53 protein-coding genes and 1 pseudogene (2 of these 54 running past the window's edge) are annotated in these 57,671 nt (G+C 40.9%); 44 read left to right on the plus strand and 10 right to left on the minus strand.

Annotation, left to right across the window (positions count from 1 at the left end; genetic code table 11):
- The 6 genes and pseudogenes from NSQ62_RS06610 to NSQ62_RS06635 all read left to right on the plus strand — a co-directional run.
- Nucleotides 1-669 carry the end of a sugar ABC transporter ATP-binding protein gene (locus NSQ62_RS06610; RefSeq protein WP_341323137.1) on the plus strand. The gene continues 816 nt to the left of window position 1, outside the view, so the window shows 669 of its 1,485 coding nt (coding positions 817-1,485); its start codon lies off the left edge, out of view; the stop codon is at nucleotides 667-669.
- Nucleotides 669-1,604 carry a ribose ABC transporter permease gene (gene rbsC, locus NSQ62_RS06615; RefSeq protein WP_341323138.1) on the plus strand — a complete coding sequence of 312 codons (936 nt, stop codon included), beginning with the start codon at nucleotides 669-671 and terminating at the stop codon, nucleotides 1,602-1,604. The genes NSQ62_RS06610 and rbsC overlap by 1 nt, the downstream gene beginning before the upstream one ends.
- Nucleotides 1,605-1,616: 12 nt before the next feature.
- Nucleotides 1,617-2,546 carry a D-ribose ABC transporter substrate-binding protein gene (locus NSQ62_RS06620; protein ID WP_341323139.1) on the plus strand — a complete coding sequence of 310 codons (930 nt, stop codon included), beginning with the start codon at nucleotides 1,617-1,619 and terminating at the stop codon, nucleotides 2,544-2,546.
- A gap of 326 nt (nucleotides 2,547-2,872) precedes the next feature.
- Complete coding sequence (locus tag NSQ62_RS06625) at nucleotides 2,873-6,679, plus strand: S8 family serine peptidase (protein ID WP_341323140.1); 3,807 nt, start codon at nucleotides 2,873-2,875, stop codon at nucleotides 6,677-6,679.
- 90 nt (nucleotides 6,680-6,769) lie between these two features.
- A pseudogene (locus tag NSQ62_RS06630) lies at nucleotides 6,770-6,880 on the plus strand (D-ribose ABC transporter substrate-binding protein); the annotation flags it as partial.
- Between the two features lie 130 nt (nucleotides 6,881-7,010).
- Nucleotides 7,011-7,373 (plus strand): DUF5412 family protein, encoded by a 363-nt coding sequence (locus NSQ62_RS06635; RefSeq protein ID WP_341323141.1) that lies wholly within the window; start codon nucleotides 7,011-7,013, stop codon nucleotides 7,371-7,373.
- A 47-nt stretch (nucleotides 7,374-7,420) separates the two neighbouring features.
- On the opposite strand, the gene NSQ62_RS06640 is transcribed toward NSQ62_RS06635, so the two are convergent.
- Nucleotides 7,421-7,975, minus strand: a complete 555-nt coding sequence (locus tag NSQ62_RS06640) for a hypothetical protein (protein WP_341323142.1) — start codon at nucleotides 7,973-7,975, stop codon at nucleotides 7,421-7,423.
- A 130-nt stretch (nucleotides 7,976-8,105) separates the two neighbouring features.
- Here NSQ62_RS06640 and NSQ62_RS06645 point away from each other — a divergent pair, with 130 nt between their 5' ends.
- The 5 genes from NSQ62_RS06645 to NSQ62_RS06665 all read left to right on the plus strand — a co-directional run bounded on the left by NSQ62_RS06645 (nucleotide 8,106) and on the right by NSQ62_RS06665 (nucleotide 13,845).
- Complete coding sequence (locus NSQ62_RS06645) at nucleotides 8,106-8,708, plus strand: DUF4166 domain-containing protein (protein WP_341323143.1); 603 nt, start codon at nucleotides 8,106-8,108, stop codon at nucleotides 8,706-8,708.
- 66 nt (nucleotides 8,709-8,774) lie between these two features.
- Entirely contained in the window at nucleotides 8,775-9,407 is a 633-nt protein-coding gene (locus NSQ62_RS06650; protein WP_341323144.1) for an HD domain-containing protein, read from the plus strand.
- Entirely contained in the window at nucleotides 9,404-11,290 is a 1,887-nt protein-coding gene (locus NSQ62_RS06655) for an ABC-F family ATP-binding cassette domain-containing protein (RefSeq protein ID WP_341323145.1), read from the plus strand. Before NSQ62_RS06650 ends, NSQ62_RS06655 begins: the two co-directional genes overlap by 4 nt.
- A gap of 10 nt (nucleotides 11,291-11,300) precedes the next feature.
- Complete coding sequence (locus NSQ62_RS06660) at nucleotides 11,301-12,419, plus strand: conserved virulence factor C family protein (protein WP_341323146.1); 1,119 nt, start codon at nucleotides 11,301-11,303, stop codon at nucleotides 12,417-12,419.
- A gap of 253 nt (nucleotides 12,420-12,672) precedes the next feature.
- Nucleotides 12,673-13,845: a hypothetical protein gene (locus tag NSQ62_RS06665; protein WP_341323147.1), complete on the plus strand. Its 1,173-nt coding sequence runs from the start codon at nucleotides 12,673-12,675 to the stop codon at nucleotides 13,843-13,845.
- Nucleotides 13,846-13,901: 56 nt separating this feature from the next.
- Here the strand turns inward: NSQ62_RS06665 and NSQ62_RS06670 are convergent, their stop codons facing one another.
- Genes NSQ62_RS06670 through proB form a run of 3 tightly spaced genes read right to left on the minus strand, consistent with a single transcriptional unit; the run spans nucleotide 13,902 to nucleotide 17,154 of the window.
- On the minus strand, nucleotides 13,902-14,789 hold the full coding sequence (locus NSQ62_RS06670) for a DMT family transporter (RefSeq protein WP_341323148.1): 888 nt from the start codon (nucleotides 14,787-14,789) through the stop codon (nucleotides 13,902-13,904).
- 15 nt (nucleotides 14,790-14,804) lie between these two features.
- The gene (locus tag NSQ62_RS06675) at nucleotides 14,805-16,058 is read right to left on the minus strand and encodes a glutamate-5-semialdehyde dehydrogenase (RefSeq protein WP_341323149.1); all 1,254 of its coding nucleotides are present in this window, start codon (nucleotides 16,056-16,058) and stop codon (nucleotides 14,805-14,807) included.
- Nucleotides 16,059-16,071: 13 nt separating this feature from the next.
- Nucleotides 16,072-17,154 carry a glutamate 5-kinase gene (proB, locus tag NSQ62_RS06680; RefSeq protein ID WP_341323150.1) on the minus strand — a complete coding sequence of 361 codons (1,083 nt, stop codon included), beginning with the start codon at nucleotides 17,152-17,154 and terminating at the stop codon, nucleotides 16,072-16,074.
- Nucleotides 17,155-17,660: 506 nt separating this feature from the next.
- Between proB and NSQ62_RS06685 the strand changes: the two genes are divergently transcribed.
- On the plus strand, nucleotides 17,661-18,152 hold the full coding sequence (locus NSQ62_RS06685; RefSeq protein ID WP_341323151.1) for a sigma factor: 492 nt from the start codon (nucleotides 17,661-17,663) through the stop codon (nucleotides 18,150-18,152).
- A 12-nt stretch (nucleotides 18,153-18,164) separates the two neighbouring features.
- Here the strand turns inward: NSQ62_RS06685 and NSQ62_RS06690 are convergent, their stop codons facing one another.
- On the minus strand, nucleotides 18,165-18,560 hold the full coding sequence (locus NSQ62_RS06690) for a glucosamine 6-phosphate synthetase (protein ID WP_341323152.1): 396 nt from the start codon (nucleotides 18,558-18,560) through the stop codon (nucleotides 18,165-18,167).
- 194 nt (nucleotides 18,561-18,754) lie between these two features.
- Between NSQ62_RS06690 and NSQ62_RS06695 the strand changes: the two genes are divergently transcribed.
- From NSQ62_RS06695 to NSQ62_RS06730, 8 genes are all read left to right on the plus strand, one after another.
- Entirely contained in the window at nucleotides 18,755-20,827 is a 2,073-nt protein-coding gene (locus tag NSQ62_RS06695) for a DNA topoisomerase (RefSeq protein WP_341323153.1), read from the plus strand.
- 545 nt (nucleotides 20,828-21,372) lie between these two features.
- A complete protein-coding gene (locus NSQ62_RS06700; protein WP_341323154.1) occupies nucleotides 21,373-22,734 on the plus strand; it encodes an aspartate kinase in 1,362 nt (453 codons plus the stop codon).
- Nucleotides 22,735-22,839: 105 nt separating this feature from the next.
- Nucleotides 22,840-23,535, plus strand: a complete 696-nt coding sequence (locus tag NSQ62_RS06705) for a DsbA family oxidoreductase (RefSeq protein WP_341323155.1) — start codon at nucleotides 22,840-22,842, stop codon at nucleotides 23,533-23,535.
- 14 nt (nucleotides 23,536-23,549) lie between these two features.
- Nucleotides 23,550-25,334, plus strand: a complete 1,785-nt coding sequence (locus tag NSQ62_RS06710; protein WP_341323156.1) for a glycerophosphodiester phosphodiesterase — start codon at nucleotides 23,550-23,552, stop codon at nucleotides 25,332-25,334.
- A 10-nt stretch (nucleotides 25,335-25,344) separates the two neighbouring features.
- On the plus strand, nucleotides 25,345-25,875 hold the full coding sequence (locus tag NSQ62_RS06715) for a peptide ABC transporter ATPase (RefSeq protein ID WP_341323157.1): 531 nt from the start codon (nucleotides 25,345-25,347) through the stop codon (nucleotides 25,873-25,875).
- Nucleotides 25,876-25,886: 11 nt separating this feature from the next.
- Nucleotides 25,887-26,150 (plus strand): thymidylate synthase, encoded by a 264-nt coding sequence (locus NSQ62_RS06720; protein ID WP_341323158.1) that lies wholly within the window; start codon nucleotides 25,887-25,889, stop codon nucleotides 26,148-26,150.
- Between the two features lie 62 nt (nucleotides 26,151-26,212).
- Nucleotides 26,213-26,473 carry a hypothetical protein gene (locus NSQ62_RS06725; RefSeq protein ID WP_341323159.1) on the plus strand — a complete coding sequence of 87 codons (261 nt, stop codon included), beginning with the start codon at nucleotides 26,213-26,215 and terminating at the stop codon, nucleotides 26,471-26,473.
- A gap of 126 nt (nucleotides 26,474-26,599) precedes the next feature.
- The gene (locus NSQ62_RS06730) at nucleotides 26,600-28,171 is read left to right on the plus strand and encodes a Na/Pi symporter (RefSeq protein ID WP_341323160.1); all 1,572 of its coding nucleotides are present in this window, start codon (nucleotides 26,600-26,602) and stop codon (nucleotides 28,169-28,171) included.
- Nucleotides 28,172-28,258: 87 nt separating this feature from the next.
- Here the strand turns inward: NSQ62_RS06730 and NSQ62_RS06735 are convergent, their stop codons facing one another.
- Nucleotides 28,259-28,465: a hypothetical protein gene (locus tag NSQ62_RS06735; RefSeq protein ID WP_341323161.1), complete on the minus strand. Its 207-nt coding sequence runs from the start codon at nucleotides 28,463-28,465 to the stop codon at nucleotides 28,259-28,261.
- A gap of 170 nt (nucleotides 28,466-28,635) precedes the next feature.
- Here NSQ62_RS06735 and NSQ62_RS06740 point away from each other — a divergent pair, with 170 nt between their 5' ends.
- Nucleotides 28,636-30,843, plus strand: coding sequence for a YcdB/YcdC domain-containing protein (locus NSQ62_RS06740; protein ID WP_341323162.1), 2,208 nt, complete (start codon nucleotides 28,636-28,638; stop codon nucleotides 30,841-30,843).
- A 329-nt stretch (nucleotides 30,844-31,172) separates the two neighbouring features.
- Complete coding sequence (locus tag NSQ62_RS06745; protein WP_341323163.1) at nucleotides 31,173-31,661, plus strand: homoserine dehydrogenase; 489 nt, start codon at nucleotides 31,173-31,175, stop codon at nucleotides 31,659-31,661.
- A gap of 91 nt (nucleotides 31,662-31,752) precedes the next feature.
- On the opposite strand, the gene NSQ62_RS06750 is transcribed toward NSQ62_RS06745, so the two are convergent.
- The gene (locus NSQ62_RS06750; protein WP_341323164.1) at nucleotides 31,753-33,105 is read right to left on the minus strand and encodes an MATE family efflux transporter; all 1,353 of its coding nucleotides are present in this window, start codon (nucleotides 33,103-33,105) and stop codon (nucleotides 31,753-31,755) included.
- 313 nt (nucleotides 33,106-33,418) lie between these two features.
- Here NSQ62_RS06750 and NSQ62_RS06755 point away from each other — a divergent pair, with 313 nt between their 5' ends.
- Complete coding sequence (locus NSQ62_RS06755) at nucleotides 33,419-33,997, plus strand: 3D domain-containing protein (protein WP_341323165.1); 579 nt, start codon at nucleotides 33,419-33,421, stop codon at nucleotides 33,995-33,997.
- A gap of 246 nt (nucleotides 33,998-34,243) precedes the next feature.
- On the opposite strand, the gene NSQ62_RS06760 is transcribed toward NSQ62_RS06755, so the two are convergent.
- Nucleotides 34,244-34,555: a hypothetical protein gene (locus NSQ62_RS06760; RefSeq protein WP_341323166.1), complete on the minus strand. Its 312-nt coding sequence runs from the start codon at nucleotides 34,553-34,555 to the stop codon at nucleotides 34,244-34,246.
- Between the two features lie 83 nt (nucleotides 34,556-34,638).
- Between NSQ62_RS06760 and NSQ62_RS06765 the strand changes: the two genes are divergently transcribed.
- The 18 genes from NSQ62_RS06765 to NSQ62_RS06850 all read left to right on the plus strand — a co-directional run bounded on the left by NSQ62_RS06765 (nucleotide 34,639) and on the right by NSQ62_RS06850 (nucleotide 49,056).
- Complete coding sequence (locus tag NSQ62_RS06765) at nucleotides 34,639-34,971, plus strand: redox protein (RefSeq protein ID WP_341323167.1); 333 nt, start codon at nucleotides 34,639-34,641, stop codon at nucleotides 34,969-34,971.
- A 207-nt stretch (nucleotides 34,972-35,178) separates the two neighbouring features.
- A complete protein-coding gene (locus tag NSQ62_RS06770) occupies nucleotides 35,179-36,543 on the plus strand; it encodes an ethanolamine ammonia-lyase subunit EutB (protein ID WP_341323168.1) in 1,365 nt (454 codons plus the stop codon).
- A gap of 11 nt (nucleotides 36,544-36,554) precedes the next feature.
- Entirely contained in the window at nucleotides 36,555-37,394 is an 840-nt protein-coding gene (gene eutC / locus NSQ62_RS06775; RefSeq protein ID WP_341323169.1) for an ethanolamine ammonia-lyase subunit EutC, read from the plus strand.
- 18 nt (nucleotides 37,395-37,412) lie between these two features.
- A complete protein-coding gene (gene eutH, locus NSQ62_RS06780; RefSeq protein WP_341323898.1) occupies nucleotides 37,413-38,648 on the plus strand; it encodes an ethanolamine utilization protein EutH in 1,236 nt (411 codons plus the stop codon).
- A 12-nt stretch (nucleotides 38,649-38,660) separates the two neighbouring features.
- Entirely contained in the window at nucleotides 38,661-39,002 is a 342-nt protein-coding gene (locus tag NSQ62_RS06785; protein ID WP_341323170.1) for a BMC domain-containing protein, read from the plus strand.
- Nucleotides 39,003-39,007: 5 nt separating this feature from the next.
- A complete protein-coding gene (locus NSQ62_RS06790; RefSeq protein ID WP_341323171.1) occupies nucleotides 39,008-39,502 on the plus strand; it encodes a EutP/PduV family microcompartment system protein in 495 nt (164 codons plus the stop codon).
- Between the two features lie 13 nt (nucleotides 39,503-39,515).
- A complete protein-coding gene (locus tag NSQ62_RS06795) occupies nucleotides 39,516-40,946 on the plus strand; it encodes an ethanolamine ammonia-lyase reactivating factor EutA (RefSeq protein WP_341323172.1) in 1,431 nt (476 codons plus the stop codon).
- Between the two features lie 17 nt (nucleotides 40,947-40,963).
- Nucleotides 40,964-42,328: an ethanolamine ammonia-lyase subunit EutB gene (locus NSQ62_RS06800; RefSeq protein ID WP_341323173.1), complete on the plus strand. Its 1,365-nt coding sequence runs from the start codon at nucleotides 40,964-40,966 to the stop codon at nucleotides 42,326-42,328.
- An 8-nt stretch (nucleotides 42,329-42,336) separates the two neighbouring features.
- Nucleotides 42,337-43,254, plus strand: coding sequence for an ethanolamine ammonia-lyase subunit EutC (gene eutC / locus NSQ62_RS06805; protein ID WP_341323174.1), 918 nt, complete (start codon nucleotides 42,337-42,339; stop codon nucleotides 43,252-43,254).
- 27 nt (nucleotides 43,255-43,281) lie between these two features.
- The gene (eutL, locus tag NSQ62_RS06810; RefSeq protein ID WP_341323899.1) at nucleotides 43,282-43,914 is read left to right on the plus strand and encodes an ethanolamine utilization microcompartment protein EutL; all 633 of its coding nucleotides are present in this window, start codon (nucleotides 43,282-43,284) and stop codon (nucleotides 43,912-43,914) included.
- A gap of 9 nt (nucleotides 43,915-43,923) precedes the next feature.
- Complete coding sequence (locus tag NSQ62_RS06815; RefSeq protein ID WP_341323175.1) at nucleotides 43,924-45,417, plus strand: aldehyde dehydrogenase family protein; 1,494 nt, start codon at nucleotides 43,924-43,926, stop codon at nucleotides 45,415-45,417.
- Nucleotides 45,418-45,433: 16 nt separating this feature from the next.
- Nucleotides 45,434-45,721, plus strand: a complete 288-nt coding sequence (locus tag NSQ62_RS06820; protein WP_341323176.1) for a BMC domain-containing protein — start codon at nucleotides 45,434-45,436, stop codon at nucleotides 45,719-45,721.
- A 23-nt stretch (nucleotides 45,722-45,744) separates the two neighbouring features.
- Nucleotides 45,745-46,347, plus strand: a complete 603-nt coding sequence (locus tag NSQ62_RS06825; RefSeq protein ID WP_341323177.1) for a phosphate propanoyltransferase — start codon at nucleotides 45,745-45,747, stop codon at nucleotides 46,345-46,347.
- Nucleotides 46,340-47,200 (plus strand): phosphate propanoyltransferase, encoded by an 861-nt coding sequence (gene pduL, locus NSQ62_RS06830; RefSeq protein WP_341323178.1) that lies wholly within the window; start codon nucleotides 46,340-46,342, stop codon nucleotides 47,198-47,200. The genes NSQ62_RS06825 and pduL overlap by 8 nt, the downstream gene beginning before the upstream one ends.
- A gap of 21 nt (nucleotides 47,201-47,221) precedes the next feature.
- Nucleotides 47,222-47,503 carry a EutN/CcmL family microcompartment protein gene (locus NSQ62_RS06835; protein ID WP_341323179.1) on the plus strand — a complete coding sequence of 94 codons (282 nt, stop codon included), beginning with the start codon at nucleotides 47,222-47,224 and terminating at the stop codon, nucleotides 47,501-47,503.
- Entirely contained in the window at nucleotides 47,496-47,834 is a 339-nt protein-coding gene (locus tag NSQ62_RS06840; protein WP_341323180.1) for a BMC domain-containing protein, read from the plus strand. Before NSQ62_RS06835 ends, NSQ62_RS06840 begins: the two co-directional genes overlap by 8 nt.
- 4 nt (nucleotides 47,835-47,838) lie before the next feature.
- Nucleotides 47,839-48,786 (plus strand): malate dehydrogenase, encoded by a 948-nt coding sequence (mdh, locus tag NSQ62_RS06845; RefSeq protein WP_341323181.1) that lies wholly within the window; start codon nucleotides 47,839-47,841, stop codon nucleotides 48,784-48,786.
- Between the two features lie 60 nt (nucleotides 48,787-48,846).
- Complete coding sequence (locus NSQ62_RS06850; protein ID WP_341323182.1) at nucleotides 48,847-49,056, plus strand: hypothetical protein; 210 nt, start codon at nucleotides 48,847-48,849, stop codon at nucleotides 49,054-49,056.
- A 153-nt stretch (nucleotides 49,057-49,209) separates the two neighbouring features.
- On the opposite strand, the gene NSQ62_RS06855 is transcribed toward NSQ62_RS06850, so the two are convergent.
- Nucleotides 49,210-49,521: a pyrimidine/purine nucleoside phosphorylase gene (locus NSQ62_RS06855; protein WP_341323183.1), complete on the minus strand. Its 312-nt coding sequence runs from the start codon at nucleotides 49,519-49,521 to the stop codon at nucleotides 49,210-49,212.
- Nucleotides 49,522-49,622: 101 nt separating this feature from the next.
- Nucleotides 49,623-50,912, minus strand: a complete 1,290-nt coding sequence (locus NSQ62_RS06860) for an MFS transporter (RefSeq protein WP_341323184.1) — start codon at nucleotides 50,910-50,912, stop codon at nucleotides 49,623-49,625.
- A gap of 195 nt (nucleotides 50,913-51,107) precedes the next feature.
- Here NSQ62_RS06860 and NSQ62_RS06865 point away from each other — a divergent pair, with 195 nt between their 5' ends.
- The 3 genes from NSQ62_RS06865 to tnpB all read left to right on the plus strand — a co-directional run.
- Nucleotides 51,108-52,352: a helix-turn-helix transcriptional regulator gene (locus NSQ62_RS06865; protein ID WP_341323185.1), complete on the plus strand. Its 1,245-nt coding sequence runs from the start codon at nucleotides 51,108-51,110 to the stop codon at nucleotides 52,350-52,352.
- A gap of 318 nt (nucleotides 52,353-52,670) precedes the next feature.
- Nucleotides 52,671-56,816: a chitobiase/beta-hexosaminidase C-terminal domain-containing protein gene (locus NSQ62_RS06870; protein WP_341323186.1), complete on the plus strand. Its 4,146-nt coding sequence runs from the start codon at nucleotides 52,671-52,673 to the stop codon at nucleotides 56,814-56,816.
- A 291-nt stretch (nucleotides 56,817-57,107) separates the two neighbouring features.
- Nucleotides 57,108-57,671: the beginning of an IS200/IS605 family element RNA-guided endonuclease TnpB gene (gene tnpB / locus NSQ62_RS06875; RefSeq protein ID WP_341323187.1), read on the plus strand. The gene runs 621 nt beyond the window's last position; only the first 564 of its 1,185 coding nucleotides appear in the window; its start codon is at nucleotides 57,108-57,110; its stop codon lies off the right edge, out of view.

Raw genomic sequence — 57,671 nt, forward strand, 5'->3', positions numbered from 1 at the left:
CAGTTACGTAAAGGTGAAATTTTAGGCGTTGCTGGACTGATGGGTGCAGGACGTACGGAGGTTGCGCAAGCGATTTTCGGTTACCGAAAACTATCAAATGGTGAAGTTTTCATTGATAACAAAAAGGTTTCTATCAATTCACCAATCGAAGCGATGAAGCACAAAATCGGTTTCGTTACAGAGGACCGTAAAACGCAAGGGCTTGTACTAGATTTCTCAATTAAAGAAAACATCATGTTAGCCAACCTTGAAAAAGGCTCGAAAACAGGTGTGATTGTTCCTAAATTAGAGAACGACATGGTTGCAGATTATATTGAACAACTTCGTATTCGCTGTGCGAGCGCGGATATTGCGGCAAAATCACTAAGTGGTGGGAATCAGCAAAAGGTTGTTATTGCTAAATGGCTTGGGACAAATCCTGAAATTTTAATTTTAGATGAACCAACACGCGGCGTCGATATCGGTGCCAAAAAAGAGATTTATCAAATTATGAATAACCTTGCAGAAGCAGGGGTTTCGATTTTAATGATTTCATCGGAGTTACCAGAAGTAATTGGCATGTCAGACCGCGTGCTTGTAATGCGTGAAGGCCAACTGACAGGTATGGTAACGAAAGAACAGATGACGCAAGAGAACATTATGCACTATGCAACAGGAGGGGAAGAATAATGGCGAAAAATAAAGAATTACTTTCAAAGCTTGGGCCGTTTATCGGCTTAATTTTATTAATGGTCGTATTAACGTTTTTAAATCCGAGCTTTTTAACAGTTGATAACTTATTCAACATCCTACGCCAAGTATCGATTAGTGCATTAATCGCATTCGGTATGACATTTGTTATTTTAACAGGAGGAATCGACTTATCAGTTGGTTCGACATTGGCTTTGACAGGTGCAGTAGCAGCAACTTTACTAGCAGCTGGGACAGATCCAATTCTAGCAATGGCAGCAGCTATTGGCTTAGGCTTTATTTTAGGGGCAATTAACGGACTGATTATTACTAAAGGTAAAGTAGCACCATTCATCGCAACACTTGCGACGATGACGATTTATCGCGGTTTAACTTTAGTATATACAGATGGTCGCCCAATTTCAGGTTTAGGTGATTCACTATCATTCCAATTATTCGGTAAAGGCTACTTTTTAGGTATTCCAGTACCAGTTGTTACAATGATTTTAGCGTTTGTACTGCTTTATTTCATCTTACACAAAACAACATTCGGACGCCGTGTATATGCAGTTGGCGGGAACGAAGAGGCTTCAAAGCTATCAGGTATTAACCCAGATCGCGTGAAAATTGCTGTTTATGCGATTACAGGGATGTTAGCAGCCATTTCAGCATTAATCATTACATCTCGTCTAAATTCGGCACAGCCAACAGCTGGTGAGTCATATGAGTTAGATGCAATCGCTGCTGTAGTACTTGGTGGTACAAGCTTAACAGGTGGTAAAGGCTGGATTTTCGGTACATTAGTTGGGGCATTAATTATTGGTGTTTTAAATAATGGTATGACGTTAATCGGCGTGTCATCATTCTTCCAACAAGTTGTAAAAGGGATAGTTATATTATTAGCGGTATTAATGGACCGCAAAAAAACAGCATAGGAGTGTCATAGCATGAAAAAGTTATCAGTACTTTTCGTAGCAGCCATGATGTCAATTTTCTTAGCTGCATGTTCAATGGAACCCGGTTTTCCATATGGCAAAAAAGATGAACAAAACAAAACAAAATCTTCTGATGAGCTATCAGTTGGTTTATCAATATCAACGTTAAATAATCCATTCTTTGTAACGCTAGCAGATGCTGCAAAAGAGCAAGCGAAGGTAAATAATTTAAAAATTACAGTAGCGGATGCACAAGATGATGCATCAAAACAAGCTTCTGACGTAGAAAACTTAATTCAAAAGGGTGTTGATTTAATTATCATTAACCCAGTTGACTCAGCTTCTGTTACTTCAGCAGTTGATTCGGCAAATGCAAAAAACATTCCAGTTATTACAGTAGACCGTGTTTCTGAAGGAGGAGAAGTTGTAGCACATATCGCTTCAGATAACGCAGCAGGTGGTGCACTTGCTGGTGAATACTTAATGACATTAATCGAAGAAGGTGCGGAAGTAGCAATGCTAGAAGGCGTTGCAGGTTCTTCTGCAGCACGTGACCGTGGTGAAGGATTTTTAAGCGTAGTAGATGGTAAAGTGAAGCTAGTTGCTAGTCAAACGGCAAACTTCAACCGTACAGAAGGCTTAACAGTAATGGAAAACATTTTACAAGGTAATCCAAATGTAAAAGCGGTATTCGCTCAAAATGATGAAATGGCTTTAGGAGCACTTGAAGCAATTACAGCTGCTCGTAAAGACGTTATAGTGATCGGCTTCGATGCAACAGACGATGCAGTAGCAAAAGTGCAAGCTGGTGAAATGGCAGCAACTGTTGCACAGCAACCATCCTTAATAGGTGAAAAAGCTATCGAAGCAGCAATTAAAGTATTAGCTGGTGAATCAGTGGAAGAAAATATTCCTGTTGATTTAGAGTTAATTACGAAATAATTTTTGAATGAGAACTCAGGTGTAAGTGCCTGGGTTCTTTTTTTCATTATGTGCACTTTTTTCTGTTAAATAAATTTCCTGGTAATAATACCAAATCGTTTAGGAATCTTTTTGCTATTAAATTTCTGATCTCAACAAGAAAGTTCTACTATTTAAATAAATAATTAGTAAGATAGATGTATCATATTTTCTAAACACTAATACAAACTATCAATTTTTCTAATATTCGAACGTTTGGATATCTCGGATTGGTTTATCTGTGATAAATTGTAAATATCATACTGATTTGGTAAGTATGAAAATTAGAGTCGGAGGGGAAAAGAGATTTGAATAATTTTAAGTTTACGAAGTTCTTAAGTAGTATTCTAGCTATCTTAATGGTGCTTTCTCTATTGGCTCCATTCTCGAGTGCGTATGCAGAAGAACTGAAACCATTCAAGCAAAATGGTCATAATGAAAGTATGATTCAACTAAAGGCGGCTATTGCTGAACAGCTAAGCTTGTCTAAAGATGGTCCAACTCTTCACGAAAGTTTGCAGAATATATCAGGTAATCAAGATGTTGCAGTTATCGTTCATTTATCAGAAAAACCAGTTGCACTAGAGCAAGGGATGAGTGAAGTTAAAGGCAAAAAATTCTCTAATGCTCGAGCAAATGAAGTTCGTGCAAATGTAAAAGCACAACAAGCAAAAGTAAAAAGAGAGTTAGCTGCAAAACAAGTACAGATGACGCACGGATACACATTTGATACTGTTTTAAACGGTTTTGCGGCAACTATCAAAGCAAATGACCTTCCGAAATTACTAACAATTGATGGAATTACACTAATCGAACCAGATGCCACTGTGTATGCATCAGAAGAAAATACAACAAAATCATCAGAACTTATAAAAGAAGAACAATTAGAAGCATTCATGAATACAAGTAATTCTTTTCTTGGAATTGAAAACCTTTGGAATGAAGGTATTGAAGGACAAGGAATAAAAGTAGCCGTATTAGATACGGGTATTGATGCAGATCATCCTGAGTTTGCTGGAATTTATAAAGGTGGAAAAAACTTTATTCCAAATTCATCGACATACACGAAGCATCGTGCAGATGACGATGCATCGGAAACATTACCTTCAGAGCGTCCAGCCGGTACACCTGAATTTAATGCAAACGGAAGCTCGTTCTATACTTCTCACGGTACACATGTTGCTGGAACAATTGCAGCAATTGGAGCTAACGAATTCGGTATTAAAGGAATTGCTCCAAAAGTAGACCTGTATGCTTACCGCGTTCTTGGGGCATATGGAAGTGGGGCTACATCTGGTATTGTAAAAGCAATTGAAACGGCAGTCATCGAAGAAATGGATGTTATCAACCTTTCACTTGGTGGTGGAGCTAACTCTGAAACAGATGCAGGCTCATTTGCGATTAATAATGCTATGATGGCTGGAACAATTGGAGTACTTGCAACAGGTAACTCTGGCCCGAATCGTGGAACAATGGGAACACCTGCTACTGCTCGTTTAGGGATTGCAGTTGGTAACACAACAAATCCAGAAGTAATGTACAACGGTGAAGTGAATGTTACAGTTGGCGACTACAACTTATCAAAGCAACTTCCATTAATGGGAACGACTTTTGGTAAAGATTTAGCAACACAGCTCCAAGGAGAATTGGATCTTGTTGCGATTCCTGGAAACGGTGAAGTAAAAGACTTCGAAGGAATTGATGTAGAAGGTAAAGTCGCATTGATTTCTCGTGGTAGTATCGCATTTGTAGATAAAATTGCGAATGCAAAGGCTAATGGAGCCGTTGCCACAATTATTCATAACTTTGCTGGTGGAACAAATGCACCGGATATTTCAGGTACATTCCTTGGTGACTCATTTGAGTTCATCCCAACATTTGATATGTCCGTAACAGATGGTAATGCTATCCGCGCTGCTTTGGCAGGCGGAACTGGAAAAGTAAGCTTTGGTAAGTTTGCTTCTACATCGACAATTGGAGATGAAGTAAACGCTTCTAGTTCACGTGGACCATCTACACCAAACTTTGATATTAAACCAGACGTAACAGCGCCTGGAACAAATATTATGTCAACGATTCCAATGTATAAAACAGATTTCCCTGATGCAGTTTACGATAGAGCATATGATCGCAAAACAGGAACTTCTATGGCAACACCACATATTGCAGGTATTGCTGCATTAGTAAAACAAGCAAATCCTGATTGGAACGCGTTTGATGTAAAAGTAGCGCTATCTAATACAGCAAAGGTTTTAGATACAGCCAAGTATGATGTGTTCTCTCAAGGTGCAGGGCGCGTAAATGCTTATGCAGCAGCTCATCCAGAAATTCTTGCATATGCACTTGATACTGCAGTTTTAGATGGAACTGGAGCTGTTGTTGAAAACAAGAAAGGTACTGTTACTTTCGGTAAACAACCACTGAAAGACGGTGCTATTTCTGTAACGAAGCAAGTTTTAGTAAAAGATATGAAAGGAAACGGCGGCAATTACAATGTATCGGTAGATGTGACAAAAACATTTGGTGATGCAGCCGTTACAGTAGATCAGCCAACATTTAATCTAGCTGGTGAGCAACTTTTGAACATTACATTAACTGCTTCACAAGCTTCAGCACCAAACGGCTCTGAAATACTAGGATATATCCACATTGACGGTGGAGCCACAGAAGCTTCATTACCATTCGCAGCTGACTTCGGCGGCGTGGCAGCAACTGAACTAAAAGACTTTAAGATTACGGAAACAGACCTATCGTTTAACGGAGATGGCGTGAAAGACTCAGCGTTACTTTCATTCACATTAACTGGAGATGTAGCAACGAACTATATTGAGCTTTGGGATATTATGAATCCTGAAGGTGGAGAATATGGAGACGGCTACATTGGTTATCTACATGCAGGTACTGCACTTGGAAAAGGATCATATACGCTGAACGTTGGCGGGCAGTACAAACCGTGGGGCTCAGACCCTGCAACAACGATTCCGGATGGTCTATATACAATTGACTTTACAGGTGTTGCAGCTACAGGAGTAGTCGCGGATTATGTCGGACCAATTGTTGTAAAAACGACAAAGCCAGAAATTACAGGTTCAGTAGCTGAAGGTGTTGCAACAGGTCAGGTAACAGATAAGTATATCGATTACAATGAAGAATTATATTTATACGGTTTAGACTATAATTTAAATGATAAATTAAAAGCTTCGTATATTTCGACGGTAAATGGCGAAGTACAAGCGTCAGTTGCTTTTGAGTTAAATCAGGATGGTAGCTTCACATTCCCAGTGACAGCAGAAACGAATGCTGTATCAGTAGTAATTACTGACGCTGCTGGAAATGTTGGCGAGGCAATAATCTATGAAAAGGAAATAGTAGAACCTGTCTTAACACTTTCTGTAAACCCTAATGAGTTAGATCTAACAGTTGGAGAAACTACACAGCTTATGGTAACAGAAACATCAACACCTGTAGAAGGTGAAGAAACAGAGGAAGATGTAACTTCAAAAGCTACGTATGCTATTGCAGATGAAAATGTTGCAACTGTAGTAAATGGGTTAGTAACTGCAGTAGGGGAAGGCACAACGACAATTACTATTTCATACGGTAATAATGAAGTAACTGTAAATGTTACAGTTAAGGCAGTAGTTGTAGAAGAACCGGTAGTAACACTTGAAATTGATCAAGCTCAGGTTGAAACTACAATAGGTAAAGAAGTGATGGTTAAGATTACTGAAATCACTACTGTTGATGGTATAACAACAGAAAAAGATGTTACAAATCTAGCAACTTACACAGTAGCGAATGATAAAATTGCTACTGTAAAAGCAGGTGCTGTAAAAGGTAAAGGTCAAGGTACTACAACGATTACGGTAACGTACGGTGAACATACCCTGACGTTTGAAGTGAATGTTGAAAAGCCAGGTAATGGAAACGGAAACGGAAACGGAAATGGTAATGGAAACGGCAACGGAAACGGAAACGGAAACGGCAACGGAAACGGAAACGGAAATGGAAACGGAAATGGCAATGGCAACGGAAACGGAAACGGAAATGGCAATGGCAATGGCAACGGAAACGGAAACGGAAACGGAAACGGAAATGGTAAAGGTAATAATTAAGTTACCGAAGATAAGTTATAATTAAATTTAGTTCAAGTAAAAAAGTGAGTGCCCGAGAAGTAATTCTGGGACACTCCCTTTGCGCCGAGGCAGCAACCATCCTTAATCGGTGAAAAAGCTATCGAAGCAGCAATTAAAGTATTAGCTGGTGAATCAGTGGAAGAAAATATTCCTGTTGATTTAGAGTTAATTACGAAATAATTTTTGAATGAGAACTCAGGTGTAGGTGCCTGGGTTCTTTTTTTGCTTATTTTCGTTTTGAAATTATGGAACTTGAATATTTTGTAAAACGTCGTGTTATATAAATGCTTTATGGTCTAGGGGTGATATAGTGCAACGTAAATGGAAAATCGGGCTACTAATTACTTTCATTTGTTTCGTTAGTAGTCTAGGTTTCTTATATCTAAAATTTAATCCTAGCTTAACTAATATGACGATTCATGTTGAGGGGAAGGTTGACAGCATACTTTCTCCTGATGGTACGAAACGATTAACTATCTACTATAATGGCGGATTGATTTTATATACGGATATGACCTATGTTGGTGTACTCGAGGATTTGACTACTGGAGAAGAGAAAAATTTATTTGTAGTTCCTACCCATGTTAAAAATGTGAAATGGTTAAGTAATGAAAAGATCTCTGTAAATGACCTAGATATCCCCATCGATCGGCCGTATGATTTTAGGGAATAATTAGAAATTAAAGACCGTACTGATTCATGTATCAGTACGGTTTCTACCTATTCTTTTGCCATTTTGCGCTCTGTAAACGTAACATCGAAGCTACGCGAGGTGCTATAAATTTTTTGCTTTTCCTCTACCCCAAATTTGGCGGTTTCGGTAATGACCATTTCCTCGTTTGCTGTTTGGAAGATGTATTGACCATACGGCAGCTCATCGTGGTACTCATAAACCACTTGCTCAATCTCAGCCCATTTCAGAATTTGCTCATTGTTAAACGATTTCATGACGATTTGTTCCTTTTGAATCGCAGTATAGTTCGTCAATGACCACGTGCAAAAGGCAAGGACCACCACAATCGCTAGACTAGCCAAACTGAATGTCACTTTTGTAGCTTTAAGTGCGAGTAGGATAAGTATGGCGACGATTAGTACGAGTGATACAATTGCAATAATGAGGCTGCTTTTTAATGTCAGTAGAATGATATTATCCTGGCTGAAATGCAACGTTTCGGTCATAATTGTCGGCGCAAAGAATGCGATAATAATGCCAATAAGACCGACTGCGATTGCAAAAATACCAATTTTAGCGCGTATAGATTTTTCGTTTAACATAAAATTCCCTCCTTCATCCTTTCCTTCTATACGTTTTAACATTGAAAACGGTTTCAAAATTATGGAATTAATTTACGTCGATGCGTAATTGATTTTTGGGGTACATAACTAAAAAACGGAGGTGCATCACATGGTTTACGAAACAATTATTGGTCCAGATTTTTACAAGCTCCATCCGATGCTAAAGGAGCGCTACAGTTTACAGCTAGGCGAAACCTTCAAATCTCAAGGTGTGATGGAAGTAATGGAGACGAAACCAAGCGCATTCAAGCCAATTTATCGTATCTTATCGAAGTTTAAATTCATCGTACCTGAAAGCGGGAAAAATATTGAATTTGATATGCAATATACCCTCACGCATGTTGATGAAAAGATGGCTATTTATAAATGGGTGAGAAAATTTTATTTCCCGAATGAAACGTATGAATTTCACACGCGCATGGTCGTTGATTTTGAAACAGGAATTGTCAAAGATTATATGGGCGCACCATCAGTTGTTAATTCGCATTTACAGTTTGATGTGACAAAGGACGGCGAATTAATGACACGGTCAACCGCTGTAGATGCGGTGATCGCTAAGCAAGACATCCCGACACCCACCATGATTGCACCGAAAGCGCTTGTACTCGAAGGCTATGATGAACAATCGCAGCACTACACGATTCATTTATCAATTTATCATCCACTACTTGGCACAATGATGAGTTATGCGGGCAAGTTTCGTGCGCTTTAAGCCCGAGGAAAAGCGATTTTATGGTAAACTAATGAAGGAAACAAGTACGAAGAAAATGGTGATAAGATGAACGAACAAATTACACAATGTGAGTCACTCGTAAAAGAAATTTATGACAAGATGGATGCGAGCCATGATTTTCAGCACATCGAGCGCGTCTATGAAAATGCGTTAACGATTTTACAAGCAGAGCCTGGAGCAAACGAAAAAATCGTACGTTTAGCAGTACTCCTGCATGATGTGAGCGATTCAAAATACGCCGATTCGAAGGAAGATGAAGATCGTATTTTACAGGCGTTAAACTTAACAACCAAAGAAATTCAGCATATTCAAACCGTAATCGCGGAAGTATCGTTCAACGGGGGCAATGAACTCCAAGCCACTACAATTGAATCTAAAATTGTGCGTGATGCCGATCGTTTAGATGCGATTGGTGCAGTTGGCATTGCCCGCACGTTCGCTTATGGCGGGGCAAAAGGACGCAAATTATATGATGACGCAGAAGAAGTGCGTGCGACGATGTCAATAGAAGACTACCGCGCAAAATCAACTGCAAGTGTCACGCATTTTTATGAAAAGCTCCTATTATTAAAGGATTTAATGGTCACAGAAAAAGGACGTGAACTGGCCGAGGCGCGCCATGCGTTTATGGTACAATTTTTAGATCAGCTTAAAAAAGAAAGAGACGGGATTTCATGAGTCATTTAATCGTATCAAATTTAACAAAAACAGTTGGCGATAAAACGCTATTTCAAAATATTGAATTTACTATTTATGAAGGGGAGCGCGCGGGGTTAATCGGCATTAACGGTACCGGTAAATCAACGCTCTTATCGATTTTAGCGGGTGTACAAGATGCCGATACAGTGGAGTTGGATCACCCAAATAAATACCGTATCGCTCATTTAGAACAAGACCCACAGTTTGAAGATAATGTGACCGTGTTACAAGCGGTGTTTAGTGGGGATTCTCCGATTTTACAGCTAAACCGAAAGTACGAGGAAACGTTGGCAGCGTTAACAAACGACCCAACGTCAGAAAAGTTACAGAACGAATTGTTCCGCATCCAGCAGCAAATGGATACGGACAACGCTTGGGACGTCAATGCACTGGCAAAACAAGCACTAACAAAGCTTGGTATTGATATGTTTGACCAATTCGTAACTAATCTATCAGGTGGCCAGCAAAAGCGTGTCGCATTAGCGAAAGTATTAATTGAGCCAGCTGACCTATACTTATTAGACGAGCCTACCAACCATTTAGACGTTGCGTCAACGGAGTGGCTACAAGAAATGGTGATGCGCTTAAAGGGCGCGGTCATCTTCATTACCCATGACCGTTACTTCTTAGATGAAACGGCGACACATATTTACGAATTAGCAGATAAAACATTATATCGCCATACCGGTTCATATGGGGATTTCCTAGAAGCACGAGCGATTCGTGAGGAAATGCAAGCCTCAACACAGGCAAAAATGCTAAACCGTTACCGCTCGGAGTTAAAATGGATTCGCCGCGGAGCAAAAGCACGTACAACGAAGCAAAAGGCGCGTATTCAGCGTTTTGAGGCACTCGATGATTCACTTGATCGTTCAGGCGAGCAAACGGATTTAGAAATGAACTTAGCGACGTCACGCTTAGGTAAAAAGGTATTAGAATCTGACGGCATCTCAAAAGCTTACGGCGACCGTACGATTATCAAGGATTACAGCTTTTTACTTCAGCAAGGTGACCGTATCGGCATTATCGGTGCGAATGGCTACGGTAAATCGACACTACTCAACATGCTTGCGGGCGAAATTGAGCCAGATAAAGGAGAGGTAGTTGTTGGTTCAACAGTAAAACGACTACACTTCAAACAAGCACTTCCAGCGATGAATGAAAAGGCGCGTATGATTGACTATGTGCGTGAGGCATCAAACGATATTACCGTTGCAAACGGCGAACGCTTCTCGGCCTCTCAAATGCTTGAGCGCTTTTTATTCCCACTTGGTTCACATGGTACGCCGATTAGTAAATTATCAGGTGGTGAGCGAAAGCGTCTGCATCTGTTACGCCTACTAATGGAGCAGCCGAACGTGCTACTACTAGATGAGCCGACGAATGATTTAGACATTGAAACACTTGGTGTGTTAGAAGACTTTATTGAAAGCTTCCCAGGCGTGGTGATTACGATTTCCCATGACCGCTTCTTCTTAGACCGTATTGCGAAAAAGCTATGGATTCTAGATGGACAAGGTGGCGTGGAAGAAAGCTTAGACGTCTACACAGACTACTTAGCGAAAAAAGAAAGCGCCGAGCAGCAAGTGGCAAAAGAAGTGAAGCAAGAAAAGCCAAAAGCCGAAAAGTCAAAATCAGAGAAGAAAAAGCTCTCATTTAAAGAGCAAAAAGAATGGGAAACGATTACGGACGATATTGCCAAAATGGAAGAAAAAATTATGCAAGCTGAAGAGGGGATTTCATCAGCGGGTGCTGATTTTACAAAGCTTCAGCAATTAACAGCAGAATTAGAAACGTACAATAGCGAATACGAGCAATTAATCGAGCGTTGGAGCTATTTAGACGAAATCGTAAATGGATAGGAGCGTTTTCATGAAAATTTTATCAATAGAGCCAACACCAAGTCCAAATTCGATGAAGGTTGTTATCGATCAGGACTTACCTTTTGGCAAAAGCTTTAATTATACGAAAGACAATATCCAAGAAGCGTCTACGGAGCTGCAAGCGATTTTCGCGGTAGAAGGCGTAAAGGGCATTTACCACGTTTCGAACTTTTTAGCCATTGAGCGTAATGCGAAATTTGCTTGGGAAGCAATTTTAGCCGATATTCGCCGTGCCATTGGTGGGGAACAAACAGAAGGTGCCGAGCAGCAATTAAATGAGCACTACGGAGAAGTGAATGTGCATGTGCAAATGTACAAGGCCATTCCCTTGCAAATTAAAGCGTTTGACGGAGAAGGCGAAGTACGTATTAGCGCGGGAGACCGTTTTACGATTGCCTTTAAACAACTGCAATTTAAAGTGGCCGATGACAATTATATATTAGAGCGTAAATGGGTCGATTTCGGTGTACGCTACGGCGATAAAGAACAAGTCGCACAGGATGTGTTAAAAGAAGTGGACGCACTGTATCCGCAAGATCGTGTAGAGTCAATCGTTGAAAACGTCAATACCGCAGTTACAACAGCTGCACAAGAGCGTAAAGAAGTAACTCTAGAAGCATATATGCAAGTTGAAGACTGGCAACAACGATTCCAGTTGCTTGATCAATTACCGGACCCAGAAGTGAAGGATATTCCACTACTCGAAAAAGCACTAGAAGATGAGCAAATGTCGATTCGCCGCTTAGCGACCGTGTACTTAGGAATGATTGAAGACGAAGCGGTAGTGCCAACATTAACAAAAGCATTAAACGACAAGAGCGCGGCTGTCCGTAGAACGGCAGGGGACTGCATGAGTGATTTAGGCCTAGAAAGCTTTGAGCCCGCAATGATTCAAGCATTGAAAGACAAAAACAAGCTTGTGCGTTGGCGTGCGGCAATGTACTTATATGAGGTTGGTACAGAAGCAGCAGTTGACGCTTTAAAAGTAGCAAGTGAAGATAAAGAATTCGAAGTGAAATTGCAGGCCAAAATGGCGTTAGCACGTATTGAAGGCGGCGAGGAAGCAAAAGGTTCTGTCTGGAAACAAATGACGGAAAGTCGAAAGTAATGGTTATTAATTACTAGTATATTATAGAATCCTATGATGCACATGCATGTGTATCATAGGATTTTATTTTTATGTAATTCTATTTTTCGTGATACTAGTTAATAAAAATTACTTGCTCGTTGTAAGTACTTACGCGTAGGATATCTAGCTAAATATGTATAAAAAAATTACATATATTTGAATTTTTTAATTGCAATTGTCAGAATATTTATTATAATTTTATAGAAGGAATAAAAAAGGAGATGGACTGACGATGGAACTGCTGATGCATGAGCAATTATTGAAAAATCCAGTGTGTTTCAAAAATCAACGTACGGAAGCGTTGGTGCAATTACTAGATTCATTAGAATTTCAGGAGGCTCGATTATTAACAAAAGAGGATATCCAGTTAATCTTTTATGATGTTTGGGCGATGCTTGAGATCGGAGCGCACTATAAAAACGAAGTGACAACTGTAGATGTGAAACAGAAAGCTTTTCGACTCTTTCTACTAGAATTCTTCGCGAAAAATGAGGCATTAAACAAAATTATACAGCAAAAGTTTTGCACAGAAAAACGATTTTTTATAGCGTTACTGTTGGGGCAAAAACTTGTATCGAAATATCTAAAGCGATTAGAAGTACTGTGGGAAATTCACGATACGTTGCAAGGCGAGGATCAAAAACAGCAAAAGTTAATGGACGTGCAACGAAATTGGTTTCAGCATCTTTATAAATATGAAAAGGAACTTCAACTAATCCTTTATCAGGTATTAAAACAGCTCGATGCGGTTGAACAAGTTTTAGGTCAAGACATTTGGTCAACAATTAAAGAAGACTATTTTGAAGCGTTATTGAAATCGATTGAAATGAATCATTTTGATGAGATTCTATTTTGGAAAAATAAATTAGATAGCCATCCATCGGTCAGTTTGCAAACACAGCCAAATTGTTCCTATGTTTTTTGTATTCAGCAGGATGCATCGATGCGTCATTACCTGAATTTACAAACAGCGCTAGTCGCTGGGATTTATGAAACCATGGAACAAAAAAAAGTGAATTTCATTTTTGTGCCGTTTGCAGAAAGTATTGAAAAGGAAATAATCGCACTAGATGGCACCTTGCATGTGGAGCAATTTTTCAATCGTACTCAGCCTAATGAAAATAAAGGGCGCATTAATTATAAAAACGCGCTAAATTATGCCTTGTTAATGTCAAAGCTAGAGCTCAATAAACACGAAACGAGTCGTATTTATTTTTTATGTAACGAAGAAGTATATACACAAATGCCAGATGATTTACAATGGCAACAAGCTGTAAGACAATTTAAAGAGATAAATAATGTTGGAATTACGGCTATTTATTTAGGTGATTTAACGAAATATCGAGCGCTTTGGTTTGCAGACCATGCATTTTCACTTGAGCAGATTTTATTAGATCCGAAATAAAATAAACGCTGACTAGTGTGCGTTAGTGGAGCGCATACTAGTCAGCGTTTATCATTTTAAGTATCGGGTATTACCTTCTTTATCTGTTGTTCGGGGTAAAAGACGGTGTATAAAATACTAGCGAAAATTAGTAGGATACCAAAAATCTGTAACAGCGATGGTCGAAATTGAAGTAAAATGGCATCAAGTAAAATCGCGACAACCGGATCAACGAACACCAGTACCGATACAATGACAGTCGGTAAATCGCGGATGCTGTCAAAGAATAAATAGTATACAAAGCCGGTATGAATAAAGCCTGTACCAAGAATGTACAGCCAATTGACCTGTGTCAAACCGGTAAACGCCGTAAAGTCACATAGCGGCAACAGCATAATAATGCCTACAGTTGTTTGAATAAAAGTCAGTGCATACGAAGATAAGCCCTTTATCGTTTTACTTGTAAACATCGTAAGCGCGTAGCAAACTGCAGATAAAAATGCCCACAAAACACCTGAATTCATAAACTGTGAAACACTCGTAAAGCTATCAATGCCGATAATTAAAATACTACCGAAGAAGCAGACGACGGTTGCTAAAATCGAGCGCACGCCCATTTTTTCAGCTAAAAATACCGCGCCGAGCATCAGCACAAAGATCGGTGCTAAATTATAGATCGAGATGGCAATCGAAATCGACATCACTTCAAATGCTTTAAATAAAAACACCCAGTTCAGTACGATGAAAATCCCGCAAATACACGTTTTAATCACTTCGCGTTTATCCCATTTTTCTGTTTTATGCCCACCTGTTAGAAGCCATAATGTCCCTAAAAACACCGTTGCACAGATACAGCGTATGAACACGAGCTCAACAGCGGGAAGCCCAGTTTGCGTTGTGAAAAATCCGATGGAACCAAAAATAGCCATCGAGACGGTTAATTTGATCATCGAGCTAATATTCATGTGCGAACCTACCTTCTAGTTACGAATTTGTCCGTTACCTGTAATATAAAATTTCGTAGATGTTAATGCTGGTAAGCCCATTGGACCGCGTGCATGTAGCTTTTGTGTAGAAATTCCGATTTCAGCACCGTACCCAAATTCAAAGCCGTCTGTAAAACGAGTAGAGGCATTATGATACACGGCGGCTGCATCTACCGAATTTAAGAAAACTTCCGCGTTTTGCTTGTCGTCGGTAATAATGGCTTCAGAGTGATTGGTGCCGTATTTGTTAATATGGTTCACTGCTTCATATACGCTTTCTACGACCTTCACGCTTAACGTTAACGCTAAAAACTCCTGTGCGTAATGTTCCTCTGTTGCAGGTAGCACTGCTGGTAGTTCACGGCACACTTGTGCGTCCCCGTAAAGTTCAATGCCTAATTCGTCATGTAAATAGTGCAGAAATTCTTTGCCATGTAAATGGAAGAAATCCTCATGTAGGAGCAGGCTTTCCGTTGTATTACATACTGATAGGCGCTGCGTTTTTGAGTTTTTCACAATGGTTTTTGCCATTTCGACATTTGCGAAATTATCTAAGTATACATGGCAATTGCCAGCACCTGTTTCAAGTACGGGTACAGTAGATTCACGCACGACTAAATCGATTAGATTTTTACCACCGCGCGGGATCAGTACATCTAAATACTCGTTTAATGTAAATAACGTTTTCGCAGTTTCGCGGCTTGTGTCTTCGATTAATTGCACCGCATCCACCGGGTAGTTTGCGGACTTTAACGCACGGTGAATCGAGGCAACTAACGCGATATTTGAGTGTTTTGCCGATGAGCTTCCACGTAAAATCACAGCATTGCCTGTTTTGAGTGACAGGGTAGCGGCATCTACCGTTACGTTTGGACGTGCTTCGTAAATCATACCGACAACACCAAGGGGCACGCGCTTTTTCGTAATATATAAGCCGTTTTCCTTTGTGATTTCTTCAAGTACCTCACCAACTGGATCAGGTAAATCGACAAGCTGTAAAATCGCATCACTCATTGCTTGGACACGCGCTTCGTTTAATAGCAGGCGGTCGAGTGTTGAATCATCTAAGTTGTTTTCTTTCCCGCTAAGTAAATCTTGTTCATTCGCTTGTAAAATTTCTTCTAAGTCTACTAATAGCTGCGCGGCAATTTGCTTTAATGCTTCATTTTTTTCATGTGTTGTACGGATATTGGTTTCATAGCTTGCGATTTTTGCGCGCTTGCCTTTTTCGATTACTTCATTTGTCATCAGAATTTCCTCCTTATTGTTGCACCCATTGATTGCGGTGAATGACTTCAATTGGATAATGTGTGAGCTCGTCGGTACGTTTGCCCATTGCTTGCTCGAGTTCTTTCGCAGAATATAAGACTTCGCCGCGGCCGATACATGTATGGCGGTCGTATACTTCGACTACATCTCCGCGCTCGAATTGACCTTCAAAGGCGTAAATACCTGCAGGGAGTAAGCTTTTACCGCCATTTTTCAGCGCATTAACTGCACCAGCATCGATGAATAGCTTGCCAGAAACTTTTGTGAAGGTAACCCACTGCTTGTTCGTTGGAATGGCTTTTTCGTTGCGTTTAAAGTACGTGCCATTCCCGCTCCCCTCTAAAATTTCAATACACTTTTGTGCCCCTGAACCTGTCCCGATAAAGACATCAACACCCGTATTCATCGCGAATTTAGCGGCTGCTAGTTTTGATTGCATCCCGCCAGTCCCAACCTTTGAACCTGAGCCAGATGCGAAGCCAAGCATTTCGTCAGTCACTTCTTCGATGAGTGAAATGCGCTGTGCGTCGGGATTCGTCAATGGATTTGCGGTATAAAGTCCGTTGACGTCCGTTAAGATGATGAGCTGATCGGCATGAATTAAGCCGCTCACTAAAGCAGAGAGCATATCATTATCGCCAAATGTTAGCTCGGCAACCGATACCGTGTCATTTTCGTTAATAACCGGAATAATCGAACGCTCCAGTAGCTCGGATAGCGTTTCGTATGCATTTTTATAGCGTTGTTTGTCGCTAAAATCTGAGCGTGTTAATAAAATTTGGGCAGGAATATTGCCGTAACGTGCAAATTCGTCCGAGTAGGCTTGAATGAGTACGCTTTGTCCGACTGCGGCTGCGGCTTGCTTGCCTTTAATCGTTACGGGGCGAGATGAGTAGCCTAGTTTACGGAAGCCCGCTGCCACGGCTCCTGATGACACTAAAATAACTTCGTGCCCAGCTTTTTTTAATGCGGCGAGTGCGGCAACATGATCGCTGAATTTAATTTCGTCGATTTCACCTTTTGTATTTGTTAAAGAACTGCTGCCAATTTTGACAACAACGCGTTTTCGTTCCATTAAAATGCCTCCTACAATTGCTAATTGAATAGAAAAAAGCACCTTTCATCCCTATATAGGACGAAAAGTGCTGTAACTTCCGTGGTACCACCTAAATTGAATGCAACGAGCATTCCACTTAATCTCATAACGCTGAGCCGGCGCCTAATGTTGTTAGGGGCATGTCAAAGTAGGTTCGGTAGGTTTTGCTATGCCATTCTTTCAGCCGCTGGAATGTGCTCTCTTCTTTAGCTAAGTGCTACGTACTAATCTTTGAGTAAGCTTTTTATTTCTAATAGCATGCCCGATTGTGCGGGGTTTGTCAATAATGTTTTGATAATAAAGAAAAATACAAATAATTGATATTTTGTCGGCAAGTGGACAATTTGACTTAGAGGAAAAGTTGAAATCGACAATTTTGCGCTTTATTTTACAAAATTCCCCTTTTGATAACAGTGCTTCCTATTCTTTATGGTGAAGGTACCTAGGAATAATTAGTTGTGCACAGCTCAAAGGAATGCAGAACCGTGCAACAAATCGATGAACAAATTGTCGCGTATGAGTATTTGATTTTACGTGTGTTGGCAAAATATCGGATTTTTCAGGAACAGGATAATTTTATGCAAGTCGGGCGGTTAGCCATCTGGCAGGCGCAACAGGTTTTTGATGCATCAAAAGGGGATTTTGAAATGTATGCCTATATGCGGGTGAAGTTTGCCATCATCCGGGAGATTCGAAATAATTTAAAGGTGACCGAGAAGGAAGTTGTGATGGATGATGATCCACTCATGAATTGGATCGATATGTTAACGGAGCAAAAGCAGCTGGAGTTGGATCGCCCTGAATGGTATTGGCAACTTTTTAGTCACGAGCAACGGCTCATCGAATTGCTTTTTTATGAAGGCTACAGGATGAAGGATGTGGCACAAAACGAGGGGGTTTCCTATGACGTCATTAAAAAGCGGCGCAAGAAAATACTGACTAAAATTCGAGAAATAATCGAAAAAAAGGACGGGTAGGCACCCATCCTCTTATTGACTGATTGACGTTAAAAAGGCCGTTTTTTGTTCATCCGATTGCTGTTCACCCGAAACGAGCATCGCCCCAACGCGGTAATCCGCTTGGCCTTTTTCTACGACATATTGTAGATTAATAGATTGAACTTTATTGTCAACTTGGCAATCGCCTTTAAATTCGACAACATGCTCCATCATTTTTGTTTGGAAGTACTCCCATTTACCCTTTTCACAATAATTTTCAAGGGCCGCTTCAGTTGTAACGTTACTATTTTCAGCGACTGGAGCTGCCTGTATGTATTGCACGTAGTCATTATTAGTTACCGGCTTTTTTGGTCCGAAAAAAAAGATAAACACCCCTAATACAGCAATTGGAATAATCCAAAAAATTGTTCGTTTCTTTTTCCCCATAGAAATAATCCCCCCTTGTTAGTATGTAGTATAACATTTAAATGGATAATTTTTCTACATTAACATAATAAAACGCTCGTTAAAATCTCAAATTTATAAAATAGATAGATTGTATTTCACCGTGCATATGTTCGGTTTTTCTTTGCAAATAAGAGGAAACTTATTATACTAAAGGTAGATAAGGGGTGAATCGCATGCCAAAAGCATTGCTCATTGCTGAGAAACCTTCACTCATGCGTGATATTGAAAAAGTATATAAAAAAATGAATCTACCAATAACAATTGAATTTGCGAGCTTCGTAGGCCATGTAGTAGAGCTAAAGGAGCCGCATGAATATAAGCCGGAGTGGAAGAAGTGGAATCTTGATTTACTTCCGATGATGCCGGAGCGCTACGAATTCCGTGTGAAGAAAACGGCAGCGAGTGTGTACAAAAATATCGCCGATCAGCTAAAGCATGGGCGCTATGATTTTGTCATTAATGCGTGTGATGCCGGAATGGAAGGAGAAAATATTTTTTACGCGTTTTACAAAAAGGCGAACTGTAAGCTACCGGTAAAGCGTTTTTGGACGTCACAAACAACAGAACCGGCAATTAGGGATGCATTAAATAATTTAATCGATGAAAACGATCTTTTGATTAAAAACTTACGCAATGCGGCGATGTACCGCATGATTTTTGATTGGCTTGTCGGATTAAATCTAACGCGCGCGGCAACGGTCAAAGGGGGGCGCACGATTAAGGTTGGACGTGTTATGACCCCAACACTTGCGATTGTGGTGCAGCGTGAGCTTGAAATCCGAAATTTCGTCCCGCAGCCTTATTTTCAAATTGAGCTCGATTTAGGGGGCTTTAAGGCGTTGTGGTTTGACCCGAAAACAAAGTCCAATAAAATCGAGACACTTGAACAAGCACAGGTCATTATGCAGGGCTTAACACAGGAAGTGACAGTGGCGGATGTGAAGACCGAGCGTAAAACAATTTTTGCACCGAGCTTGCACTCATTACTTGAATTACAAAAAGAAGCGAATAAGTTTTTCGGGATGACCTCAGCCGAAACGCTAAAGGTTGCGCAAAGCCTGTACGAGACGAAGAAGTTAATTACGTACCCCCGTACAGAATCGAAGCATCTACCAACAAACTTCGCCAAAACGATTGACCGTAATTTAACAGCGATTCAGTCGATGCCGCAATATTCCGAGCTTACAACATCGATTTTACAGGACAAGAGCCGTGTGCAAAAAATCCAGTATTCCAAAAAATACGTAGATGATAAAAAGCTCACGGACCATCACGCAATTACGGTGACTGATGTGAAGTTAGGTAGCAAGAAGCTAACACCGTATGAGGATAAAATCTATCAGCTCATCGTAAAAAGGTTACTGGCGATTTTCATGGACCCGTATGTAGTGGATAAAACGCAAATGACCTTCACATGTGGGGGCGAGCATTTTAAAGCAACGGGCAATGTAGTCATTGATGAGGGCTATACCGTGCTCTATAATGCCCACAAAAAGAAGCAGGTGGAAAGTAATCTCCCGGCACTTGCAGTAGGCGAAAAGCGTAGCGTAAAGGACGCAAAGGTGCTGTCAAAAGTGACCGAGCCACCTGCACGTTATACGGATAGTACGTTACTGGATGCGATGTTTCACGCGGGGCGCTTTGTGGAAGATAAGGCGCTGCAGGAAGTGTTAAAGGACGCAGAGGGGATCGGGACGTCGGCAACTCGCGCGGAAATTTTAGAAAAGCTTGTTGCGGTTGGGATGTTAACGCGTGACGGGAAATCGTTTGCCGCAACACAGTTTGGTATGGATGTCATTGATAGTATGAAGCACCATGACATTGTATCGCCGGTATTAACAGCAGTGTGGAGTAAAAAGCTCAAGGATATTGTCGATGGTACGCTAAGTTCTCGTCAGTTTTACGAGGATATGCAACGCTATATTATTGACTCGACCGCAAACTTTAAAGCCATTGACATGGAAGTGGCAGAAAAGGAAGTTGTTGTAGTCGGGGTTTGTAAAAAATGCGGTGGAAAAGTAATTGAAGGCTTTAAAGGCTATCAATGCACGACAAAGGGCTGTAAGTTTTTCATTTCGAAAGTGCTAATGAGAGCAAAAATTACGCCAAATGATGCAAGAAAGCTACTCGCAGGGAAAGAAACGCGCGAAATTCGTTTTACGTGGAAAAGTGGGAAAAAAGGTAAGGCTAAGCTAAAGCTTGAAGACGATCAGCTTCAATTTGTCTTTGCCAATCCGAAACAATAGGATGATTAACAAAACTACTGTACTTTGCAGTAGTTTTTTTTTTGTCGACAGATTGATACATATGAATATGTAAAAAAATGGAGCATCACCAAAAGTCGGGGATTGAATCTGCACAACAATTCATCAGTGGGTGGATGGGCATCGCAAACGTCATTAAAGACGATGCGCGTTCTAATGTGCCTGTATTGACTTTGAATTCGCGGTCATGCCGTAGCCCAGCAATCAAAAAAGTAAGACTAAATTCTAGAAAGCAACCCCATGTTATGGTGATGAGCCAAAATAATGGTTTGAAGTTATAAGTAACAAAGTAGTTAACAATTTGACCTGTCTCAAATTCCCACCAATTCCTTCGATATATCACACCAATTTGTAAAAACACCATATAATATATTGACAAATTTGAAAATTACTCGTATTTTGACTAAATAGATTATTGAATTTACAGAATAGTCTTGACTGCATTAGAATATATTTGTACACTGTGGAAGGTCAAATGTTTTTTCCATAAGTACAAATATCAATTTTGAAAGTAAGGATCTGATGAGATGATAGTATGTAAATTTGGCGGCACATCTGTCGCAAGTGCAGAACAAATCAAAAAAGTAGCAAATATTGTGAAATCTAATCCTGAAAGAAAGATTGTCGCTGTTTCTGCTCCAGGCAAACGTTCAGGTGACGATATTAAGGTGACGGATTTATTAATCGATTTAGCGGACACGGCACTAGCTGGCGGAGATGTGGCATCAAAAATTGATGTAGTCGTAAATCGTTATCGAGCGATTACAGACGGACTTGGCTTAGACAATACAATGACGGACATTATCGCAGCGGATTTACGCGAACGTGTACAGGCAGATCGTTCAAATACAGATTTATTCATTGATAGTATTAAAGCAAGTGGTGAGGATAACAACGCAAAAGTCATCGCAAGCTACTTCAATTCTATTGGGTTAGCTGCGAAATACGTAAGTCCAAAAGAGGGGCTTGTCGTAAATGATTTACCAGAGCGTACATTCGCATTACCTGAAGCGTATAAAAATTTAAGTAAATTAAAAGATACAGAAGAGATTATTGTTTTCCCAGGTTTCTTTGGCTATACAAAAGCAGGTGTTTTACGCACATTCGACCGTGGGGGCTCAGACATTACGGGCTCAATTTTAGCGTCTGCAGTAGGTGCAGAGCTTTATGAAAACTTTACGGATGTGGACTGTGTATTCGCAGCGAACCCAAAAGTAGTCAATGATCCAGTAGATATTAAAGAAATTACATACCGTGAAATGCGTGAATTATCGTATGCGGGCTTCTCGGTATTCCATGATGAAGCATTAATGCCAGTTTACAAACAAGGTATTCCTGTAAACATTAAAAATACGAACAATCCAGGAGCACCAGGTACGCGAATTTTACCAACGCGTTCAGAAACAAATCGTCCCGTAACAGGGATTTCGGCAGACGGTGGCTTTTCAATCCTATACGTGTCGAAATACTTAATGAACCGTGAAGTGGGCTTTGGTCGCAAGCTTTTACAAATCGTAGAAGAAGAGAACATTTCTTACGAACATACACCATCTGGCTTAGATGATATTTCAGTGATTATGCGTTCGAATCAGTTAACACCTGAAAAAGAGGCACGTATTATTTCACGTGTAAAATCAGAGTTATGCGCGGACGATGTACAATTTAGCCATGAGTTCTCGATGATTGTCATTGTTGGCGAAGGCATGCGTCATAACACAGGCTTAGCAGCGCGTGCAGCAACAGCAATTTCAAATACAGGTGCGAATATTGAGATGATTAATCAAGGTTCTTCAGAGGTTAGCTTAGTATTTGGCGTACGTTCTGAATTTGAGGACCAAATTTTAAAAGGTTTATACGAGGAGTTTTTTGCGAAAATTCCAGTTGCTTGAAAGGATAAAAATGAGTCGAATCCGTAATGGGTTCGGCTTTTTTTCTTGTCTTTTTATGGAGAGCATGTGAGAATAAATCACGTATGTTTGAACGGAGGAAACCCTATGAAAATCGAAATCTTCTCGGATTTTAGCTGTCCATTTTGCTATATTGGTAAAACAAAGTTATTTTCAGCAATAAAAGAGTTACAATTAACCGAAAATGTGGAAATTGAATATAAAGCCTATCAATTAAAACCAGATGCCTCAAAACTAGAAACGTTGAACTACAAGGAAGTCATGCACGAGCGCTTTAATGGAAACATGGCCAAAATGCAAGAGGCGATTGACGCGGTGCATGCCCACGCAAACGAAGCAGGGCTCACATACAATGTCGATGAAATTAAAATCGCTAATACCGAAAATGCGCACCGTCTAGCAAAGTTAGCGGCGAACTATAAGGCGGCCGATGCCTTCACGGAGCGTTTGATGAATGGCTATTTCTCACATGGCTTTAATTTAAATGACACGACGGCGTTAGTTGGGATCTGCGCCGAACTTGGTATCCCAATCGATGAAGCACAGCGCGTTATTGACGAGCAACTTTTTAGCGATGAGCTTGCACAAGACCGCTATGACGCGATGCAGATGCAAATTACAAGTGTGCCATTTATGGTATTTGAAAATGCGTATGGTATTAAAGGTGTGGAACCGCACGAAATTTATGTGAAAACATTAAAGCAAGCACAGCAAATCGCGAATAAGCGTCTAGCTGTTATTGAAAGTGACGCCGCTTGTGGTGCGGACGGTTGTGACATTTAGCAAAGCTTGGGGGAGTGCGCTTGGAACGTATAAAGCGTGTCATTAAACTAATTTTTCGGAATTTATATTATTACCGAGTTGACTATATTCGTAACTTTGCCATTTTACGACTTGTGCAGGCCTTTGCTGTGTTACCGCTTATTACGCTATTAATCTCGTTAACGATGGATATTACCGGTGTACAAACTATTACCGAAAATAGCATCATGGCTATACTTACACATCCATTTGCGATTTTTGGCATTCTGTTAATCTTGCTAATCGGGATTTTGTTTATCTACTATGAAATAGGTTTTTTAATGCTGATGGCGTATCATCAGCAGCGGGCGATTCCATATACATGGAAGGGCTTATGGAAGCGGCTGAATCAGAAGGTTGTCTATTTTATAAGCATTCAGACGTTACTCATTGTAGTGTATTCGCTGTTACTAATTCCGCTGATTTCATCGATTTTGCCAATCTCACTACTGCAAAACTTGCAAATTCCGCGCTTTATAGTAGATGAATTATTAAGTTCACGAGATGGCACGATTTTATATGTAGCGGTGATTGCCGTACTTGGGTTTATCGGGTTGCGCTTTATTTTTTCATGGCCATTTTTTGTCGTGTATCAGTGGATGTCGATTTGGGAAGCAATGAAGCTGAGCTGGCAGTTTTCTAAAAAGAAACTAATCGAAACGCTTGGCATGCTAGGTTTTATTTTAGTTGTGCATGTGTCCTTGCTACTGGCATCGCTCGTTGTGGTGTTTATTCCATTACTTGTCATTGAAAAAGTGATCCCGAGCTGGAGCTTGGTAACGGCTGGTTTTACTTTAACGCTTGCACAAGGTGTCATTTTGGTATTTTTCTTTATTTTGCAAATCATTTTCTCACAGCTTCTTGTGATGGTGTCGTTTCAGCTGACACATGATAAACCACTGATCGTACAGGAAGAATCGTTTCGCTTAACGATTCGCCAGTGGTCGCTATTGATTATGATTTATGCGTTTTTCCTTGTGAGCGGTATTAATATTGTGAATTTGGAGAAGACGGTATATGAGCCTGATACGCTCGTCATTGCGCACCGTGGCTTTATGGAGCGGGGCGTTGAAAATACGATTAGTTCCATTGAAGCGTCAGCAAAAGCAGGTGCGGAAATGGTAGAGATAGATATTCAGCAAACGAAGGACGGGCAGTTTGTTGTATTTCATGATGCCACGTTATCACGTCTTGCGGGTAAGTCAGGCACCGTGTCGGATATGACGCTGGATGAACTAGTCGGTGTAACGGTATCAGCGGGCGGTCTTAGTGACACAATTCCGTCATTAGAGCAAGTACTTGAAGTGAGTAGGCAACTCAAGATAAAATTGTTAATTGAGATTAAAACACATGGTAAGGAAACGGATGATTTTTTACAGCGTTTTGTCACATTACTCGATGATGTTGAAGCGCTCGATGTCCATTATGTCCAGTCGCTTGATTTACCAGTAATGGCAGAGCTTGAAGCATTAGAGCCGCGCGTTATTACAGGGCTAGTGTTTGCGATTGCGTATGGCACGCTGCCAAAAACAGATGCGGATTTTATCGCGGTTGAGCAGTCCTTTGCTACAGGACGTATTCAAGATCAAATTCACGCAGCGAATAAGAAGTTGTTTGTGTGGACGGTCAATGAGGAGCGCGGCTTGCAACGCTATTATGAGCAAAATATCGACGGCATTATTACCAATCATCCAGATGTGGCGAACGAAATTCGCGTGACGTTTGATGAGAAGAAAAATTTCGTACGCCGTATTCTCAACAAAATTCAAATTATTTATTAAGGGGTCTTTCATGCAAACTTTTACGTATCAAGCACTTGGTAACATTAAATCAACAGCGCCACAAGCAATTTTTAATGCGGCAGGCGAACAAGTGCTGCTAGTTGAGCGCGTTTACGATAATGGCTTAAAAAAGCTACTCGATGGCTATTTCGATTACCGCTATTTTTTAAAATACCGCGTCACGGCAAATGACGGCGCACCATTATTTGAAGCGAAGAAAATTTTCCGTCGCGGCAAGGTATGGTTTGAGGGCAAGGATTTAGTAACGGGTGATAAATTCATCGTCAATTACGAAAATTGGCGTATTGGTGTGCCCGAGCTATTTATAACAGGGCCCAATTTTAAAATGAAAATCGATAAGGAAATGGATGACTGGTCGAATTTTACCGTGGATGATCAGATCATCGCACGCTGGCTGGCGATGTATGAGGAGGCAACAGATACGTTTCGATTAGCACTCGAACTTTCAGAAGACGCGCCGATTCAAAATACCGCTTTTTACATCGCGATTGCCCAGGCGGCATTATTTATCGGAGTTTAGGGGAGAACAATATGAACGTAGTATTTGTATTAACAGAAACAGCAGAAGAAGTGCTGCATATGGTATCAAACGACGTAGCAGGCTTACTTGCTGCGGTCAAAGGTGATAATGTGTCGTTCCCATTTGGCACGTATCAATACGACAGCCACACATTAGATCACTATTTAGTAGAAGACGGCACGTACCAGCAGGAACTAGTTGTGTACTTAAAGCCCGAGCAAAAAAAGGGAGAGACGGTCTTACCGTTGCCAAACGCAGATAATCCGATTTTTTAATAAAGGAAAAACAGCGCACCTGCTCGAATGTATTGTACATACATTACGGGTAGGTGATTTTTTTGGAGCAATTGAGCTTGTTTCAGGTGCTGGAGGGCGACAAACAGCCAAAATTTCAGCTTTTGGACCTAGTAAAAGTCCAGTTAATTGATGAAAGAATTGACAGTGAAGCGCATCATTATCGTAAATACTATGAGCCGCATATCCTAAACAAAGTAGGGGAAATCTTGCAAGTGCATGTGACCGCAAAGGCCATTACGTACGAGGTGGAAATTTACGGGGCGAAGTATTATTTACTCGAAGATGAGTTATGCGAGCTGTGAAAAATCGCACATAAAAAGTTCACAATTCCTGTGTATTCCCATTGAAATGTAAACCAATTGTTAAATTTATGTAATTAAAATGTTAAGATAGACTTTTAATGATTATTTCAATTTGGTGGTGATGGAATGCTCACAATTTTTGGTGGGATAGGTTTGTTTTTACTTGGGATGACCATGTTAACAAACGGGCTGAAGGAAATTGCCGGGGATGCTTTAAAAAAATGGCTGAACAAGTTTACGAAAGGCCGTATTAGTGCAGTTATTTCCGGTGCTGCGATGACGATGCTTGTGCAATCATCGACGGCAACGACATTATTAACAATTGGCTTTGTTAGTGCAGGTTTACTTACGTTTATCCAATCCATCGGGGTCATTATCGGTGCCAACATTGGTAGTACGAGTACAGGATGGATTATTTCGTTAATTGGTTTCAAAATTAGCCTACAAACGATGGCATTACCGATTATTGGTGTCGGGGTGTTTATGTCACTCATTGCACCGAATGATGTGAAAAAATTTGGTAATGTGTTAGCAGGCTTTGGTTTACTATTTTTAGGGATTGACATGTTACAGCAAGGGATGGGCTCTGCACAAGATTTAATTGCGTTTGATAAAATCCCGGCAGACTCGATTGTTTCGATTTTCTTACTTATTGTCATTGGACTTGTGATGACCGTGATTATGCAGGCATCAAGCGCAGCGATGGCAGCAACGTTAACAGCATTATTCGCAGGCGCAATCGATTTTGAACAAGCGGCTTATTTAGTCATTGGGCAAAATATTGGTACAACGGCAACGGCATTATTTGCAGCAATTGGTGCGTCGGTCGCAGCAAAGCGTACCGCGATGACCCATTTAATGTTTAACTTGATAACGGCGATTATTGTCACGGTCGTATTCTCGTACTTTGTGCGTGCAACCGAGTGGATTACGATTGCCATTTCAGGTAACTTCGATGAAACGCTAGGCTTAGCAATTTTCCATACATTGTTTAGTGTAGTAGGGGCGCTAATTTTCATTCCATTAATGGGGCCATTTGCGAATTTACTTATAAAGATGGTACCGGAGCGTGAAAATGCATTAACACGTAATTTAGACGAGAGCTTAATCGAAATGCCGTCTGTGGCGATTGATGTGTCGTTTAAAACGATGCGTGATATTATGCTGGAGCTCACAAAGGCGCAGCAGCTTCTGATGCAGTCGAAAAAAGTTACGGTGGATTACGAAAAGAAAATGCTTGAAGTCGAAGAAGCGCTTCATATAACACGTAAGTTTTTAGATGGTATTTTAGTAACCTCTAAGCTCGACCGCACGAAGTTAATATCAGTTTTACATACACTCGATCATTTACACCGCTTGATTAAAGTGCTGCGCGAGCAACAAAAAGTCGAGGCACTTTACTTACAAGAGAAGTTGATGCAAGATTGGCAGGAGCTTTTAACTACAATTGAAGATAAGTTAACAGAAGATGATCGCTTACTCGACATTGCGATTATTTTAGAGCATACGTCTCAGGAAATGGCGGAAGCGCGTCGTAATAAGCGAAATCAATATTTCGAGCGTTCTGTATCGAATGAAACACAGCTCGATTTAGCCGTATCAAAAGTCGATGCGCTTTTGTGGATTGACCGTTTAATCTACCACTACTGGCGTGCAACTGCGCGAATGGCGGAGTTCCAATCGATTAACGAAGACTAAAAAATTCCCGAACACTTTACGAGGTGTTCGGGAATTTTTATTAGTCTTCTAGGTTAAAGTGCTAGCCCCTCGACTACTTTAGGAACTTTAGCGCTTTTGTTCTTGGTTATATTTCTTTTCCATTTTCATACCAATAATACGTACGACGATGCCGATTAAAATGAAAATCCAGCCAAGGCCGATGACAATGTAATTAAAGGTTTGGCTCGCATTTGGAACGATATCTAAAAGCCCAATACACGCTACTAAGATACCTGAAAATGTAATTAACAGTCCTGCTGTAACAATACTCACGTTGTTCACCTCTAATACAAAATTTTATCATGAATCGTATGTGCAATTCAATGAACACGATGAAAGTCATCTGGGTGTCACATAATTTTTATTCTTTAATGAATATTTTGAAACTTTTTACAATATCTTTCGTATGATTAGAAGTATTAGACAAAAAAGGGGGAGACAACATGAAAAAATGGACGAGTGTGCTTAGTATGTCTGCTGTGGCGTTAAGTTTGTTCGCAGGAGGGGCTGTAGCGGATGCCAATTCAACGCCACCTGTAAACGAAGAGCGCCAACAAATTTTTGTTGCCATTACCGATGAAAAAATTACAAAAGAAAAGCTTATTAGTAAATTAAAATCAACATTACCAGAAATGTTTAATTCATTTAGTAATAGTGATTTCAATATGTCTACAATGAGTCATCACTATGCAGATGATTTAACGACACGCTATGAGCTATCATACACAAAAATGATTAATAATAAAATGACATCAGGCAGTATTACGTTTATTGGAGATACACTGGACATTGAATCGATTTCAATGTATCCAAATTCTTCGAAGGATGCATTATTTCCTGGGAAAATAACGGAGAAGCAAGCGAAAACGATTGCGACTGATTTTGTGAAGAAGGTATCAGGCTCATCGGACTTTATGATAGCGAGTGAAGTGCCAAGTTATTATTCAACACGTATTATTACAGAGCCGATTACTTACACGTATACATTTGTGAAAACAGAAAAAAATATTCCGATTCAAGATCAAGGTATTTATGTGAGCGTACTAGGCGATGGCAATGTGCAGTATTATACACAGTACAGCATGCAGCCTAAGCGCCAGGTGTTTGAGGATACAGCGAATGTAATAGCAAAAGATGCGGCCGTAGAAAAATTACAAGACGAAATGAAGCTAACGTTGCAATATGCGTATGACTACATGTCGTATAGCGCGAAACCAAAAGTAAGCCTGGTGTACGTACCAGCAACGAACTTTAATGGACTCCATGCAAAAACAGGGAAATGGCATAATTATTTAGGCGAAACAACACAAACTAAAATGAAGCCAATAAGCCCAATTGTAACCGAACAGCTTCAGCAAGAAAAGCCACTGACAATGGATGAAGCAAAAGAGCGCGCGAAGAAATTAGTGGAAGCACGTTCAAATGGAGAGAAATTTACGATTGATTCGGCCTATGAGCATGAATATAACGGTACAAGCGTTGTTAGTATTTCGTATTCTTACCATATGAAAAATTCATCGCACAGTACATCGATTGAATTTAATAAAAATACTGGTGAGCTAACGAATTACTATGATTTATCGGATTCGTTGCCGTACCTAGATGCGCCTGAGGATACGACGCCTCGCCTAGCAGAAGACAAAGTTATAGCGATCGCGCTCGATTTTGTGAAAGAGTTTGCGCCAGCGTCGGTACACGAATATTCAAAGCCAATTCACGAAATTTCGTACAATGAGGATGATAAAACACATAACGTAGCATTCCCACGCATTAAAAACGGACTTGTTGTAAATGGTGACACTATTTCTGTAAGCATCAACAATAAGGGGGAGTTAAAATCCTACTACCGAAATCATCTAATGATTGAAGAGTGGCCGGATCTCGCGACGGCGATTCCACTTAATGAAGCACAAAAGAAGTTTAATGCCGCATTAGGTGCCAAGCTTGTCTACAGTGCTGTCCAAAAAGAAGAGGACAAATACGAATTGTTATATGTTCCAACGATTAACGACGAGCAGTTATATCAAATGGATGCAGTAACCGGTGAATTTTTAACAGCATATGGTGCACTGAAAAAAGAAACGATTACACATAAAACTGCTGAAAAAGAATTAAATTACTTAATTCAAGCAGGCGCAATTGATGTGAAAAGTGCAAAAGACTTCAATGCAGATAAAGCTATTTCACAAGGCGATGCATTAAAAACAATCGTCAAGTCAATTGGCTATTTCTACGAGGGATACTCGTATAATTACGGTCAAAATCCAACGAGCACGTTTGAGCTAATACCTGTGGATCATCCGTATTATGCAGTTGTCGAGTCGGCATATCGTCTAGGCATTATTCGTGCAGATGATCAGCTTGCCATCGATCGAAATGTGACAAAAGAGCAGGTAGCTGTATGGTTTATCCGTGCGTTAGGCTTAGAGCAAGCTGCAAAACAAAAAGACATTTATAACGTGAAGTTTGCGGATGTAGCTGATATTACACCGGCGAATGTTGGCTATGTTGCCTTATCAAGCGCACTGGAATTACAAAAATTATCACAAAATAATTTCCAACCTAAGAAGGAAGTCACTTATGCGGATTTAGCTGTATCAATTATTGATTTAGCATACGCAATTGCAGACAAGCAAAATACAAGCTATTAATTATTTCCCGCTACGATGTGTGCGTAGCGGGAATTTATACATAAATACGATTTTGGATAATGAAGTAGGCGCACAGTAGTAAAATGGAAACATCTTCATGCGTAATTTGGCACGAATTGTTTAGTTGATAGTAAAATAACAATATGTTCGAGATACATCACAAAATTAGGAATATACGTTCGGTTTTTTCGGATAACATAGTGGTTTATGTATCGCATTTTATGTTAAAATAAGAAAAAGCACGGAATCCTAAAAAAAGTCGCGAAAAATTTTAGGAAACGTTGTAATATAGTAAAAGTAATTAATTTTTGATGGAAGTTGGGAAAAGCATGCAAAAAAATAAATATCGCATTCATAGCAATGCATTATTTGAAATTGCGCAAAGTCGTACGTTTACAGATAAGGATAACATCGAAGAGCGCTTCGATGAAGAAGGTAAAATTAAATTAGTAAGTGACCGTGCTGGAGCGGAGCTTACGTTATCATTAGTAAAAACAGAAGATGGCCTTGCTTACTTAGTAAAATGGGATGATTCAGAAGAAATTTACCGTGGCTGGAACATGGCTTGGGAAGAGTTCGTATGGTGCCTAGGCGTTGTTAACAAGCCAATCGAAGAAGCAGCTAAAAAAGCAGCAGAAGAGGAAGCGGCTCGTCGCGCAGAAGAAGCCGCTTTAGCATTAGCAGCTGAAGAAGCAGCAGCTCTTGAAGAAGTTGTTGAAGAAGCAACTGAAGAGTCTGAAGTAACAACAGAAGAAGTAACTGAAGAAGTAACTGAAGAAGCAACTGTGGAAGTAGTTTCGGAAGACTTAGAAAAATAATACACGAAAGACCATCTGAAGCACTTGCTGCTTAGATGGTCTTTTGTTTGTTTAAAAATGCCGCAGCCCAAAACTTGAGCTACGGCATTTTTTATATTTTTTTACTCGGTCCGACAAGTGCAAAGCGTTCCCACTTACGACTGCGCCAGCGGAAAATTACTAAAATGGCACGAATCCATTCATCACAGGCAATCGCTAGCCAAATACCAACTAAGCCCATATCAAGTACAAAGACGAAGAGATAACCAAGTGATAAACCAATTCCAATCATCGACACAATCCCGATGCGCACAGGGTAAGTTGCATCGCCAGCTGCGCGGAGCGAGTTAATGATTGTAATATTAATCGTACGTCCTGTTTCTAGAAGAATACTTAATAAGAGCGCACTTGCTCCGATTGCGATAATGTTTTCATTATCGGTAAATAACGACATGAGCGGTACACGGAAGGTCATAACGAGTGCGACCATCACTAATGTAAAGATAAGTGCAGACTTGACACTAAACCACACCGTTTTATAAGCTAAGTCCTTATCACCTGCACCGACGTAACGTCCCACTAAAATTGCGGTACCTGAGCCGATCGCCATCGCAAATAAATACGTGAACATCGAAATATTCATCGCATATTGACGAGCGGATAACGCTTCAGCACCGATGTACGTCACGTAGTATAGTAAAATAATTTGACTAGATTGGTATAAGACTTGCTCTAATGCAGAAGGAATTCCGATTTTTAAAATCTTTGAAATGTATTCCTTTGAAAAGCGGTAGTAATCTGCAATCTGAATGCGTACTTCAAGCGCTTGATATAACAGCCAGAAGAACACAATCGCCGCAGCAATTCGGCTAATGACCGAAGAAATTGCTGCACCTTCCACACCAAGCTCCGGTGCGCCAAATTTCCCGAAAATTAAAATGTAGTTCAAGATGACGTGTAACACGTTCATGCCGAGTGACACATACATTGTTTGCTTTGTCCACCCCTGTACACGAATTACAGAAGAAAGAGATGTAATGAGCGCCTGTACAAAAATAAAACCACCGACAATGGCTAAATAGCTTTGTGCTGCTTCAAGTACAGGTCCTTGTAAGTTCATCATTTGCATAATTGCATCTGAGAATAATATGAACAGTCCACTGAGAATAAGACCAATAATTAAGTTTAACGTCACCGACAGCGCGGCAATTTTAGAAGCATCTGCTAGTAAGCGTGAGCCTAAGTACTGGGAAACAACAATCGATGCCCCTGTTCCGATCACTCCTAATAGAAGAATCGCGATTTGAATGTATTGGTTGGCCGTCCCGACACCCGCGACTGCATTGTCTGATACCGCACTTAGCATAAATGTATCTGCAAGTCCCATGAGCATAAATAAAAACAATTCTAAAAATAAGGGCCATGTAAGTTTAAATAAGCTTAATTCTTTCGTTTTGTTTGCCAATTTTGTTTCACTCTTTCGTTCGATAACTTAAAAACAAAGAGAATCGTACCATAAAAAGGGAATCGATGATAGTACGAACTTCGAAGTAACAGAATTGCGGAATAAATTAGTAGATATTTGATGTATTACCAAAATTAAAAACTAATTTTCTGATATTCGTAATATAAAAACGACGAATTTCGACATTTCGTTACGTAATTGTAATGGCTGTAACATCAAATCGTCATACAACTGAAATATTTAAACGGTAAGCTAATACAAGTTGAATCAAAAAGATTTTTCACGAAAAGAAGTTGGAGGGAAATATTCAAGTATGATCAAGAAACTATTAGCATTTGCAGTGGCAATAGCTGCTAGCGCATTTATTTTTGCAAGTCCGTCTTTCGCAGCTACACATACAATTAAATCAGGTGAGAATTTATATATGCTTGCCAAAAAGTACGATACAACAGTAAACGAGCTTATGAAGCTGAACAATTTATCATCAAACAAGATTAAGGTTAAACAAGTGCTCAAGCTACCGGCAACTAATCAAAGTAAGCAGGCTGTTGCAAAAAAAGAAACAAAAAAGGTTGCAGCAACACATCCATCAAACGTAAAGAAAACTTTTACTATGACCGCGACAGCGTACACAGCAAATTGTAAAGGCTGCTCAGGCATCACGAAAACAGGGTTAAACTTACGTAAATACCCTGATTTAAAAGTAATCGCAGTGGATCCAAAGGTCATTCCTTTAGGCTCGAAAGTTTGGGTTGAAGGCTACGGCGTGGCAATCGCTGGGGATACAGGTGGCGCAATTAAAGGTAAAAAAATCGATATTTTCGTAAAAAATAAAAAGACAGCCTATAACTGGGGACGTAAAAAAGTTACGGTCAAGCTGTTAAAATCATAAAAAGGAGAGTCGCGTAGCTTAGACTGCGCGGCTCTTTTTGGTCTATTAGGAAAGCCTCATTTTGTTAACAATGGCGCGAACGGTGTTTTTTTATTTTTTTTTACATAAAAGCGTTTATAATAGTACATTAAGTGTGACTTGAAAGAACGTGTTACCCATGTTTACGTATGAAACAAGGTGTCGCTATTGCCGCCAGGTTTTTTTAGTAAAAGAAGGCACGAAAAAATATCAGCAGTTTAATCGAGATTAAGACATCATTTTTTTTAGGCGTTTCAATTCGAGGATGAGCTCATCCATTTGGCGCTGCATTTGCTCGGCTTCGAAATAAAACATACTGTTGTTTGACGAATTTGATGAGTTATTTCGGCTTGAATTTGGGTTTGTCCGGCCATTTGCACTGGGATTACTGGAAGCAGTAGCCTCCTCGACTAAACGAAGGGCAAGGCCAGCAGAAATGGTACCGAGCATGTCACTAAGTGTTAAAACAGCAGCACTTGCATAGGCAAAGCGTGCAACTAAAACCTCCAGTGAAGGTTCATTTTTTGGACTTTTATTCAACGAGCTTCCTCCTAGCAAGAGGGTTTTCGTTAGTATATGCAAAAATTTGTGGAATGTGTGAATGTCGAAAGGGGAGTACGAATGTGGATGCAAAAAAACAACAGATTGAATGTCAAAATTGCCATGAAATGATAACAGTTGATTTTGCGACGGCCAATTTTGCTACAGAAGTACGTGTAATGAATGGAAAAAAATCAGAGTCGCGTACATATATAGAAAAATGCCCAAACTGTGGGACGATGAATAAAGTGAAAAGCGACAATAAGGCTGATTGGGGTAAACGAAAAGGGCCCAATATGAAACTGTTTATGTTTTCAGGTTTATTTGGCTGCTTGGCGTTTCTTGTTTTTGGCCTTCTTGCTGTATATTTTGGATTTAAAGGTTTAGGTATAGTATTTGATTGGTTTTTAAATTAGTGATAGCCACAGTTCAACTAAATAACAAGTAATTTGATATAAAACACAGCGATTAAAAGGAATGTGACTTTCTTTTAATCGTTTTTTTGTTTTCTTAATTTTATGAAAATATAGAAAAAAGAAGGATTTTTGTTGTAAAAGATGTTAATTAATAATAATCTTGAATTGTAAGAGTTATCTGTTAATTGATGTGCGGGGGGTGAATGGTTGAAACTTCAGTACGTGTTAAAGGGAAATCGCTATCAATTTCATTCGGTAAAAGAGGTTTTGGCAAAAGCAAGTGAGGCAAAGTCTGGGGATGTATTAGCAGGCATTGCGGCGCAGTCTTCACTTGAACGGATGGCTGCAAAACTTGTATTAAGTGAGCTTACATTAAGGGATATTTTTGAAAACCCAGTCATATCTTACGAGCAAGATGAGGTGACGCGTGTCATTTATGATGATTTGAGTAGACCCATTTATGAGGACATGCAACATATGACAGTGGGTGAATTACGTAATCGAATATTGTCGTTTGAGACGGAACAAATGCAACTGGCCAAAATGAGTAGAGGGTTAACGAGTGAAATGATTTCTGCAGTCGCCAAATTAATGTCGAGCATCGATTTAGTCATGGCCTCACAAAAAATGCGCTATACCGCACATTGCAACACAACCATTGGGGAACGCGGTCGCCTTGCATTTCGCTGTCAACCAAATCACCCGAATGATGTATTGGAGGGCATTCTTTATTCCATAAAAGAAGGACTCTCTTACGGCAGTGGCGATGCGGTTATTGGCGTGAATCCAAATAATGATTCGGTGGACTCGGTAAAAAAGATTTTACAAATGACACATGACTTTATGCAGGAATGGGAAATCCCGACGCAAAATTGTGTACTCGCTCATATTACAACTCAAATGGATGCTGTCAAAGCGGGTGCGCCTATGGCATTAATGTTTCAAAGCTTGGCAGGTACGCAAAGTGCCAATGAAGCATTTGGGATTTCAAAGGAATTATTAGATGAGGGCTATGCGTTAATGAAAGCGCAAGGGACATCTGCGGGTCCAAACTTTATGTACTTTGAAACGGGACAAGGCTCTGAATTTTCACTTGAAACGCATCATGATATTGACATGCAGACGTTAGAAGCGCGGACATATGGTTACGCCCGCCACTGGAAGCCGTTTATGGTGAACAATGTTTCAGGTTTTATTGGTCCAGAAACATTGTATGACGGCAGGCAACTCATTCGTGCGGATTTAGAGGATTTATTTATGGGCAAGTTACATGCCTTACCAATGGGCATTGCGCCAACGTACACGAATCATATGGATGCCGATCAAAACGATCAAGAAATTGGCGGGATGCTAACGGCACTGGCCGGCGCAAACTTTTATATGGGGGTACCTGGTGGAGATGATGTCATGCTGAACTATCAAGATACGAGCTACCATGATGATGCGAGTTTACGAGAAATACTTGGTTTACGACCAATCAAAGAATTTGAAGTATGGCTAGAAAAAATGGGCATTATGGAAAACGGTCGTTTAACAAGTAGAGCAGGGGATTTATCCATTTTTGAGCGATAGGAAGTGAACATATGGATATTGAACAAATTGTCGAGACCGTATTAGCCAAAATTCAACAACAGGGAAGATTGCCGACAGAATCACAGCAAACCATGCAATTTAATGAACCAGCTAGTTCGGTGGACGAACCTCTTAATGCGCAAATTATAGCGCATGCACGAGCGATTACCCCAGCACGAATTGGTATTGGTCATACAGGCACACGCATGAAAACAGCGCATTATCTCCATTTCCGAGTCGATCATGCAGCAGCACAGGATGCGGTGTATCAAGAGGTCGATGAAGCGCTATTACAGAGATTGCAATTGCCGATTTTACACAGCAACGCTAAGGATCTAAAGCAATATTTAATGGATTTACAAGCAGGTAGAACGCTAGCTGAAACTTCAACTTCATGGGTCAAGCAGCATTTAAAGAAGCATATCGACGTGCAAATTATCATTAGTAACGGGTTAAGCTCAGCGGCGATTGAAGCTAATATCGAAAGTATTTTGCCGGCGCTTTTACAAGGCTTGCAACTGAAAAATATTACGATGAATCCGCCTGTTTATGTCAAGCGGGCACGTGTGTGGATACAAGATGAAGTTGCGAAATTAGTAGATTGCAAGCTTGCGATTATTTTAATCGGGGAGCGACCTGGGTTAAATACAGCTGAATCGATGAGTGCTTATTTAATATATCGACCAACTGATAAAACGGTCGAAGCAGATCGAACTGTGATTTCCAACATTCACGAAGCGGGATTAGCGCCTGTTGAAGCAGGTGCTTATTTATCGGAAATAATGGCCCAAATGCTGCAACTCGAATGTACGGGCGTCACATTTATGCGTAAGAAAACTGCTAAGAATTAAGAAAATGGAGGTGGAATGATGGAGTTAATTGGCGTTGTGATTGTTTATATTATTATGGCTTGTGCAGTTGCAGGTGCGTTTGCAGCAATTCGGGATGCAGACAATGGGCTCGGCAAAGAGTTTATGAGTGGTTTACACGCGGTAGGCCATATTTTCGTACCTGCTGCTGGGATTATGGCATCGATTCCCTATTTAACGATTTTCATTGAAAAAGTAGTTAGCCCGATGTTTCATAAAATTGGCGCGGACCCGGCAATTGCGGCTACGACGATTTTAGCGTCTGACATGGGAGGGTATCAGCTCGCAAATGCGTTAAAGGATTCCCATGAAGGCTTAATTATGGCGTTAATTGTAGGCTTTATGGCGGGTGCAACAATTGTATTCTCGATTCCAATGGGACTGGCAATGCTTGATAAGCGCGATCATAAATACATGGCGCTTGGTATTATGGCCGGGGTATTAACGATTCCGATTGGTGCGTTTATTTCAGCAATTATGGTGTCACTATTTGATACGAAAGTTCGTGAAATTATTGATACTTCCAGTGAACCAACGTATATGTTTAGCATATCCGTGCTGCAAATACTCATCAATTTAGCACCACTTTTTGTTTTTGTTATTTTAATCGCACTTGGCTTAAAATTCCTTCCGAATATGATGATTGCAGGATTTATGATTTTCGGTCGCGTATTAGATGCCGGCATTAAGCTTGTATTAGTGTTCTCGATTGTAGAAATTTTCACGGGCCTTTTTTCAACGATTTTCGGTAGCTGGGGCTTTGATCCGATTATGGCGGATGAGGCAGATCAATTCCGAGCGCTTGAAACGGCTGGTTATATTGGGATTATGCTTGCTGGAGCGTTTCCGATGGTGTATTTAATTCGTAAATACTTTGCAAAACCATTAGAATCTGCGGGTGGTAAATTAGGTTTATCGGCAGTGGGAAGCGCGGGGTTACTTGCGACAATCGCCAATATTTTAGCGATGTTCACACTTGTCCGTGATATGCCGCCAAAAGATAAAGTTATTAATATTGCATTTGGCGTATGTGCGGCGTTTTTACTCGGGGACCATTTATCATTTACGGCAAACTTCCAGCCAACGATTATTCTAGCGGTAATTGTTGGGAAATTAGTCGCGGGGATTCTTGCAATTTGGTTAGCGTATAAGCTATCCGTTCCAACTGCGTTGAAGCTAGAAAAAGAGGATCGTGAAGCCGGCATAATTAAACCGGATGAATATAAAGAAGCATAAGTAGGTGAGGCAATGGCGGAGGAAAAAAAGCGCTTTATACAGGAGTTTGTACCGGGAAAGCAGTTAACACTTAGTCATTTGATTGCTAACCCGGATAACGATATGTTGCAAAAACTTGGCATCCAAGAGGTAGGTGCACTGGGGATTTTAACGTGCACACCAAGTGAAACCGTTATTATTGCAGCAGATTTAGCCACGAAAGCATCGCATGTACGCATCGGCTTTTTAGACCGCTTTACAGGAAGCCTCGTGCTTGTTGGGAGTGTGTCTGAAGTAGAAATGGCGCTCATTGCCATTAACGACTTTTTAGAGCGCAAACTAGGCTATACGCCAGCGAACATTACGAAATCGTAGGTGACATGATGAATAAAGTGATGATAATTGGAGCTATTGGAGCAGGGAAATCAACCTTAACAAAAGCATTGCTTAATAAAGAACTAAATGCAGTAAAAACACAGGCACTGAATTATGAAGAGTGGATTGTAGATACGCCAGGTGAATATTTAGAAAATCCTTTGTTTTATAAAAATATTATGGCTACATCTCTAGAAGTTTCGCATTTAATTTATTTACAAGATGCGACGCGCCAATTATCAAATTTCCCGCCATTTTTTGGAACAGGTATGGCAAAGCTACCGATTGGTGTCGTCACAAAGTGTGATGTGGAGAATGCCAATATCGAGCAGGCTATTTACTGGTTAAAACAAGTCATTGGGCAAGCACCGATTGTCATTACATCCGCAGTGGAGCAGATTGGTACCGAGCATATTCGCCAGCTTGTCGGCTGTAACAGTGTGCAGGAAATGCGGGATTATGTAGAACGTGCCAATGATCCACAATGTTTTTTTGCATAGGAGGTGGGGGTAGATGGCAGCGAAAACACAAACATTACTCAGTGCAGGTATTGATATCGGTACGAGCACAACGAAAATCGTCATTAGCCGTTTAACGATGCAAAATACAGCAGGTCAAACCCATGTGCCACGCATAGAAATTGTGGATAAAGAGGTGGTTTATAAAAGCCCGATTTTTCGCACACCCCTACGCGATGATGTCACGATTGACGTCCAAAAGGTAGAGCAAATCGTATTTGAGCAATACAAATTAGCGAATGTGACGCCTAAGCAAATTGAAACTGGGGTTGTTCTCATTACAGGGGAAACGGCAACAAAGAAAAATGCGCGGGAAGTTATTCATTTTTTATCCGATGCAGCGGGTGATTTTTTAGTCGCAACGGCCGGTCCGGATTTAGAAAGTATTTTAGCAGCAAAAGGATCCGGAGCAATTGCGTATTCAAAAAATAATGCAAAGGTTATCGCCAATATTGATATCGGTGGTGGCACAACGAATATTGCGGTAGTAAAGCACGGGGAAGTGATTGGTACCGTGACGCTGCATGTAGGCGGTAGATTAATAGAATACCAGCAACATAAAGTCACTCAAATCGCACCGTCAATCCAGCGTTTACTGCAAAAGCATACGATGCGTTACGAACGAGGACAGAAACGAGATGAACAAATCGAACGTTACGTCATTGAGCAAATGGTGATAAGTCTTTGTGCAGTACTTCAAGCAGAGCAGAAAAGCGAGCGCATCCCGTTATTGCTTGGGCATGTTCCAAACTGGCAGGAGCCCGTACAAGCGATTATGTTTTCAGGCGGCGTAGCCCAATGTATGTATCCGACAACAGACGCGAGCTGTAATACGGGAACGTTTGATGATCTCGGTCAAAAAATCGCGGAAGCCCTGCAGCAAAGTGAAGAATTGAAGCGGTATGAATGGCTGCCACCAAATGAAACGGTGCGTGCTACTGTTACTGGCGCTGGGTCACAGTCAACAGATGTAAGCGGGGCAACGATTGAACTAGACGAAAACGTACTACCGTTAAAAAATGTACCGGTTGTAACCTGTGATTTGCAGAAGCAAACGACCGGCATGACTGAAGTAGTGAAAACAACGATCCAACAGGCAATGCGGTTATTTGATAGTGAACAGAGCGGTGAACCGTTTGCGCTGTATTTAAAAAATATCCCGTATTTTAATTTTACAGATATCCAGCAACTTGCAAAAATGATTGTCGGGAATTGGCCTGAAAATAATGCGCTCATTGTCGTCATTCTAGAAGCTGATTATGCCAAAGTACTTGGGCAAAGCATGGTGCAGTTGAAGGGGCAAAAACAGCTCGTTTGCATTGATCAAGTAGATGTACGGACCGGTGATTATATCGACATCGGGCGTATGATGCAGGCGGGCGTTGTACCTGTTGTTGTAAAAACATTAGCATTTCATCAAGCATGAGGAGGTGGAGACATTCGATGAATTTATCGATTAATTTAGGAGGCATCACGTACGCCTTTCGAGATTTAAAAGAGTTATTTGCGAAGGCGAACGAACAAAAATCAGGCGATGAATTAGCAGGCATTGCAGCGGAAACCGTACAAGAACGCATCGCTGCAAAAGCAGTAATGAGTGACATTTTACTAAAGGATATTCGTGAAAATCCACTGATTCCGTATGAAGAGGATGAGGTTTCACGTTTACTCGATGAGGATTTAAACGAGCCGATTTACAACGAAATTCAACATTGGTCCGTAGCTGAACTACGTGAGTATATTCTGCGTTTAGATGTAACAAATACCGAGCTTCGTCGCATGAGTAAAGGGCTAACATCGGAAATGATTGCGGCTGTAACAAAGCTAATGAGCAATATGGATTTAGTGTATGCGGCTAATAAAATTGAAATCATCACCACTTGTAATAGTGCAATTGGTCAAAGGGGTACGTTGTCATCAAGGCTACAGCCGAACCATCCGACAGACAATATTGATGGCATTATGGCTTCTTTAAAAGAAGGGTTAGCGTATGGTGTAGGAGATGCGGTAATCGGCATTAATCCTGTTGATGATTCGGTTGAAAGTGTGAAGCGTGTGCTACATGCGACAAAGGAATTTATGACGGAATGGCAAGTGCCCACGCAAAACTGTGTACTGGCACATGTGACAACGCAAATGAAGGCCATTCGTCAAGGCGCTCCAGCAGATATGGTGTTTCAAAGCATTGCTGGTACAGAAAAAGCGAATCGCGCATTTGGTATTTCAATCGAGCTGTTAAAAGAAGCGCAAAGCTTAATTAAAAAGCAAGGTACATCGGCAGGACCGAATCAATTTTACTTTGAAACGGGACAAGGCTCTGAGTTATCAGCGGAAGCACATTATGATATTGATCAATTAACGCTTGAATCGAGAAACTACGGCTTTGCACGCCATTTTAATCCGTTTATCGTCAACACCGTTGTTGGTTTTATTGGGCCGGAGTATTTATATGATAGTAAGCAGGTGATTCGTGCGGGTTTAGAGGATCATTTTATGGGCAAAATGCACGGCCTGCCAATGGGTGTGGATATTTGTTATACGAATCATATAAAAGCCGACCAAAATGACAATGAAAATTTAGGGGTGCTACTCGCTGCAGCGGGTGTGAATTTTATTATTGCTGCACCAATGGGCGATGACGTCATGCTGAATTATCAGTCGATGAGCTATCATGATGTTCCGACACTGCAAGAACTGTTCAATAAAAGACCAGCACCACAATTTGAACGTTGGCTCGAAAAAATGGGTATTACGGAAAATGGCCGCTTCACAAGTCGCGCAGGCGATTTAACGATTTTCGAAAAGTAGGTGAAAACGTGGATAAGGCATTAGTGGAAATGATTACAAAATTAGTGACCGAACGCTTACAGCAGGAGCACAGTGATTTGAAGCAACCAAAAGCAGTTGAAATTCCAAGTTCGAATGAGCCATTTATTGAGCTTTTTCAGCAAAGAAAACCGAGTAGTACACAAGTGGTTAGTACGTCTCAAAAAGCGCAAAACGCCAAAGTGTTTGCAGAAACAGTTGATGACAAGTTTGCGCATGCTCGTTCGAAAACACCGGCACGAGTTGGCGTGGGACTCACGGGGCCAAGACCTTTGACCAATACCATGCTAAAGTTCCGCTTTGATCATGCAGCTGCAGTCGATGCGGTTTACGGGGAAGTGGAGCAAGGCTTACTTGAAAAATTGAAGCTGTTTACAATTGACACAAAGGCGCTTGATGACAAGGAAACGTACATTTTACGACCGGATTTAGGACGTAAATTAACGGATGCAGCGAAGGAAACATTGCTACAAAAATGTGAGAAAAACGCGCAAGTACAAATCATCGTTTCCAATGGCCTAAGTGCGAGTGCAATCAATGCTAATTTAGAAAATGTGCTTTTATCATTACAGCAAAGCTTAGCAAGTTTAAATTTGAAAATGGGGACACCGTTTTATATCGAACAAGGACGCGTTGGTTTAATGGATGATATCGGTGAAGTATTACAGCCGGAAGTGGTTGTCTACTTGATTGGCGAGCGCCCAGGCTTAGTATCGGCAGAATCAATGAGTGCGTATTTGTGCTATAAGCCGCGTAAAGAGACGATTGAATCAGACCGTACCGTCGTCTCCAATATTCATAAAGGCGGGATTCCACCTGCAGAAGCTGGGGCGTATCTCGGGAATTTAATTCAGAAAATTTTGAAATACGAAGCAAGTGGTGTAACGCTCGTGCAAAGAGAGGAATAGGAGGCGAAACCATTGTCTAATAAATTGATGGCCGATATTTTGGCGATGCAAATTATTCCACGCGTCAATACGCAGTTGGCCAAGGAACTGCAATTAGCGGATTGGCAGCAAAGCGTAGGCATTGTGACCTTGACCATTGATGACGTTGGCTATACCGCAATCGATGAAGCGACAAAAAAGGCCGATGTCGAAGTTGTCTATGCGAAAAGCTTTTATGCTGGCGCCGCGCATGCATCGGGTCCATTATCTGGTGAAATGATCGGGATTGTCGCAGGTTCGTCACCTGATGAAATTCGAAGCGCGTTTGATGCGATTGAACAAAAGGTTGCGTATGATGCCTATTTTGAAGAGCTCGCACCGGGACATGCGATTTATGCACATACCGTTTCAAGCTGTGGTAGCTATTTAGCTCAAACGGCGGATGTTCCTGTAGGTTCGGCATTAGCGTATGTGATCGCGCCACCACTTGAGGCAATCGTTGGACTGGATGCGGCATTAAAGGCAGCGGATGTGGAGTTAAAAGTATTTTTCGGTCCACCTTCTGAAACGAACTTCGGTGGGGGTTTGTTAAGTGGGAGTCAATCATCTTGTAAAGCAGCTACTGATGCATTTCGCGCGGCAATCGAACGCATTATCGAAAATCCGATTGATGCATCATAAGGGGGTGAAATGGTGATTCATTTGTTTGGCACAGAACAAGAAAATAACAGTAGTCCACAGCAAGAAGTCGATGCAAAAGTCCAACTCGCATTGGAAGCACAAAAAATTTATGAAACGTATAGTCAGCAGCAAGTAGACCGAATCGTGAAGGCAATCGCGGATGCGACTTATGCAAAATCGCTGGAGTTGGCACAATTAGCTGTGCAGGAAACAGGCATGGGTGTTGTAGCACATAAAAAAATGAAAAACGAAGTCGGCTCAAAAGCAGTATATGAGGATATTAAAGCATTAAAAACGGTAGGAATTATTAGCGAGAATCGTATGAAAAAAGTGGTGGAAATGGCTGCACCATACGGAGTTGTCGCAGCCATTATTCCAACAACTAACCCTACATCAACGGCTATTTTTAAAGTGCTTATTGCGTTAAAAACTCGTAATGCCATTGTTGTAAGTCCCCATCCGTATGCAGTTGGGTGTACGAAAGCGGCGTTGGAAGTATGTGAGGAAGCCGCGGTAAAAGCCGGTGCACCACCGGGACTGATTCAGTGCTTAACGCAAAAGTCGATGGAGGCAACACAAAGCCTTATGACGCATCCAAACACGCATGTCATTTTAGCAACGGGTGGCGGTGGGCTCGTGAAAGCAGCCTATAGCTCTGGCAAGCCTGCCTATGGTGTAGGGCCAGGGAATGTGCCGGTATATGTCGAGAAGTCGGCCAAGCTCGATAAGGCACTAAAGCAAATTGTTGATAGTAAAAGCTTTGATTACGGAACGATTTGTGCGACCGAGCAAGCACTTATTGTGGACGGGGCAATTTACGATAAAACGCTCGATAAGCTTCAAAAACTAGGTGCGTATCTGTTAAATGATGTTGAAAAAGCAAAAATGGAGAAGGTTATCTCACCAGAAGTCGGCAAGGTCAATCCAAAAATTGTGGGGCGTTCTCCACAAACAATTGCGCAAATGGCAGGCATTACTATACCTACAAACACGAAAATCATCATTGGAATCGAAACGAAGGTCGGAAAAGACGTGCCGTTTTCATTAGAGAAGCTGTCGCCGATACTTGCGCTTTACAAGGTGCAGTCGAGTGACGAGGCAAAGTCGCTATGCTTACAGTTACTAAACTTAGGTGGTCGTGGGCATACGCTTTCGATTCATACAGAAAATGATAAACTCGCAAAAGAATTTGCACTTGATTTACCCGTTTCACGCATCGTCGTCAATACGATGGCAACGATGGGTGCAGTAGGTGGAACGACGAATTTACGACCATCGTTTACGCTAGGCTGCGGGACGTTTGGTGGCAATATTACATCTGATAATATTTCGGCCGAGCATTTAATGCTCACAAAGCGATTGAGCTATGGGGTTAGAGAAGTAAGTGTCCCAAGCGCGCCGGTTGAACAGATTGAGCACTTTGTGAAATCAACTGATACGAGTGCCATTGATGAGGCACTTGTTGCAAAAATTGTCGAAGAAGTAATAAAAAAATTACAGTAAATTGGAGGAATGAATAATGAATCGAGAAGGTACAGCATTAGGGATGGTAGAAACAAAAGGGTTAGTAGGTGCAATTGAAGCGGCAGATGCAATGGTAAAGGCGGCAAGCGTGAATCTAGTAGGAAAAGTGCATGTAGGTGGCGGGATTGTAACGGTGTTAGTGCGTGGGGATGTAGGTGCTGTGAAGGCGGCAACGGATGCTGGTGCAGCAGCGGCGGAGCGAGTTGGCGATTTATTGTCTGTTCACGTAATTCCACGTCCGCATAATGAATTAGAATTAATTTTACCGAAGCTAGAGCAATAATGACATAAAAGGAGATGAATTGGATGACCTATCAACTCTTTTCAATTCCAATCGCTGTGTCAGCCCGACATGTTCATCTCACGGAAGAACATATTGCGACGCTTTTTGGGGCAGATGTAACGTTAACGTTTGATTTTAATTTATCACAGCCGGGGCAATTTGCGGCGACCGAGCGCGTATCTCTCAAAGGACCAAAAGGACAAATTAACGAAGTACGCGTTTTAGGTCCAGCACGCGCGAACTCTCAGGTAGAAATTAGTAAAACCGATAGCTTTTTACTTGGAGTTGCCCCGCCGATTCGGCAATCAGGTGATATCGAAAATAGTGAGGCCATTACGATTGTTGGGCCATGTGGGGAAGTGTCGCTTACGCAAGGGTTGATTATCGCGAAGGCACATATTCATATGCATGACGATGAGGCGACCCAGTTTCAAGTAAGTGATGGGGATCTGGTAGATGTGATCGTTGAATCGGAGCGTCCGATTACGTTTCATCAAGTCGTCATTCGTGTATCTCCCCATTTTAAACTCGAAATGCATATAGATACCGATGAAGGAAATGCCAGTAATTTAAGCCGTGGCTACGGGGTGATTCATAAGCTAGAGCGAGGTGAATTGTATGGATGAACAATTGATTCGTACGATTGTTGAACAGGTGCTTAGTCAAATGCAACCGACAAAACCTACACAAGCACCGCCTGGTAAAATCCCGATTGCGGTGTCTGCGCGCCATGTGCATTTAAGTGAGGAGCATGTCAAATTGTTGTTCGGCGAAAACTATACGTTAACGTCGAAAGCCCCACTTTCACAGCCGAATCAATTTGCCTCACAAGAACAGGTGACGCTTGTTGGACCGAAAGCCACGCTTCATCAAGTGCGCGTGCTTGGCCCAGCAAGAAGCTTGTCGCAAGTGGAAATTAGCATGACCGATGCGAGGACACTTGGAATTGATGCCCCGCTTCGCTATTCAGGCGATACGAGTGACTCGGCACCCATTACATTGATTGGACCAAAAGGGAGCCTGTATTTAAAAGAAGGCTGTATCATTGCGGCTGCACATATTCATATGAATGAACAGGACGCAAAAGCACTGCATGTTGTCGATGGCCAGTTTGTGAATGTTCAAACCTGCAGTGTGAGGCCCCTTGTATTTCAACAGGTTAAGGTGCGGGTGTCGAGTCGTTTTCAATTAGAAATGCATATTGATACCGATGAAGGCAATGCGGCACATATTCAAGGAAATGGTTATGGAGAGCTTGTGACAGCGGGTGTTCATAAAGCACCAGCTGAACTGCCACCACAACAGGTGCAGCAGCTTGTCCCACCTAAGCAAACAGCCGTCATGACAAAAAAGTTAATTACGGAGCAGGATATAAAAGAACTGCGTCAGCAAGAATTGGTTATCAAAAAACGCACGATGATGACCGCACTCGCACAAGATATGGCACGTAAAAAAGGTATTACAATTGTACGGCAATAGGGCAAAGTAGGTGATGGATGTATGATAATCGCACGTGTAATAGGCAATGTATGGGCAACGCGTAAGGAAGAAAATTTAAGTGGATTAAAGCTACTCATTGTACAACCAATTGATTCAAAAAATCAGCCCATTCGTCAGGAACTCGTTGTTGCAGATCGCATCGGCGCAGGAATTGATGATGAAGTATTGGTGACGAGTGGTGGTGCCGCACGCTATATTTTATCGGACGTCCCACTACCGATTGATGCGGTAGTCATTGGTATTATCGATTCAACAGAGGTAAGAGGTGAGAAAAATGGCTAAAGCAATGGGTATGATTGAAACAAAAGGACTGATTGGTTCGATTGAAGCTGCCGATGCAATGGTGAAGGCAGCACATGTTGAAATTGTAAAACAGGAAATGATTGACGGCGGAATCGTCACGATTTTAGTCGAGGGGGATGTCGGAGCTGTACAGGCAGCTGTTGATGCAGGAAAACAGGCAGCAAGTCGTGTTGGAGAGTTATTAGCGGCGCATGTCATTCCAAGGCCGGATGAGCAAGTGGCCAAACTTTTTGAAAAGCCAGCACCTCTGAAACCCGTGTTGAAAAAGACTTCTCCGAGAGCAAGTGTGAAAAAGCAAGGGGAGGAGTGATGGCATGTCATTTAAGCGACATAAAATTGCGATTATTGGCGCGGGTAATACGGGCATGACAGCAGCACTCTACCTGGCGCAAAAACAATTAGGTGATGTGGTACTCGTTGATATACCTGAAGTCGTCAATCCGACAAAAGGAAAGGCGCTCGATTTACTACAGGTAGGGCCAGTAGAACGTTTTAATGTGCGTATTGAAGGCACGGATCAGTACGAGGCAATTCAAGATGCACGTCTTGTAATCGTCACGGCGGGTTTACCACGAAAGCCAGGCATGAGTCGTAATGATTTAGTCGAAACGAATGCAAAAATTATGAAGCAGGTCGCCGTCAATATAAAACACTACGCACCGGAAAGTATTGTCATCGTGCTAAGTAACCCAGTCGATGCGATGACCTATGTTTGCTTAAAGGAAACCGGCTTTGCACCACACCGTGTCATCGGTCAATCGGGTTTACTGGACGGGGCGCGCTTTAATACGTTTGTCGCGCAGGAGCTGGGTGTTGCGGTTGAGGATGTCTCGAGCTTTGTGTTAGGTGGACATGGTGACGAAATGGTACCATTCATCCGTTACTCGTACGTTGGCGGAATCCCGCTAGAAAAGGTGATGGCAAAGGATCGCATTGACGCAATCGTTGAGCGCACGCGAAAAGGTGGCGGTGAAATTGTTGCGTTGCTTGGAAATGGCAGTGCTTTCTATGCACCAGCTGCGGCAACCGTGAAAATGGCAGAGGTCATCATGCGTGATGAAAAACGCATAATACCGAGTGTTGCCTATCTACAAGGGCAATACGGCTACGACAATTTATGCTTAGGTGTGCCGACCATTTTAGGCGGGAATGGTATTGAAAGTATTATCGAGCTGGATTTATTGCCTGATGAAAAAGAGGCGCTCCATCTATCCGCCTCGGTCGTAAAAGAGCTCATTACGATTTGTGACCAAATGCAATAAGAGATGCCATATGCGACGAATTCATGTTATAATGAATTTTTCGTGGAGGTGTAGAAGATTATGAGTAAAAAATGGACAATCCAATCCATTCGTGAATACGTAGAAAAAAATACAGATACAAAATTGTTATCAACTGAATTTACAGGCTTTTCACAAAAACTAGATTTCCAATGTGCATGTGGGACAACATTCCAAAAGCCATGGAAAAAATTCAAAGAAAACAAACAACAAAAATGTGATGTTTGTCAGCCACCGAAAGAGTCTCGCTAAGGGATATTTTTTAGTGGATAGAAGAGTATAAACTTTTTAGGGAAATCCACATAAGAAAAGACATCATTTCGCGCTATTTGGCGCGAAATGTGTTTTTCTAAGCTGAACAAATAAAAAGAAACGTAGGTGCAAATCGCAACCACGTTTCTTTTTTTATTGTGCAATATACGAGCAAATATAATCCGTTACGGTTTCTACCTCAAGCTTAAACTTCGCGTTCGCCGGTACGTAAAATACACCCTCACCATCAATTGTTTGCCAGTCCGAGTCTGGTAATTGATAGCGCAATTTCCCAGCACTAATGACCATTTCCTCTTTTAAATCCGTCCCAAATTCATAGTTACCTGGCAGCATAATCCCCAGTGTTTTATAGCTTCCATCAGCGAATGTGATTTTGCGGCTTGTAACCTTTCCATCAAAATACACATTCGCTTTCTTTGTGATTTCTACGTTTGTAAATGACATGTTATGTAACCTCTCTTTCTAACAACACTATAGCATAATAATTGTTAGAAAAATCAGTTACCTTTATAGTTCTTTTCGCTAAGTTCGATCGCACAATGAGATTATTCGGTTACGACTTTGCCCTCTGTTTGCTTTAGCTCGGGGTGCGCCATTTCGAGAATTGACGGGCGCAGTAATAACAGTACGAGAGCCATTAAAATCAAGCCGCTTGCAAAAAGAATGTAGTAGGCAGGTATTAGATCAAATAATACACCGTACCCGAGTGTACCAATAGGCATCGCGCTCATTGACATCATTTCAATAATCCCAAATACACGTCCACGGTACTCTTCGGTAATTGTCGTTTGGAACATGACCCCAAGTGGTGTGTTTGTAATAACACCTAGCGTACCGAATAATACCATAATGACAAAATAATAAACGAAATTCCAAATCATTGGTAAAGGAAACAGGACGGGTAATCCGATTAACATAACGACTGTAGCAGTGGCAAATGTCGAACGTTTTACAATGACTAATGGGAACTGGATTTGCTTTCGTGAAGCAAAATAAATCGATGTTAACAGCATCCCAATCGCACCACCAGCTTCAATAAAGCCGATTTGTGTTGGATCAATTTCAAGTACTGTAACTAAAATATAACTGCCACCAACGCTTACCGACATAAAGAATAAATTTAACCATAATGCTAACCAAAGAATCGCTTTTAATGTAGGCTGCGTATTGACGTAACGGAAACCTGCCTTAAAGCTCTCAAACATCGTTTCTTGTTTTTGAACATCGTTTGTTGGGCTTTCTTTTTTAAACAAATTGAAATTCATCGTGGCTTCTAATGTAAATGTAACAAGTGCCGCAAAAATAAATACTGCTAAAAATACTTCCATTGATACAAAGCCAAACAGCATTCCTCCAACAATCGGCCCTCCAATGCCGGCTACTGAGCTAGATAGCTGATTGAAGCTCATCGCCTTTTGTAAACGCGCCTCATCGACTAAATTGGCAATGGAAGCAGAGAATGCAACACTTGAAAAGCTACTAAAAATACTGTTAAATACCGTTGCTGTATAAACTGCTGCGAGTGATAAACCAAATTCATGTGTGTAGAGTAGTAATGCAGAAACGGTTAGAATCACACCAGCCTGCCCACCAAGCACTAACTTTTTTCGTGAAATACGGTCACTTAATATGCCGACAATTGGTGAAATAATAATACGTGGTATAAAGCTTAAAATGACGTTTAATGCAAAGCTTAGTGACGAGCCTGTTTTCGATAAAATATATAAGCTCATTCCAAAACTATAAACGCCTGCCCCAAGTGAGCCAACCATTTTACTAATTAGAAATGTGTATAAATGATACGTTGCTTTTTTTAACTTTTGCTGTTCGTTCATGTGCAAATCCCCTTTTGTTTAATTTAATTAAACTTATAATAACGGATAAATTTGGCTATTGCAATATAAATGTTTAATTTAATTAAAAATATTCTAAAATTTATATCTTTAATGAATCTGATTTGTTTAATGAAATTAAATTATTCCTTTTGTAGTAAGGATTTGTTACACTGTTTTTAGTGAGGTGGCAACGTGATGAATTTAGGTGAAAAAATTAAACGACTTCGTAAAGAGCGTAAAATGACGCTTGCCGAAGTGGCGGGTGACAAATTATCAAAAGGGATGCTTAGTTTAATTGAAAACGGCAAGGCCCAGCCTTCAATGGAAAGCTTGCAGCATATTGCCAAGCAGCTAGGGATTGATGTGTCGGAGCTGATGCAAACAGGTGAAGTAAATGAAATTCGTGAATTATATAAGCAGGTTGAGGCATTGCGACTTGCAATTAATAATGAATACGTAAAAGAAAAGTATATGCAGCTTTATCAAAATCTCTTGGATTTGATTGATCCTTATGTGAAGGAAGGCAAATTAAAGGGACAAACATATGAAGAAGTGTCATTATATGAAACGTATGTAGTGATGCGCAATCGCTTAAAAATAGACGAATCAACGGATGTATACTATGACATTATTCAGATGTATGAGAAGGTGCATGCCTATTCGAAAATTTTAAACGTATATAGCCGTTTAGCCATCTATGAATTCGAAAAGCGTGCATATGAAGCTGCGCTTGACGTGTTAATTGAGGCGGAGAAATATGTGGATAAATATGATCATTTAATTGGCGTACTTGAAAAACTAGATTTGTATTACAATATTACAGTGATGTACGCGGCGATTAATGAAAATGAAAAGGCTGAAAATTATTTAGAAATGGCCTTAACGATTGCGAAAGAGAAAAAGGTTATTTATCGATTGAATGACTTCTATCGCTTTTTGTTTGTCAGTTATTGTGAAGAGGACAATGTTGAAAAGGCGAAGTATTATATAGATAAGATTCATGCAATGACAAGTATATTAGAGGATCCAATTGAATTATATGTGGAGCAGTTATTGACGTTATTTTATATTAATTCGATTGAAAAAGATTATGAAAAAACAATTGCCACTACATTTGATCAATCATTTTTGCCAGAGGAAGTTTATGCGGATGCCAATCATTTCTTCCATGGTGAATATGGGTATGCTTACTGGAAATTAGGTCGTTTTGAAGAAGCACTGGAGCAACTAAAACATATTCGTATGCCAGAGCAAAACCATCATCCAATCGATTTAGTCCGTCTTTACCGTTCATATGCAATTCGTGCGTTATGTTATTTTGAACTTGGAGATATTGAAAATGCCAAGCGTGATATTTTATACGCGGTAGATGGTGTGAAAGATTTAAAAGATTTATATGATAAGAAATTTATTCATGAAGCCTATAAAAAAATTATGTAGTTACAAGCCATCACTCAATATTGGGGTGATGGTTTTTTCATTTTAACAGGTCGTTTTTTGGTGCTAAATTGTATGTGTACAAGGTGCTCAAATAAAACGAGCCAACAGAACCGTCCTATATCCAAAAACCTAGGCATATAGTAATCTACTAACCCCATAAAAAATAGTAGCAAATATGGATTTCTCTTATATTTTAAAAAATTCGCATAATTCTACAATATATTTAATATGTAGCTGTTAAAATTAATACGTTAACCAAAATTATGGTAGACATACTTTTGGATAGCCAAATTAAAGAAATCTAAAGGAGCTAAACGAATGAAGAAAAATGGATTCACCTCTGTCTTTTCTAAGATTGCATTATCATTTTTACTTATCATTTCGATGATTTCACCTCACTTTGCTGTTGTACAGGCAGAAACGACAGGGGCTATTGGCGTTGACGAGGCACTCGCGCAGTTTGATGCCACCTTAGTAAAACCAAATGTGACAGTAGAGGGATATATAGTAGGGTTTGCCAAAAGTGAAACATCGTATGTGGTGGTAGCGGAAAGTGATACAAATGTTGCGATTGCCGCGTCACCGGATGAAACCGATGTTACGAAAATGTTATATATACAGCTCCCGGCTTCACCTAGTTCGTACAGAGCGGACTTCGGATTAAAAACGAATCCGAGTAATTTAGGTAAAAAAGTGATCATATCGGGATCACTTGAAAAATATTTTGGCAATCATGCTGGATTAAAATCGTTGTCTTCGATGGCCTTTGTTGGAAATGAACCAACGGACCCTACCGACCCAACTGGTAACGAGTCGACTATTGCTCAAGCTCGAGCAGCTGTAGGTACTGACCAAACCGTTCAAATTCAAGGAACGGTGACTACAAAACCTGGTAACTGGGGTGGAAAAGCCTTCTACGTGCAGGATGATTCGGCAGGGGTTTATGTTTTCTCGAGTTCTGCAGAAGCAGGAAATTTAACCGTTGGGGACATCGTAAAAATCACAGGGAAAACAACTTTATTTAATGGGGAAGTCCAGTTTAATTCACCAACAATTGAACGCATTGCAACTGGGACCGTACCTGCACCACAAACTGTGAATTTACCGATTGCTGATGACAGTACACAAGGTGAGTTAATTACGATTGAAAATGTGACGATTAAGGAGTTAAAAGCTTCGGGTACATTTGGCACGTTTGAATTTAAAGCAGTGGATGCAGCAAACAATGAATTATTAGTGCGTCATGATAATCGTACGGGCTATCAATTGGCCAATTTTGAAGCAGACGGTTATAACAACAATGATGTTGTAACGATTACAGGAATTGCTGCTATCTTTAATGGCACGTATCAATTAAAAACGCTTGGCGCGGAAAGTTTTAGCTTAGTAGAAAACGATATTCCGACACAAGTGGCGAATGTGAAAGCTTCTCCAGTGGCGGGCGAAATTTTTGCAGGCACGAAGGTTACTTTAACAACAGAAACACCAAATGCAACAATTTATTACACGGTGGATGGTTCGGAACCAACTACAGCAAGTGCAGTTTACGACGTGGCAACGGGAATTGTTGTAAATGAAGCGCTGACGATTAAAGCATTCGCTACGGCAACAGACTTAGATCAGAGTAATGTTGCTACATTCGCTTATACCGTGAAAACGGAAGCGACAGTTATTTCAATTGACGAAGCGCGTAACGCAATAATCGGGCAAGATGTCATTGTCTCAGGGATTGTTACAGCAAAATTAGAAACAGCAACTGCCCATATCCAAGATGAAACGGGTGCAGCGATTGCGATTTACCCGGCTGATAGTCTTTCTGCAACTGTTGGAGATCGCGTGACGGTTCAAGGGAAAGTGGCTGAATATAGCGGGTTAAAGCAATTAACAAATATCTCACTTGTAGGTTCACCAGTTCCATCTACAATGCCAGCGCCACAAGTCATTACAAGTGCAGGAATTGCCGAAGAAAATGAGTCTAGATTTGTAACACTTCAAAATGTAGCCATTACAGGTTCAGGGCAAAACTTTACTGGAACAGACACGGCGGGTTCATTTGCGATTTACGATAAAACAAGAGATTCAGGCTTAGTTGCCGGAAAAACATATGGTGAAGTTACAGGGATTGTTGGGCAGTTTACAAATCATCAACTGTTGCCAATCCGCATTATTGAAGATACAACAAAGGTTCAAAACATCCAAGCATCTCACACAGGTGGCGTAACGGCTGGTACGAAGGTAACGCTATATACCATTACAGCAGATGCGACAATTTACTACACAGTGGATGGCTCAACACCAACAGTATCAAGTACAAAGTATACAGATGGCATTACCGTAAATAATCCAATGACAATTAAAGCAATTGCTGTAAAAGAAGGGTTAACAAACAGTGCGATTGCGACATTTGTCTATGAAATTATTGACACGGAAAACGCCACAATTCGTGATATTCAGGGGGCAAGTCACACATCCCCATATATCGATTTAACGGTAAGTGATGTGGAAGGAATCGTAACGTTTGTGTTGGACTCTTCTAACTTTATTATGCAAGAAAAAGATAGTTCAACATTCGATGGCGTAAAATCAACGGCAATTAAAGTGAATAAATCCGCTCATGGAATCGTGCTAGGGGATGCCGTAAAAGTAACCGGCAATGTAACAGAAGCTGGAGGCAACACGCGATTAAAAGATACACAAATTTCAGCAACACTGATTACAAAAACAGGAACAGACCAAATTCCAGAATTTCTAGTTATGGGCGAGGATTTATTCCCACCGAATAAAATTATCGACAATGATAGTTTTGCAATGTTTGATCCCGATGAGGACGGTATTGATTTTTGGGAGTCAATCGAGTACATGCGTGTTTCATTCCCAGAAGCACAGGTGATCGGACCAATCTATAACAATGATTCGCCGATTGTGGTACCAAGCACAACAAACAACCTATTTAACGTAAATGGCGGTCTAAATATCGCGGCCGATGATTACAACCCAGAAAAAATTATGCTTGAAGGGGTAGCGGGGAAGAACTATGAGTCTGGTGATCGTTTTAATGAGGCGCTAATCGGATTCGTGGAGAACTTCACGGATGGCTATCGCTTGAATACGAACAAACTATTCCCGGATGTAACGAAGGCGAATATTCAGCAAGAGGTGACACATCTTGTACCGGTAGCAGACAAGTTAAATGTTGCGGCATACAATATCGAAAACTTCTCGAATAACACAGCCAATACATCGGATGAAAAAGTAGCGAAAATTGCAGGAACCTTTGTCTACAACATGAAATCACCGGACATTATTACATTAGTGGAAGTACAAGACAATGATGGGGAAACCGATTCAGGTAATGCCGATGCCTCGGAAAGTTATATGCGTTTAATCAATGCGATCAAGGCTGCGGGCGGACCTGCTTATGACTGGATTGACGTTATGCCAATTAATAATACGGTAGGCGGTGCACCAGGCGGAAATATTCGTGTCGGATACTTGTATAACCCAACACGCGTGTCGTTAGTGGAAGGAACAAAAGGAACAGGTGATCAAGCGAATGCATGGACTGCAGATGGAAACCTAACATTAAATCCAGGTTTTGTGGATCCTTCAAAATTTGTTGATACACGTAAACCAATTGCGGCAGAATTTGAGTTCCAGCAAGAACGCATCATTGTTATCGGGGCTCACTTAAATTCGAAGGGTGGGGACGATTCGTTATGGGGACCAACCCAGCCGCCGGTTTTAGGTTCTGTAGCGGAACGTTTGCAACTGGCACAAGCAATGAATGACTTTATCGCTCAGGGGCTTGCAAAAAATCCTGACTTAAATATTGTCGTTGCAGGTGATATGAATGACTTTGAATTCACACCAGCATTGGCAACGTTAAAAGGTGGCGTTTTAACAAATATGGTTGACCGGGCACAAGAGGAAGATCGTTTCACGTACTACTTCCAAGGAAATAACCAAGTGCTAGATCATATTTTAGTTTCAAATAATCTTGCGGATGTGACTGAGATTGATTTGATTCATATGAATGCGAACTTTACCGAAGCGCAAGGTCGTGCATCTGACCATGACCCGGTATTAGTGCAAATTGATTTGAAAGCAGGGAAAGAGGAAGCTCAGCCAATCATACCTGAAGATGTATATAGCTATAGTAATTACAAAACCGGTAAATTAATTATGAATCGCCCAAGCATTTCACTGACATTAGGTGAAAATACGACTATTAAAAATGGGATTGCGGTATTTAGTGAATACGCTGAATTCCACGGTGTCGGATTTGCCGATAAAACCGTAATTATTAGTCCGAAAAAAGGTAATGCGGTCATTGATTTTAAAGGCACGCAAATGGGCGAAATTATTATTGAAGGTAAACATGTGAAAGAAATACGCAATTTACCTGTTGGCGTGAAAATCACTTACGTCAAGGGCGCGGTTAAGTCTGAAATAGAGTTTAAGTAAGACGGTGAAGAGAACCATCATGTGAGAACAACTCATGTGATGGTTTTTTCTACGTCTAGGCTAAAGGACGCTTTCGCACGTTTTTTATTTTAACAGGTCGTTTTTCGGTGCCAACATGCATTTTATCATTCTTCCGCCAGAAAACCCCCACTTCAATGAATGCGCAGGGGAATCGCCCAATGAGTAAGTGGGGGATGAATGGCGGTTGGGATTAGCCAAAATGCTTGTCTGAATGCGAACGTATGTGCTATAATTAAGATATCTTACTATTCTGTATAAAGGAGGTGTCTCATGAAGCATAAAGCCTTTAAATTTCGTATTTTCCCAACGAAAGTGCAGGAAATTCTCATTAATAAAACGTTTGGCTGTGCGCGCTTTGTTTTCAATCAGCTGTTGGCCGAACAAAAACAACAGGACCACTACTGGCACGTCACCGAAGAACTTTTCCAAGCCGGCCAATTGCCTCAAAACACGTGGCAAGGAACGTTCTTTAAAAAGTACGACAATATCAAAAAACTACCTCATTTAAAGCAAGCCTATCCGTTCTTAAAAGAAGTCGACAGCATCGCCCTTCAAGCCGCTGTGGAGCACATGAGTGATGGCTATACACGCTATTACAAAAAACAAAACAAAGCCCCACGCTTTAAATCAAAACGCCATCCCGTCCAATCGTATACAACGAAATATGTGAATGATAATATTGTTATCCAAGGTCGGCACATTAAATTACCCAAGCTTGGGCTGGTCAAATTCGCGAAAAGTCGCGAGGTCAACGGGCGTATCTTACAGGTCACGATTCGACGAAATCCAAGTGGCAAGTATTTCATCGCCATTTTAGCGGAAGTACAGATGCAC

The sequence above is a fragment of the Solibacillus sp. FSL H8-0523 genome, from assembly GCF_038051985.1.
GTDB lineage: Bacteria > Bacillota > Bacilli > Bacillales_A > Planococcaceae > Solibacillus.

What these genes read in the sequence shown, in the direction of transcription:
- rbsC (WP_341323138.1), top strand. Translation starts at nt 669, where the DNA reads ATGGCGAAAAATAAAGAATTACTTTCAAAGCTTGGGCCGTTTATCGGC.
- NSQ62_RS06620 (WP_341323139.1), top strand. Translation starts at nt 1,617, where the DNA reads ATGAAAAAGTTATCAGTACTTTTCGTAGCAGCCATGATGTCAATTTTC.
- NSQ62_RS06640 (WP_341323142.1), bottom strand. Translation starts at nt 7,975, where the DNA reads ATGTTAAACGAAAAATCTATACGCGCTAAAATTGGTATTTTTGCAATC.
- NSQ62_RS06645 (WP_341323143.1), top strand. Translation starts at nt 8,106, where the DNA reads ATGGTTTACGAAACAATTATTGGTCCAGATTTTTACAAGCTCCATCCG.
- NSQ62_RS06650 (WP_341323144.1), top strand. Translation starts at nt 8,775, where the DNA reads ATGAACGAACAAATTACACAATGTGAGTCACTCGTAAAAGAAATTTAT.
- NSQ62_RS06655 (WP_341323145.1), top strand. Translation starts at nt 9,404, where the DNA reads ATGAGTCATTTAATCGTATCAAATTTAACAAAAACAGTTGGCGATAAA.
- NSQ62_RS06660 (WP_341323146.1), top strand. Translation starts at nt 11,301, where the DNA reads ATGAAAATTTTATCAATAGAGCCAACACCAAGTCCAAATTCGATGAAG.
- NSQ62_RS06665 (WP_341323147.1), top strand. Translation starts at nt 12,673, where the DNA reads ATGGAACTGCTGATGCATGAGCAATTATTGAAAAATCCAGTGTGTTTC.
- NSQ62_RS06670 (WP_341323148.1), bottom strand. Translation starts at nt 14,789, where the DNA reads ATGAATATTAGCTCGATGATCAAATTAACCGTCTCGATGGCTATTTTT.
- NSQ62_RS06675 (WP_341323149.1), bottom strand. Translation starts at nt 16,058, where the DNA reads ATGACAAATGAAGTAATCGAAAAAGGCAAGCGCGCAAAAATCGCAAGC.
- proB (WP_341323150.1), bottom strand. Translation starts at nt 17,154, where the DNA reads ATGGAACGAAAACGCGTTGTTGTCAAAATTGGCAGCAGTTCTTTAACA.
- NSQ62_RS06690 (WP_341323152.1), bottom strand. Translation starts at nt 18,560, where the DNA reads ATGGGGAAAAAGAAACGAACAATTTTTTGGATTATTCCAATTGCTGTA.
- NSQ62_RS06695 (WP_341323153.1), top strand. Translation starts at nt 18,755, where the DNA reads ATGCCAAAAGCATTGCTCATTGCTGAGAAACCTTCACTCATGCGTGAT.
- NSQ62_RS06700 (WP_341323154.1), top strand. Translation starts at nt 21,373, where the DNA reads ATGATAGTATGTAAATTTGGCGGCACATCTGTCGCAAGTGCAGAACAA.
- NSQ62_RS06705 (WP_341323155.1), top strand. Translation starts at nt 22,840, where the DNA reads ATGAAAATCGAAATCTTCTCGGATTTTAGCTGTCCATTTTGCTATATT.
- NSQ62_RS06715 (WP_341323157.1), top strand. Translation starts at nt 25,345, where the DNA reads ATGCAAACTTTTACGTATCAAGCACTTGGTAACATTAAATCAACAGCG.
- NSQ62_RS06720 (WP_341323158.1), top strand. Translation starts at nt 25,887, where the DNA reads ATGAACGTAGTATTTGTATTAACAGAAACAGCAGAAGAAGTGCTGCAT.
- NSQ62_RS06730 (WP_341323160.1), top strand. Translation starts at nt 26,600, where the DNA reads ATGCTCACAATTTTTGGTGGGATAGGTTTGTTTTTACTTGGGATGACC.
- NSQ62_RS06740 (WP_341323162.1), top strand. Translation starts at nt 28,636, where the DNA reads ATGAAAAAATGGACGAGTGTGCTTAGTATGTCTGCTGTGGCGTTAAGT.
- NSQ62_RS06745 (WP_341323163.1), top strand. Translation starts at nt 31,173, where the DNA reads ATGCAAAAAAATAAATATCGCATTCATAGCAATGCATTATTTGAAATT.
- NSQ62_RS06755 (WP_341323165.1), top strand. Translation starts at nt 33,419, where the DNA reads ATGATCAAGAAACTATTAGCATTTGCAGTGGCAATAGCTGCTAGCGCA.
- eutC (WP_341323169.1), top strand. Translation starts at nt 36,555, where the DNA reads ATGGATATTGAACAAATTGTCGAGACCGTATTAGCCAAAATTCAACAA.
- eutH (WP_341323898.1), top strand. Translation starts at nt 37,413, where the DNA reads ATGGAGTTAATTGGCGTTGTGATTGTTTATATTATTATGGCTTGTGCA.
- NSQ62_RS06785 (WP_341323170.1), top strand. Translation starts at nt 38,661, where the DNA reads ATGGCGGAGGAAAAAAAGCGCTTTATACAGGAGTTTGTACCGGGAAAG.
- NSQ62_RS06790 (WP_341323171.1), top strand. Translation starts at nt 39,008, where the DNA reads ATGATGAATAAAGTGATGATAATTGGAGCTATTGGAGCAGGGAAATCA.
- NSQ62_RS06795 (WP_341323172.1), top strand. Translation starts at nt 39,516, where the DNA reads ATGGCAGCGAAAACACAAACATTACTCAGTGCAGGTATTGATATCGGT.
- NSQ62_RS06800 (WP_341323173.1), top strand. Translation starts at nt 40,964, where the DNA reads ATGAATTTATCGATTAATTTAGGAGGCATCACGTACGCCTTTCGAGAT.
- eutL (WP_341323899.1), top strand. Translation starts at nt 43,282, where the DNA reads ATGGCCGATATTTTGGCGATGCAAATTATTCCACGCGTCAATACGCAG.
- NSQ62_RS06815 (WP_341323175.1), top strand. Translation starts at nt 43,924, where the DNA reads ATGGTGATTCATTTGTTTGGCACAGAACAAGAAAATAACAGTAGTCCA.
- NSQ62_RS06820 (WP_341323176.1), top strand. Translation starts at nt 45,434, where the DNA reads ATGAATCGAGAAGGTACAGCATTAGGGATGGTAGAAACAAAAGGGTTA.
- NSQ62_RS06825 (WP_341323177.1), top strand. Translation starts at nt 45,745, where the DNA reads ATGACCTATCAACTCTTTTCAATTCCAATCGCTGTGTCAGCCCGACAT.
- pduL (WP_341323178.1), top strand. Translation starts at nt 46,340, where the DNA reads ATGGATGAACAATTGATTCGTACGATTGTTGAACAGGTGCTTAGTCAA.
- NSQ62_RS06835 (WP_341323179.1), top strand. Translation starts at nt 47,222, where the DNA reads ATGATAATCGCACGTGTAATAGGCAATGTATGGGCAACGCGTAAGGAA.
- NSQ62_RS06840 (WP_341323180.1), top strand. Translation starts at nt 47,496, where the DNA reads ATGGCTAAAGCAATGGGTATGATTGAAACAAAAGGACTGATTGGTTCG.
- mdh (WP_341323181.1), top strand. Translation starts at nt 47,839, where the DNA reads ATGTCATTTAAGCGACATAAAATTGCGATTATTGGCGCGGGTAATACG.
- NSQ62_RS06850 (WP_341323182.1), top strand. Translation starts at nt 48,847, where the DNA reads ATGAGTAAAAAATGGACAATCCAATCCATTCGTGAATACGTAGAAAAA.
- NSQ62_RS06855 (WP_341323183.1), bottom strand. Translation starts at nt 49,521, where the DNA reads ATGTCATTTACAAACGTAGAAATCACAAAGAAAGCGAATGTGTATTTT.
- NSQ62_RS06860 (WP_341323184.1), bottom strand. Translation starts at nt 50,912, where the DNA reads ATGAACGAACAGCAAAAGTTAAAAAAAGCAACGTATCATTTATACACA.
- NSQ62_RS06865 (WP_341323185.1), top strand. Translation starts at nt 51,108, where the DNA reads ATGAATTTAGGTGAAAAAATTAAACGACTTCGTAAAGAGCGTAAAATG.
- NSQ62_RS06870 (WP_341323186.1), top strand. Translation starts at nt 52,671, where the DNA reads ATGAAGAAAAATGGATTCACCTCTGTCTTTTCTAAGATTGCATTATCA.